At 63.6% G+C, this 40831-nt stretch carries 34 protein-coding genes (1 of these 34 cut by a window edge); 15 read left to right on the forward strand and 19 right to left on the reverse strand.

The window, feature by feature from the left end:
* A protein-coding gene (locus DL237_RS14235; RefSeq protein WP_119399741.1) for a xanthine dehydrogenase family protein molybdopterin-binding subunit crosses the window boundary here: on the forward strand, positions 1 to 222 show its end. It extends 2034 nt beyond the left edge of the window; 222 of the gene's 2256 nt are visible here — the last part of the coding sequence; the start codon falls outside the window, past its left edge; its stop codon occupies positions 220 to 222.
* A 158-nt stretch (positions 223 to 380) separates the two neighbouring features.
* Here the strand turns inward: DL237_RS14235 and DL237_RS14240 are convergent, their stop codons facing one another.
* The 7 genes from DL237_RS14240 to DL237_RS14270 all read right to left on the reverse strand — a co-directional run bounded on the left by DL237_RS14240 (position 381) and on the right by DL237_RS14270 (position 5932).
* A complete protein-coding gene (locus DL237_RS14240; RefSeq protein WP_119399742.1) occupies positions 381 to 782 on the reverse strand; it encodes a (R)-mandelonitrile lyase in 402 nt (133 codons plus the stop codon).
* Between the two features lie 541 nt (positions 783 to 1323).
* Positions 1324 to 2097, reverse strand: coding sequence for an ABC transporter ATP-binding protein (locus tag DL237_RS14245; protein ID WP_119399743.1), 774 nt, complete (start codon positions 2095 to 2097; stop codon positions 1324 to 1326).
* Positions 2094 to 2903, reverse strand: a complete 810-nt coding sequence (rutD, locus tag DL237_RS14250; RefSeq protein ID WP_119399744.1) for a pyrimidine utilization protein D — start codon at positions 2901 to 2903, stop codon at positions 2094 to 2096. The genes DL237_RS14245 and rutD overlap by 4 nt, the downstream gene beginning before the upstream one ends.
* A gap of 89 nt (positions 2904 to 2992) precedes the next feature.
* Positions 2993 to 3820, reverse strand: coding sequence for an ABC transporter permease (locus DL237_RS14255; RefSeq protein WP_233545007.1), 828 nt, complete (start codon positions 3818 to 3820; stop codon positions 2993 to 2995).
* On the reverse strand, positions 3817 to 4209 hold the full coding sequence (gene rutC, locus DL237_RS14260) for a pyrimidine utilization protein C (RefSeq protein ID WP_119399745.1): 393 nt from the start codon (positions 4207 to 4209) through the stop codon (positions 3817 to 3819). The genes DL237_RS14255 and rutC overlap by 4 nt, the downstream gene beginning before the upstream one ends.
* On the reverse strand, positions 4206 to 4922 hold the full coding sequence (locus DL237_RS14265; RefSeq protein ID WP_321186086.1) for an isochorismatase family protein: 717 nt from the start codon (positions 4920 to 4922) through the stop codon (positions 4206 to 4208). Before DL237_RS14265 ends, rutC begins: the two co-directional genes overlap by 4 nt.
* A 2-nt stretch (positions 4923 to 4924) precedes the next feature.
* On the reverse strand, positions 4925 to 5932 hold the full coding sequence (locus DL237_RS14270; RefSeq protein WP_119399746.1) for an ABC transporter substrate-binding protein: 1008 nt from the start codon (positions 5930 to 5932) through the stop codon (positions 4925 to 4927).
* 135 nt (positions 5933 to 6067) lie between these two features.
* On the opposite strand from DL237_RS14270, the gene DL237_RS14275 reads away from it, so the two are divergent.
* Positions 6068 to 7000, forward strand: a complete 933-nt coding sequence (locus DL237_RS14275; RefSeq protein ID WP_119399747.1) for a LysR family transcriptional regulator — start codon at positions 6068 to 6070, stop codon at positions 6998 to 7000.
* Positions 7001 to 7090: 90 nt separating this feature from the next.
* Here DL237_RS14275 and DL237_RS14280 read toward each other — a convergent pair whose 3' ends face one another.
* The 8 genes from DL237_RS14280 to DL237_RS14315 all read right to left on the reverse strand — a co-directional run bounded on the left by DL237_RS14280 (position 7091) and on the right by DL237_RS14315 (position 18914).
* Positions 7091 to 8581, reverse strand: coding sequence for a sensor domain-containing diguanylate cyclase (locus tag DL237_RS14280; protein ID WP_119399748.1), 1491 nt, complete (start codon positions 8579 to 8581; stop codon positions 7091 to 7093).
* Between the two features lie 334 nt (positions 8582 to 8915).
* Positions 8916 to 9992: a hypothetical protein gene (locus DL237_RS14285; protein ID WP_147405355.1), complete on the reverse strand. Its 1077-nt coding sequence runs from the start codon at positions 9990 to 9992 to the stop codon at positions 8916 to 8918.
* A 106-nt stretch (positions 9993 to 10098) separates the two neighbouring features.
* Positions 10099 to 11031, reverse strand: a complete 933-nt coding sequence (locus DL237_RS14290) for a viral aspartic protease (protein WP_119399750.1) — start codon at positions 11029 to 11031, stop codon at positions 10099 to 10101.
* A 31-nt stretch (positions 11032 to 11062) separates the two neighbouring features.
* On the reverse strand, positions 11063 to 12526 hold the full coding sequence (locus DL237_RS14295; protein WP_147405356.1) for a hypothetical protein: 1464 nt from the start codon (positions 12524 to 12526) through the stop codon (positions 11063 to 11065).
* Between the two features lie 2 nt (positions 12527 to 12528).
* Positions 12529 to 13647, reverse strand: a complete 1119-nt coding sequence (locus DL237_RS14300; protein ID WP_233545008.1) for a glycosyl hydrolase family 8 — start codon at positions 13645 to 13647, stop codon at positions 12529 to 12531.
* Positions 13644 to 15860 (reverse strand): cellulose biosynthesis cyclic di-GMP-binding regulatory protein BcsB, encoded by a 2217-nt coding sequence (locus tag DL237_RS14305; protein ID WP_119399752.1) that lies wholly within the window; start codon positions 15858 to 15860, stop codon positions 13644 to 13646. The genes DL237_RS14300 and DL237_RS14305 overlap by 4 nt, the downstream gene beginning before the upstream one ends.
* Entirely contained in the window at positions 15857 to 18199 is a 2343-nt protein-coding gene (bcsA, locus tag DL237_RS14310) for a UDP-forming cellulose synthase catalytic subunit (protein WP_119399753.1), read from the reverse strand. Before bcsA ends, DL237_RS14305 begins: the two co-directional genes overlap by 4 nt.
* A 34-nt stretch (positions 18200 to 18233) precedes the next feature.
* Positions 18234 to 18914 carry a hypothetical protein gene (locus tag DL237_RS14315; RefSeq protein WP_147405357.1) on the reverse strand — a complete coding sequence of 227 codons (681 nt, stop codon included), beginning with the start codon at positions 18912 to 18914 and terminating at the stop codon, positions 18234 to 18236.
* Between the two features lie 1204 nt (positions 18915 to 20118).
* On the opposite strand from DL237_RS14315, the gene DL237_RS14320 reads away from it, so the two are divergent.
* From DL237_RS14320 to DL237_RS14335, 4 genes are all read left to right on the forward strand, one after another.
* On the forward strand, positions 20119 to 23121 hold the full coding sequence (locus DL237_RS14320; protein ID WP_158585650.1) for an EAL domain-containing protein: 3003 nt from the start codon (positions 20119 to 20121) through the stop codon (positions 23119 to 23121).
* A gap of 225 nt (positions 23122 to 23346) precedes the next feature.
* Positions 23347 to 24429, forward strand: coding sequence for a diguanylate cyclase (locus DL237_RS14325; protein ID WP_158585651.1), 1083 nt, complete (start codon positions 23347 to 23349; stop codon positions 24427 to 24429).
* Positions 24430 to 24779: 350 nt separating this feature from the next.
* Complete coding sequence (locus tag DL237_RS14330) at positions 24780 to 25928, forward strand: GGDEF domain-containing protein (protein ID WP_119399757.1); 1149 nt, start codon at positions 24780 to 24782, stop codon at positions 25926 to 25928.
* Positions 25929 to 26228: 300 nt separating this feature from the next.
* Complete coding sequence (locus tag DL237_RS14335; protein ID WP_119399758.1) at positions 26229 to 28661, forward strand: membrane-bound PQQ-dependent dehydrogenase, glucose/quinate/shikimate family; 2433 nt, start codon at positions 26229 to 26231, stop codon at positions 28659 to 28661.
* Positions 28662 to 28739: 78 nt separating this feature from the next.
* Here the strand turns inward: DL237_RS14335 and DL237_RS14340 are convergent, their stop codons facing one another.
* The 4 genes from DL237_RS14340 to DL237_RS20495 all read right to left on the reverse strand — a co-directional run bounded on the left by DL237_RS14340 (position 28740) and on the right by DL237_RS20495 (position 31895).
* Positions 28740 to 29486, reverse strand: coding sequence for an ABC transporter ATP-binding protein (locus DL237_RS14340; RefSeq protein ID WP_119399759.1), 747 nt, complete (start codon positions 29484 to 29486; stop codon positions 28740 to 28742).
* Complete coding sequence (locus DL237_RS14345) at positions 29483 to 30508, reverse strand: ABC transporter substrate-binding protein (protein ID WP_119399760.1); 1026 nt, start codon at positions 30506 to 30508, stop codon at positions 29483 to 29485. The genes DL237_RS14340 and DL237_RS14345 overlap by 4 nt, the downstream gene beginning before the upstream one ends.
* Before the next feature lie 24 nt (positions 30509 to 30532).
* Entirely contained in the window at positions 30533 to 31396 is an 864-nt protein-coding gene (locus DL237_RS14350; protein ID WP_158585652.1) for an ABC transporter permease, read from the reverse strand.
* A 280-nt stretch (positions 31397 to 31676) separates the two neighbouring features.
* On the reverse strand, positions 31677 to 31895 hold the full coding sequence (locus DL237_RS20495; RefSeq protein WP_147405359.1) for a hypothetical protein: 219 nt from the start codon (positions 31893 to 31895) through the stop codon (positions 31677 to 31679).
* Positions 31896 to 32540: 645 nt separating this feature from the next.
* Here DL237_RS20495 and DL237_RS14355 point away from each other — a divergent pair.
* The 9 genes from DL237_RS14355 to DL237_RS14395 all read left to right on the forward strand — a co-directional run bounded on the left by DL237_RS14355 (position 32541) and on the right by DL237_RS14395 (position 40550).
* The gene (locus DL237_RS14355; protein WP_199672098.1) at positions 32541 to 33422 is read left to right on the forward strand and encodes a helix-turn-helix domain-containing protein; all 882 of its coding nucleotides are present in this window, start codon (positions 32541 to 32543) and stop codon (positions 33420 to 33422) included.
* A 151-nt stretch (positions 33423 to 33573) separates the two neighbouring features.
* Positions 33574 to 34581, forward strand: coding sequence for a TRAP transporter substrate-binding protein (locus tag DL237_RS14360; protein ID WP_119399762.1), 1008 nt, complete (start codon positions 33574 to 33576; stop codon positions 34579 to 34581).
* A gap of 82 nt (positions 34582 to 34663) precedes the next feature.
* The gene (locus tag DL237_RS14365; RefSeq protein ID WP_119399763.1) at positions 34664 to 35161 is read left to right on the forward strand and encodes a TRAP transporter small permease; all 498 of its coding nucleotides are present in this window, start codon (positions 34664 to 34666) and stop codon (positions 35159 to 35161) included.
* Positions 35158 to 36441: a TRAP transporter large permease gene (locus tag DL237_RS14370; protein WP_119399764.1), complete on the forward strand. Its 1284-nt coding sequence runs from the start codon at positions 35158 to 35160 to the stop codon at positions 36439 to 36441. The genes DL237_RS14365 and DL237_RS14370 overlap by 4 nt, the downstream gene beginning before the upstream one ends.
* 14 nt (positions 36442 to 36455) lie before the next feature.
* On the forward strand, positions 36456 to 37301 hold the full coding sequence (locus tag DL237_RS14375; RefSeq protein WP_119399765.1) for a dihydroorotate dehydrogenase electron transfer subunit: 846 nt from the start codon (positions 36456 to 36458) through the stop codon (positions 37299 to 37301).
* Positions 37301 to 38245 carry a dihydroorotate dehydrogenase gene (locus tag DL237_RS14380; protein ID WP_119399766.1) on the forward strand — a complete coding sequence of 315 codons (945 nt, stop codon included), beginning with the start codon at positions 37301 to 37303 and terminating at the stop codon, positions 38243 to 38245. Before DL237_RS14375 ends, DL237_RS14380 begins: the two co-directional genes overlap by 1 nt.
* Positions 38242 to 39507, forward strand: a complete 1266-nt coding sequence (locus DL237_RS14385; RefSeq protein WP_119399767.1) for a Zn-dependent hydrolase — start codon at positions 38242 to 38244, stop codon at positions 39505 to 39507. Before DL237_RS14380 ends, DL237_RS14385 begins: the two co-directional genes overlap by 4 nt.
* Complete coding sequence (locus DL237_RS14390; RefSeq protein WP_233545009.1) at positions 39504 to 40214, forward strand: orotate phosphoribosyltransferase; 711 nt, start codon at positions 39504 to 39506, stop codon at positions 40212 to 40214. The genes DL237_RS14385 and DL237_RS14390 overlap by 4 nt, the downstream gene beginning before the upstream one ends.
* Positions 40215 to 40229: 15 nt before the next feature.
* Positions 40230 to 40550 carry a hypothetical protein gene (locus DL237_RS14395; RefSeq protein WP_119399768.1) on the forward strand — a complete coding sequence of 107 codons (321 nt, stop codon included), beginning with the start codon at positions 40230 to 40232 and terminating at the stop codon, positions 40548 to 40550.
* Positions 40551 to 40831: the final 281 nt, after the last annotated feature.

A 40831-nucleotide genomic window follows, 5' to 3' on the forward strand; every position in this document is an offset into this window, starting at 1 on the left:
GGCGACCTGGCCGGATACCACGTGCCGGTCAACGCCGATGCCCCGATGGTCGAGGCACTGATGATCCACGAAGACGACGCATTCGTGAACCCGCTGGGGGTGAAGGGTGTCGGGGAACTGGGCATCACAGGCACCGTCGGCGCCATCGCGAATGCCGTCTGGCATGCCACCGGAGTGCGCCCCAGATCGTTCCCGATCCACATGGAAACATTGATCGGCTAACGCCGGGACCAGCACCCTGAACACTGAAACAGCCGCCCCCCGGGCGGCTGTTTTTTGGGCCGCTTTCTGCCGGGGACGTACCGACAGATGGCCCGGCCGCGTGCCCGTAAGACGTTAAGGCAAAGCTTTAACTAAGACACGCAAGCCTCTGAAAAATATCACTTGAAACCAAGGTAGTCGGTATCCGAAACCGGCTCAGCCCAGTCGACGCGGCTGCCATCCTGCTCCTCTGCGATGGCAAGGTGGCTCATCGCGCAGGTGTCGCTGGCGCCGTGCCAATGACGTTCACCGGGGGCGAACCAGACGATGTCGCCGGGACGGATTTCCTCGACCTCGCCGCCGTCGCGCTGCGCCCAGCCGAGACCCGACAGCACGAAGAGGGTCTGCCCCAGCGGATGCGTGTGCCAGTTCGTGCGCGCACCCGGTTCGAACGTCACCGTCAGGCCGCTGACCCGCGCGGGCGCGGTGCCGCTGAAGGGCGCGTCCATGCGGACGGTGCCCGTGAAATAATCGCTGGGCGCGGTCTTGGAGGGCTGGGAGCCGCTGCGTGTGATCTCCATGATCTTGTCCTTTCCTGGTACCGCAAGAGGCGGCGTTCACGTCCCGGATCATAGGGCATCGGGGCGCAGATACGAGGGGGCTTTCGCCGCCGAACCGGCCAGATCGGCACGTCGGTGCCTGCGTCGGTATTTGGGCGGTATCCGGGCGGTGCGACAGCGCCCGGGCGCAGTAGCGGCCCTGCGCAATGGGCCAGATCGGCACGTCGGTGCCTACGTCGGTATTTGGGCGGTATCCGGGCGGTGCGGATGCGGTGTGGGTCGTGCGGAGGGGGATGTTCGCTTGAGCGCCCCGCGCCGGGAACCGGGTCGGGCCTGACCGGCGCGGACAGGTTCGAGTGCGCGCGCGGGGAGGCAGGGAGAGGTCGGGCGCAGCGGGTGACGCCACCTGCACGCCCGGCATCAGGTTATGGGGTTGAGATCATCGGAGTGAGGCCATGGGATTGGGACCTTTAGAGTTGGACCGTGGGAGTTGGATCGCGGGATTTAGCCCCCCCCGTTTCTGTCCCCGGTTCAGCTCCTCCTCCCCCTTTCGGGCCTCTTTTCAGGCCGCGCCCACGACGGGCAATTGCAGGTCCTGCCAGATGCTGACGAAGTAGTCGTTGTAACGCTGATCCGAACGCAGGGCGACGGGATCGCGGGCATCGCGCGGGATCTGGATATCCATGGTGCGGATCACGGTCGAGGGGCGGTTCGACAGGACCAGGATGCGGTCGGCCATGGTGATCGCCTCGCCTATGTCATGGGTGATCAGGATCGCGCTCTTGCGCCGCTCGGAGATGATGCGGGCGACGTCCTGTTGCAGCAGGGTGCGCGTCTGGAAATCGAGCGCCGAGAAGGGTTCGTCCAGCAGCACGACCGCCGGGTCGAAGGCGAGCGTGCGCATGATCGCGACGCGCTGGCGCATCCCGCCCGACAGTGTGCCGGGGCGGGCATCCTCGAACCCCTTCAGGCCGTAGGCCTCGATCAGGTCGCGGGCGATGGCACGGGCCTTGTCACGGGCCATGCCACGGACCTCGAGCCCGAGGATCACGTTGTCGATGACCGAGCGCCAGGGCAGCAGCAGGTCCTTTTGCAGCATGTAGCCGACATCCTGCCCGGCGCGATCCGAGGCGATGGTGATGCCGCCCCGGCTGGGGGCCAGCAGGCCGGTGATGATGTTGAACAGCGTGGTCTTGCCACAGCCCGAGGGGCCGACGAGGGCGAGGATCTCGCCCTCGCGCAGATCGAAGCTGACGTTGCCGATGGCCTCGACCGGGCCGGAGGCGGATTCGAAGGTCATGCCGATGCCGGCGGCGGAAAGGATGGGCGTGTTCATGCGACGACGTCTCCTGTCAGGTCATGGTAGAATTCGCGCAACAGGTCGTGAAAGACCTCTGGCACCGCCTGGGTAAAGGCGTGCCCCCCCCATTCGGTCAGCGCGAGGCGGGCGTCGGGCAGACGCCGCGCCAGGGTTTTCGACATGTGCCAGGGCACCAGCATGTCATCGCGCGAGGCGACGCAGAGGGTGCGCACGGCCATCGTGGCCAGGGCGCTGCCGGGGTCATAGGCGGTGAAGGCATCAATGCGCGCCAGCAGGTCGGTGTCGGAGGGCATGGTGGTCAGCGCCGCGTCGGCGTGGGCCTCCATCTCGGCGGCATGGCGCGAGATCCAGGTCGCGGGATAGAGGAAAAGCGGCTGCGCGCGCAGATAGGCGGCGCGGCCCGAGGCGCGCAGGATTTCGCGGCGGATGGCGAAGCAGCGGTCGATATGGGCATCCGGGCCGACCCAGCCGTTGACGATGACCAGGCTGCGCAGGCGGCCGGGGTCCTGCAGGCCGGCCTGCAGGCCGATGGTGCCGCCGATGGCGTGACCGACGACATGGGCGCGGTCCGCGCCTGCCGCATCGAGCACGGCAAGCAGGTCAGAGGCCATTTCCGCGACGCTGCGCGGGCCGACATCGCGGCTGCTGCGCCCTGCCCCCGCGTGGTCGTAGGTGATGACGCGGTAGCGCTGCGACAGCGCGTCGAGCTGGGGTTGCCAGAACCCGCCCGAGCCACCGAGGCCGCTGGACAGGATCAGCGGTTCGCCGCGCCCGTAGGTGTCGTAATGGAGCGATACGGCCCCGTTCTGTGCGATTGGCATAAGTGGTGCCGTCCTTGTTGGGGTCGTCAGTCTTGCGGGCGTTTGCCGTGCGGGGCGGGTGCCGTGCGGGGCGGGTGCCGTGCGGGGTGTCAGGCGCGGATCAGGCGGCGTTCGCACCAGTCGATCGCGCCATACATCAGCAGGGCGACGACCATCAGCGCGGCAATGCCGACCCAGACCGCATCGAGGTCATAGAGCGTGCCCGCGTAGGCGATCATGTAGCCAAGCCCCTGGTTCGAGGCGATGTATTCCCCGACGACCGCGCCGATCAGGGCAAAGCCGACGTTGAGGCGAAAGGCCGAGACGATCCAGGGCATGGCACCGGGCACGATCACCGTGCGCCACGTGCGCAGCCGCGACGCCCCGAGCGAGCGCATCAGCTTGACCAGGTCGCTGTCGACCTCTCGGGCGCCCTGCTGGGCCGCGATCAGGGCGACGATGAAGGTGATCAGGGCCGCCAGCGCGACCTTGGAGCCGAGGCCGATGCCGAACCAGATGATGATCAGCGGCCCGAGGGCGATCTTTGGCAGCCCGTTCAGCGCGATCATGTAGGGCCGCAGGATGGCCGAGCCGGTGGGCGTCAGCCAGAGCGCGAGGCCGATCACGCTGCCCGATATGGTGCCGATGAGGAAGCCGCTGACCGCCTCGAACGCGGTCAGGCCCATGTCGCGGAACAGCGTGCCGGAGCGCATCATCTCCCACCCCGTGACGAAGATGCCGATGGGCTTGCCATAGAGGTAGGCCTCGATCCAGCCGAGCGAGATGGCGATCTGCCAGAGGCCGAGGATGGCGACCAGCAGGATGACCTGGCCCGCCAGGATCATGCGCGGCGGTGGCAGGCGGACCTCCCAACGCTTGGCGGGCGCGGCGGGCGCGCGCGCGGGCGCGTCCCTTTCTGTCGTCGCCACGTGGGTCATTGCGCGGGCCGCAGGTGCGCGATGGAGGCGATCTCGATCAGGGCCTCGGGTTTGACGAGGCCGACCTGCACGCAGTAGCGGGCCGGTTTGGCGTTCGGGAAGTAGGAGGCATAGACCTCGTTGATGGCCTTGTAATCGGCCCAGTCCTTGAGGAAGACGTGGTTGAAGACGATGTCGTCCATGCTGGCGCCAGCGGCGGCCAGGATGCCCTTGATCGTGTCGAGCACGTGGCGGGTTTGCGCGGCGGCGTCGCGGGGAAACACCACGTCGTTGTTTTCGTCGAACGCCAGGATCCCGGCGGTATAGACGGCGTTGTCGGCGCTCATCGCCGGGGAAAACGGGCCGAGGGGGGCCGGGGTGCCGGCGGGCAGGATGACGCGGTCGTTCATGGGGCGGTTCCTTGTGCGGGGGTGGCGAGGTGGCTGGTGAAAGCGGCGGTGTCGGAGACCCAGCCGAAGAAGGTTTCGGTGTTGTAGACGGCGGCATCATGCAGGGCGCGCGGCCCGGCCTGATGGCAGGCGTCCTCAAGCAGCACGGCGAAGAATTCCAGGTGGAAGCCATCGCGCAGGGTGCTTTCGACGCAGACGTTGGTGGCGACGCCGCAAAGCACGATATGGGTGATGCCGCGCGCCCGCAGGATCGAGTTGAGGGCTGTGTTGTGAAAACCTGAGTAGCGGACCTTGGGCACGACGATGTCGCTGTCCTGCGGGGTCAGGTCGTCGACCAGCGCGTAATCCCAGCCGCCCTTGGCCAGCAGCTTGCCCGCCAGCTCGGGGCGTTTGCGCATCAGTTTCAGGGCGTTGGACTTGGTCCAGTTGGGCGAGCCGGGGCCGCCGGCCTCTTTCAGGGCGGGATCCCAGCCATTTTGCAGGAAGATCACCGGCATGCCTGCGGCGCGGGCGGCGCGCGCGGCCTCGCCCACCCGCGCGATCACGTCGCGGGTGCCGGAGATGTCGAAGCCCGCGAGGTCGAGGTAGCCCTCGGGCGAGGCATAGGCGTTCTGCATGTCGACGATGATCAGCGCGGATCTTGCCGGATCCAGCGGGATCGCCTCGGGGCGGGCGGGCAGCATTTCGCTGCCCGTTGAGGTGTCTGCCACCATGATCAGGCGCCGAACTGTTCAGCCGCGCGCGTGGCGAAGCTGTTGTCGACCATCTTGGCGTAGGGCATCGGATCCTTGATCGCGCCGCCGCCGTTTTCCAGCTTCATGGCGTTTTCCCACTCGGCTTCGGAAATCGTCGGGGCGGTCGGAAAGGCGGTGGAGGAGCCGAAGAAGTTTTCCGACGCGGCGGTGATCACCTCCTGCGAGACCTGGGGAAAGTATTTCGGCCCGAGATCGGTGAACACCGAATGATCGGCGTGCATCGCGGTCATGCCTTCGGCCAGCGCATCGCAGAAAGCCTGCACGGTTTCGGGTGCCTCCTCGATCACCTTGCCGGTGGTCATGGCGGTGGTGAAGGCGAGCGGGCCGATCATGTCGGCGAAGGACAGAACAGGCTCAAGCCCGAATTCGGAGGCCCCGACGGAAATGTCCCATTCAAACGCGGTCGCCACATCGGCGCGGCCATCGCGCACGGCGGTGGCCTGCGCGCCAGAGGGCAGTTCGAGGAAGGTGACGTTGCCCTCTTCTGCCGAGAAACCGCCGACTTCGTTGATCAGGTAGGTCGGCACCTGGATGGTCGAGGAGGGGAATTTCAGCGTCGCGATCGTCTTGCCGCGCAGGTCATCCACCGTCTTGATGCCGCTGCCGGGTTTGGCCATGGCCCACATCGACACGCCGCCGACGATCTTGGCGATGTTCCTGACGTCGCCGCCTTCGCGCACCGCATTGACCGACATGCCCGGGCTGGTCACGCCGAACTGGCTGCGCCCCGAGAGCAGGAGCGGCACCGGCAGGGCGATGCCGCCAGCGGTCGATACCTCGGCGTCGAGCCCGTGCTTCGCGAACAGGCCAAGGTTGTCGGCCACGTAGAGCGGGGCATACATCGCAAGGCGAAGCGCGTCGGAAATCAGCACCTTGGTGCCGGCGGCATAGGCCGGTGCGGCAAGGCCCGAGGCGGAGAGTGCTGCCCCGGCGGAAGCGGTCTGGAGGAATTGGCGTCTGTTGAACATCTCGTATCATCCCGTGTTGGCTTCGACGTCTCGACCCTGGGCAGGAGGAGCGGCGCAGGTGGCGTCGATGGGGACAGGTTACGAAAATCGGGACAGATATTGTCAATTACGGATAATCCGATAAATATATCACCCATGACGATAGAAAACGTGGAATTGCGCCATTTACGGGTATTTGCAGCGGTTGCGCGCACCCAGAACTTCAGCCATGCGGCCCGCGCCTGCGGATTGTCGCAATCGTCGGTCAGCACAATCATTCAGCAGTTGGAAGCCTCTCTGGGCGTTCAGCTGATCGACCGCACAACCAGAAAGGTGGTGCTGAGCCAGATCGGAGAAGATTTCCTGCCGGGCGTGAAGCGGATTCTGGACGATGTGGACCGCCAGTTGCAGGGGCTGGAGGACCTGCGCAATTTCCAGAGCGGACAGGTGCATCTGGCCTGTGTTCCGTCCGTCGCGATGCGGCTGCTTCCGCGCGTGATCGACCGGTTCCGGCAGGAGTTTCCGCGCATCAGCGTCAAGCTGTCGGAGGTGCCGCGCGGCACGACCATGGCGATGGTGAGGAATGGCGAGGCCGATTTCGCCATCGCGAACGAGCCGGGCGATGCGTCGGACGTCGAGAGCACGCGCCTGATGGAGGACGTGTTCGCGCTGGTGATGCGGCGCGATCATCCGCTGGCAACGCGGGCCGAGGTGACATGGGCGCAGGCGCAGGCGGCGGGTCTGGTGATGATGGGCGCGCAGACCGGTATCCGGCTGGAGATCCGCCACGGGTTGCCGGAGGGCACGCCGGACGTGACGGCGCTGTACGAAGCCGAGCACCCGGTCAGCCTGCTGGCGATGGTGGAGCGGGGCCTGGGCGTGGCCCCCCTGCCCAGCCTGGCCTGGCCACCGCCGGAAAACCGGATGCTGACGATCCGGCCGCTGACGCGCCCGCGCGTGACGCGGACGCTGCACCTGATCCAGCGGGCCGGGCGGTCGCTGTCGCCCGGGGCCTGGCATTTCCGGCGCACGATCATCACCGAAGCGACGCGCGAGGCGATTGAGCTGGAAGAATTGCCGCGCGCGTGATGGCGCGCAGCACCCCTGCCCGGCTGGCGCCCCCTTTTGCGGCGGGGATGCCTGCGGGACCAGTGGTGGCCGCCGCCAGGGCGAGCGGCCTCAGCCGTTTTCGGGGCCGGTGGCCGTGGCGGCGTCCAGGCGGCGGTTGCGTTCCTTGCCGGCGTAGAAGACGCGCTTTGTCTCGTACATCTTCATGTCGGCGCGCTGTACCAGCGTTTCCATCGGTTCCTCGTCCAGGCGGGTGGCCCAGCCGATCGAGGAGGACAGTTCCTGTTCCGAATAGAAGCGGTTGTTCAGCGTGATCAGCTTTTCGATGCTTTCCACCAGTGCGCGCGCGTCCTCCTCCTTGGCGTTCGGCATCAGGATCGCAAACTCGTCCCCGCCGATGCGCGCCGCCTTGCCGCTGCCTGCGGTGGCTTCCTTGAGCACCTCGCCCGCGCGGCGCAACAGCTGGTCGCCCGCGTCGTGGCCGCGCTTGTCGTTGGCCTCCTTGAGGCCGTTGAGGTCGAGGACGATGACCGAGGTGGGATAGACCCGAAGCCGTTCGATCCGGTGCAGTTCATCGGCAAAGAACGACCGGTTGTGCAGGCCGGTCAGAACATCGTGCTTGCCGAGGTATTCCAGGTAAGCCTCGGCCTTTTTGCGCGCCGAGATATCGGTAAGCGCGACAAGCACGCGCGACCAGTCGTCTTCGTACCCCGGCAGCACCGAGAACTGCATGATCAGGTGGCGTTCGGTGCCATCCAGCGCGTAATTCACAACTTCGCGGGAATGGAAGGTATTGCCGTTGAACAGGTCGATCAGCTGTTCGCGAAAGTGGTATTCCATGCCGTCGCGAAACACGGAGGACAGATTGGACAGCAGGTGCTGCTTGTCGCGGGCCTTGAACAGGGACAGCGTGGCGTTGTTGACGTCGAGCACGCGGATTGCGGACATGCACTGGAGGACGAATTCGGAATGCACGTCGATGAAGGTGCGCAGGTCGCTGATGCCGCGCATCCGCATGTCTTCAAGCTTTTCCCGGATGCGGCTGAAATCCTCGACCCAGAGCGAGACAGGCGAATTTTCGAACACGCCTTCGGCATAGGCGCGGCTGGTCTCGGCGGCGCGGCGGGCGTCTTCGCGGGCCGTCACGTCCTCAAGCGTGAGGAGGACCTGCGCAAGGTCGTCTTCGTGACCCGGCAATACCACCGCGTTGAGCTGGATATCGAGGCGTCGGCCCGAAAGCGTGTAGTTGATGGCAGAGCTGCAGAACTTGGACTTGCCGCTCCAGAGTTCGGCCAGTTCGAGGACGTGACTGTCGAGCATGTCGTCGCGAAACACCTGGTCGAGGTTGGCAATCAGGTGCGCCTCGCTCTCGGCCTCGAACATCTCGACCGTGCGGGCATTGACGCGCAGCACCCGGATGCTGTGTGCACAGGCGGCCACGCGCGCAGGGTCCGCGCGCAGGAACGTCTCGATGTCGGTCACGCCCTCCGCGCGCCATTTGCGAAAAATCTCCGCAACGCCGCTGAAATCTTCGAGCCACAGGGACATCGGGGCCAGTTCGAAGGTGGCAGACAAATCAAACCTGTCAGGACTGTTGTTCATCACTAAAGCCTTGGATCAATCGCAACCGCGCCCACAGATCGCCGCAGGTCGTGGAACAGTGTCATTTCCGACGTAACATAGTCGACATAAACTATCCTGTTCAGGTTAGGCAACTTGCAGTTTCCTGCATACCCCGTGGCCGGTCCGGCGCCGTCAGCGGGGCTTTTTCGTGCAGCCGCGCCTGCCTGCGCGCCACCAGCGCACGATCTTTGCATCCGGCCCGGATCAGCGGCCCGGCCAGACGCGAAGATGCCCGCGGGGGCGAATGACGGTGTCGCGCCTTGCCTTGTCATCCCTTCCCCTGCTGTCCTGGCCCCGGGCATGGTCATTGCCCTCAGCGAAGCTTGGTCGAGATATTGAACTGTATCGCGTGCTGGTCGAAGAAATCGACCGAGGATTTCACCTGCGATACACCGACCGAAAGCACCAGGTTGTCCTTGATCTGGTACAGCGCCGTGACGCCGAGGCCTTGGTCCTGACGGCGTTCGCCAAAGAAGGTCGAGCGGGCGGATTGCGATGCCTGTAGCCCGAGGCCGACCACATGGCCCGCCGCCAGCCAGCGCACCTCGGCCCGCAGGGCCAGGTCGGTGCCGGTGGCGCCGTAGATCAGCGGTTCGGCCAGATCCAGCGACAGGCGGGTCGCGACGCGGCCGCCGACGCTGTCGAGGCTGATCGTGGCATGGGTCTGGTCAAGATCGCCATAGGTCGAATGACCCAGGGCAAAGCCGACCTCATGCCGGTTGCGCCCGACTTCGAACAGGTGGCTGAAGGCAAGCTCGACATCGTCCTGTGCCTGATCGGCCAGGTCGCGGCGCACCTCGATGTGGCTGTAGCACAGATCGAGGAAATTCCAGTTGACGAGCTGATTGCGGGCGCAGAGCGAAATCTGCCCGACGGTGCGGGTCAGGTCGGGTTCGGGGGCGTAGAGGACGCCGAGTTCGGCGCGGGCCTCAAGATAATGCCCCTGCGCCCAGCCGAGGCGCACGCGCCCGTCGTAGGACAGCCCGAAGGCCGCACCGCCACGCGCCACGAGGTCTTCGCGCAGGCGAAAGACGTAGCCCTGGATGACCAGCTGATCGTTTTCCGAACCGCCGTTCATGTTGGGCACGTAGGCCAGCGCGGGATAAACGCCCTGTTCTGCTTCGAGCAGGGTAAATCCCGCCCCTTCCATGTAGTAGCCCTGCGCGGCCAGCAGCGCCTTGAGATCGCGGGCGGTGCCGATCGCCCCTTCGCCGCGCGCCAGCCCACGGGCCAGCGCATAGGTGCGCAGACGTTCGGAAACGACAAGCTGAGCCGTGTCGCGGAGGCGTTCGGAGGAGGATGCGGTGACGGTTTCGGCTTCGGTTCCGGTCGCGCTTGCCGTGGATTGCGGCGTGGCGGGGACCTGGGGCCCGGAAACGTTTGAAGACACGTTTGAAGGCACGCCCTGGGCGCAGGCACCGGCGGGGGCAAGGGTCGCGCCCCCCACCCCGGCCGCCACGATCAAAGCGAGGGCCCTGAACGCCGGTCGCAGGCTGTTATTTTTCGCCATAGTGCAGTTGGGTGCCCCAGAACAGCCCCTCGGCCGTCATGCGGTCGCCCGATACGGAAAACACACCGGAGGTCGCCATGTTTTCGTCGAGGCGCGCGACGCTGTCTTCGTCGCCGCTGAGGTTGCCGCGCAGGGTGCCGGACGACACGATGCTGACAGACTGGTCGTCGAGATCGCGGGTCGACAGCGTGACGGCACCGCCAAACGCGCCGGTGACAACGTTCAGCGGGATATTGTCGACGACCATGGTGGTTTCGATCTGCGAACCGCCAGCGGGGTTGTTGGCCGTGCGCAGGTCGATCAGCACCGACTGGGTGTCAAAGTCGACGACCATGTTTTCCAGCGTGCCGGTGCCGCGTTGCAGTGCCCCGCCATCGACCGAGGCGTAGACCTCGGCCTGACCACGGAAGTAATACTTGCCCGAGGCGATCAGGTTGCCCTTTCGGTCGACGTTGTCGAAGGGGGCCTGGTCGGCGGTGACGCGCAGCACGCGGACAATCTCTTCGCCGCCTTCGGTGCTCTTGACCTCTGCGATCACCTCAAGCTGCATGTTGTCGAAATAGCGCGCTTCGGTCAGGGCGATGAGGTTCTTGTAGCCTGCGGGATTGGCGGGATCGGGGTCTTCGAACTGGGCGATGGTGCTGGCATCCGCCGCGCCATAGCTGTCGATGCGCGCGCGGCTATAGCCGTTGTGATTGGTCACGTAGCCTTGGATCCCCGCGGTTTCGATCGGCGTGCCGACCAGCGGAACCTTTTCCGCACCGCCGCCCATGCAGGCCGACAGCAGGGTCAGACAGGCGAGGCTGCCCCCTGCCCTGGCCATCCCGAGGCGCCGCCGCGCCCGGCCCCGAAGGGCGGACCCTGCGGGCGTGCCGGGTTGGTGGGCGGAGGCGTGATGCGGAACAATATCGCAGGTCATGTGATGGATAACCTTGGTAAGTTTCTTGAGATCAGTAGGTCGCGGAAATCGCCGTGCGGGTTTCATCCGTGGCAAGCTGGTTGTGGAGCTGTTCAAAGATGGCGCGGGCCTTGGTCGCGTCGCCCCGGTTCAGGTAGGCATAGCCCCGGATGATCGCGAGGTCGCGCGGCAAGGTGCCGTCGATCGCTTCGAGCGCGTTGAAATAGTTGATCGTCGCGGTGAAATCCTTGTTCGCATAGGCGCGCACGCCACGCTGGTTCAGGATGGTGCCTTCGACTTCGCGGCGCTGGTCCAGCGTCAGGTCGGTGTTGGCGGCGATACGCGACGCCTCTTCGGTCATGTTGCGTTTCAGCAGGGCCAGGGTGATGCCAAAGCGCGCATCACGCGTGACACTGGCACCAAGCCCGCCATTCGCGGCCATGGAGAAATAGGCCAGTGCTTCGAGCGGGCGTTCGAGGTTGTAGACGCACCAGGCGCGTTCATAGGCGATGTCGAGCGAGCGCGGGTGGCTGGACTGTGCCGCGCATTCGCGGAAATTGCCGGCGCGGGCTGCGGCAGCGGTGCGCGACAGGCGGCCATCCCCGCTGCGTGGCAGGCTGGTGGGGTTGCGCGACGAGGAGGCACGGGCGGTGCTGCGCGGCGCGGGTGCCGGGGCGGCGGCCTGTGGTGCGGCAGTGGCGCGCGGCGCAGGCGCCGTCGTGGTGGCTGTCGTGCGGGGGGTCCTTGTGGTCGTGGTGGTCGTGGCGGCGGGTTCATCGTCTTCGCGCACCACGCCGCGCCCGGCCATCAGCCGATTGCCAAGCGCATCGAAGGTGGCGCTTTGCGTCACGAAACGGGATTTGGCAGCGTCGACCAGGCTTTCGAGCTGGTCATTGGTGGTGACCGCTTCGGATTTTTCGATGGTGGCGACCAGATCGGGGATTTCGTTGCAGGTGTTGACGATCTGGCGATAGGCGACATAGGCGCCCGCCTTGTTGCCCGTACCGGCCTGAAGGCTGGCCAGGTTCCAGGTGTTGTTGATCCGGTCGCAGCGCAGCAGTGACGGCGTTGCCGTCACGGTCTGGATCGCGGTGTTGACGTCGCGCGAGGCGACCGCGCGGTCAAAGGCGGCCTGCGCCTCGGCCAGCTCCATCTGTTCGCTGAGATCGGAAGGCACGACCCACGAGGGATAGCGTGCCTGGGCCTGTTCCATGATGCGGCGGGCCCCGGCGACATCGCCGCGCGACAGGCGGTTGTACATGTCGGCGATTTCGGTGGTCGGCCCGGTCTTGAGCAGCGCGGTCAGATCCTCGGGCGGGGTCCAGCCGGGATATTCGGCTTGCAGGCGGCGGATCTCGGCGTCGCGCGCGGTTGTTTCGTTCTGCTCGATATAGAACCGAAGGGCGCGCAGATCCTCGGTCGAGGGGGCATCCTGCGCCAGTGCGGGGACCGACACGGACAGCCCGCTGGCCAGCAGGCCGGCAAACAGGGCAAGGCGAAGGGGGGTACGGTACATCATCATATCGGCTCGCAGGTGGAAGCGGTCTGGATTTGTGAGATCAGGGTCATCAAATGCAGCGTCGCCGGATAATAGGGTTGATCGACGGTCTGAAAGAACGGAATGGGCGCGCCGAACTGCGTCGTGACAGAGCAATTGACGTAGGCCGCAATGGCACCATAGCCGACATGGCGGCTGGTTTCGATGACATTGCCGGACAGGCGGTCGAACACTGTCACATATTCGCCCTGCCCCAGGCGGCCCGAATTCGCGGCGCGCTGATACGCCAGCGCCTGCGACGTCACCGCAACCTGGTTGGCGTTGCCCGACCAGATCATGAACAATGCGACGCGCAAGGCATCATAGCCATTGCGCGCGGACATGCCCTCGACCGTGGAGAGGCCATCCGGGCCGACGCGGATCCAGTCGGGAACAAGGCCACCGCCCGCCAGCTGGGCCAGCAGGGTTTCCCCATCCGACGCGCAGGTGGCCAGATCGCCCTGCCCGGTGACCTGGGCCACGGCGCGCAGCGCGCGGGGCATGTAGTACGACGGGTTGATGATCACGCCATCCCCCCGGTCGAACCCCTGCGCCGCCGGGGTGAACAGCAGGCGGCCCGATCCATCGGGCGCCTCGATCACGCATTTCGCCACCAGGTCACGGGCCATTGCACTGGCCCGTTCCAGCAATTGCGGCATCGCATCGCGCTGACCGCGTATCACCAGCCCCCAGGCATAGAACAGGTCGCCGTCACTCGCGTTGTTCTTGTCGGGGACGCGGTTCACCGAATCCGGCAGCCAGCGCCACGCCAGCAAGGCGTCGGACCGCACGGCAAGGTTCGCCTCGGTCCAGCGGTAGATGCTGTCGAAGGCGGAATTGTCGCCCAGAAGAGCCGCCAGAAGCAATCCGTAGCCCTGGCTTTCGGAATGGCTCGCGCCCTGCTGGAGCGCGTCGACGACGCGCCCGTCCTCCGCAAGGAAGGCGGCCTTCCACGCCGCCCACGGGGCCGCCAGCGGGCCGTTCGGTTCGCTGAGTTCGCCGCCGAAATACTGTGCCTTGGCCTGCGATCCCAGCAACCCAGGGGCGAATACGCCGCCTGCGGCACTTACCATCGAGTAGAGCATGGTTCTACGCTTCATCGCTTGCGCCTTCCTCTTGTGGTCACAACAAATGCCAGGGCCAGACAAACGGAAATAATCGTCAATCCGAACAGGACGAGTACAAAGTAAAGTGGTGACCACGAAGCATAGTTCCCTGCTACCTCGCGAAAGTTCTTTAAAGTTAACGGCTCTTTAAGCCCAGGTGGACTGCTGGAATCATGCCAGCTTTCCCACTGGTCATCGTTGGTGAGAAGCGCGAAACGCCCCGATGGTCCATTCGGATCAAGGCGCGCCTGCGCAAGTTTGGCTGCAATTTCAGCCGGGTCGGTTTCAGGCCGCACAATCAGCCAGAGCGAGAGCGGATCATCCGCCTGCGGGATCGTGACCACGGCCTTGCCGTTGCGGTCCGACAGCCAATCTCTGAGGTCACCGTCGCCCGGCGAGGCGAGGTCGCGCACGTTGCGCCCGACGGCCGCGAGGATGTCGGAAAACGCCGGCATCACCCATGTCCGTGTCGAGGGATCTTCGATCGGTTGCGTCATCGGCGCCGGACGCCGATTGAGGAACACCGCCTCAAGCTCTCTCCGGCTCAGGTTCAGACCGCCGAGGCTGATCTGGTCCAGGCTGTCGGATTCGATCACGTTCAGGCTGGCGCCGTCCTGTTGCGTATGACCTTCGAGGGTGCGCATCGCCGTCTTCAGCGCCATTTCGATATCGCTCTCTCCTTCTTCGGAGCCGGAGCGATAGAAGATCTGGTCGGGGGTGATCCCGGCAAGGGTGTCCGACACGTTGACGAACGCCATTTTCGGAACCTCGGGCACCAGCAAGGTCGAGGTCGCGTCGATCGTCATCAGCGGGCTGTCGAAGGCCGGGCACGGAAGATCGGGCGGATCGCCCGGCACCAGCGACACGAAGGTCAGCTGGTTGACGCCGGGGTGCAGTAGACGCGCCGGAAAGCCGATGTCGAGCAAGGGAATCGTACTGCCCCCGCCCTGATCGAGCGGCAGCAGGCGCACGGTCGTGCCGTTGATCTTGACCAGCATCAGCGCGTTCTCGGGCAGCCCGTCGGCAAAGCTGTAGAGCAGCTTGAGCATGGCGTTCTGTGACGACAGCACCAGCCAGTCGCCCGGCAGGCGGAAGTTGGCGTTCTGTTCGGAATAGCGGTTATAAGCCGAGACATCGCTGAACTTGAGGTCTTCGAGGCTGGTCCGCTGGCCGGGCACAAGGATGCCGACGTCGGGCACCGGGGGCGGCGCGGGCAGCAGCATATCGAGGTTCGGCAGCTTGTTGTCGGCGGTCAGCGACATCACCAGGACCTGCGCGCCATCGGCCCCCTGCCGGATTTCGGCAAAGTCGCGGTTGTCGGGCAGGATGGTGATGCGGGCCACCGGCGGAATGATGCTGGGGCTGGCATAGATGCCCTGTGGGCGCAGCATGACCGGCGCGCCGTTGCGCAGCCCGGCCAGGCGTTCGGTGAGCGCCGGCATGATCGCCGTCAGCGTCTCGTCGTCGGCGCGCACCGGGATGACATTCTGCGACACGAGCTGGGCCAGGAGCGCCGACATGAAACCGTCGGTGTCGCCGGCAAGGTCCTTGCTCTCGTACTCCACGCCGCTGGCGCCGAGATCGAGTTCGGTCCAGATTTCGAACGTCGCCTCGGGACCGCAGAAGATCCGGTGCGATTCCTGCACAACGACGTTGATTTCATTGCGCCCGGGCACCAGCATTTCGGCCGGCAGTTCGATATCTTCGAAGCCGGAAAACGCGGTCGGCTGTATCGGATCCAGCGTCTTGCCGTTGACCGAGATCAGAATTTGCGACCGCGCGGGCAGCACGTTGATGCTGATGCGGTAGGACAGCTTGAACGATTTCACAGGTGCCAGCGCGGGCAGGTCGACGAACAGCGAGGCGACCGCCCGTTCGCCGGTCAGGCGCACCACGCGGTCGTGGCCGGTCGCGGTCATACCCGCCATGCGCAGCGGCAGCAGAACCTTGTTCGATGTCACCGCCTGGGGTTTGCCGTCGTCGCCACCCCGATCGTATTCGGGGATCGAGAACGTGCCCTCATCCCCGCCTTCGGGCGACGCGTCTTCGGTCTGGAACATCCTGAGCACGGGCGCCAGATCGATGGTCGGAACGTCGCCGTCCTGTTGTTGCTGCGCCTGGGCCGTGGAAGAGAGCGCCGCCCCCGAGAGCAGGCAGGCCAGGCAGATCGAGCGGAATGCCGTCGTACGTTTGAACGCCTGTGTCATGCGGCACCACCGATACTTGTGTCGCGCACCGGGTCGGGCGGAGGCGCATCGACCGGGTCTTCGAGGTTGACACCGAAGGCCAGAAGGTGCGCCGATTTCTTGTCGGTGGGCGCGGCGTTCTGGGCCGCCGCGAGACGGGCAGGTTCTTTTGCCAGGTCGGACATGAGCGCCGGGAAACCGCGCACGAAGAGCATGAGCGCATAGCCGAAGCCCGCCAACATGCCCTTGCCACCCTCGGTCGAGCCCCGGATGCGGCGCCAGTTTTCGCTGTCGCCAAAGATCAGGTAGGCAACGGTTTCCTGTACCTTGAGGTTCTGGTCGGCTTCCAGCAGCAGGCCGAGGATCTGGCCGCGGGGCGAGGATTGCACCGACCGGACCTGTGCCCGCACCTTGGTTTCCAGGTGGGGAGATTCGCTGAACTGCGGGCGGAAATAGATCTTGGTGCCCTTGAGGTGCTGCGCCGACACGGCCTTCTTGCTGGTCTCCTCGATCAGCAGACGGGCGCCACGGGTCGAGGCATCGAGGATGCGGATGGGGGCGGCAACGGCCTCTTCCCCTTCACCGACCCACATGGTGCCGGGGGCGTTCATCTCGACGCGCGGCGAGGAGCGGCGCTGTTGTTTTTCGGCGACGGCACGGTAGGACACGGATACCAGCATGAAGTTGAACACCGCCCAGCCACCGACGACGGCCAGGACGACCCGGTCACCGGGAAACATCAGCCAGCGCGCGATCAGCGCAAGGACGCCGGACAGCATGAGCAGCCAAAGTGCCGTCAGAGGCCAGTGAATCTGCGAGATGTAATCCTGTTCGAGGGTTTCATCCTTGGCGGTCACCACGAACTTGGCGGCACGCGGGCGCAACACGGTCTTGAGCACGGCACGGAACAGGTAGGGCGCCTGGGCAATTTCGTAGATTTCCGAAATCAGCGGCCAGCGATACCGCGAATAGAGCGCGTTCTGAACCAGGAAGGACACGGCCAGATAGCTGAGCATGTAGGCCATGACGTCCGGGAAGGTGGCAACGAAGATCTCGATCCCGAAGAACAGGTAGACCAGCGGCACGACGAGGTAGGTCAGCCGGATGAGCGGAAACAGCCAGAAGCTCATCGAATTGATGTAGCACAGGCGCTGTGGCAGGCGCAGACCCTTGCGGAACAACGGGTTCTTGAGCAGCAGCATCTGCATCATGCCAGTGGCCCAGCGGCCCCGCTGCTGGATGAAGGACGCGAAGGTTTCCGGCTGAAGCCCGGCGATCATGGCACGGTTCAGGTACAGGCTTTTCCAGCCGCGCGAGTGGATTTCCAGCGCGGTTTCGGCATCTTCGGTGATGGTTTCACCGGCAAAGCCGCCAACGCTGTCCAGCGCGGTACGCCGCAGCAGGGCCGCCGAGCCGCAGAAGAACGCCCCACCCCACCGGTCCAGGCCACGGTGGATCTGGGAATAGAACATCTCGTTCTCGGGGGGGCATTCGCGCGACAGGCCAAGGTTCCGCTGAATCGGATCCTGGTTGATGAAGAAGTGCGGCGTCTGCACGAGGAACAGTTTGGGGTCGTCCACGAAATAGCCGACGGTGCGCGCCAGGAAATCGCGCGAGGGGACGTGGTCGGCGTCGAACACCACCACGATATCGCCGGTCAGGTCCTCAAGCGCGGCACTCATGTTGCCGGCCTTGGCATTTTCGTTGCGCGCCCGGGTCGAATACTTGACCCCGAGTTGACGGCAGAGACGTTGCAGATCGGCGCGGCGTTTCCGCGATGCCGCTGCCAGTTCGGGGTCGGAGGATTCACAACGCTGGTCGGTGCCGCCGTCGTCGCACAGGACAACGGTGCGCTTTTCGACCGGGTAGATCATGTTCTTGGCCGCCGCCAAGGTGATGCTGAGCATCTCGATCGGTTCGTTGTAGGACGGGATCAGGATGTCGACGGTGGGCAGGTCTTCGGGCGGAACCTGCGGCGGAAAACGCCGCTGCGTCGGGTCCGCGGAAATGAACGCGTTCAGCATGAAGACAAGGATCGAATAGGTTTCGACCATGAACAGCAAGACCGCGATGATGAACGACAACGAGATCGCCGCGTCGGGCAATGTTTCGAGCAGGCGCCACAGCCAGTACCGCATCACCAGCACGGTCGACACCGCCAGCAGCAGAAAGCGCGGCACCATGTAGCGCGAAAACGGTTTGAGCAGCGCCACGAGGATGACCGCGATGATGCCGAGGAAGGCCTGCCCACTGGTCGATGTCGGGACACTGACGAGCACGGCGATCGGGATCATCATCAGACACCACAACACCATCAGCGGTGTGTTGCGGGTCTTTCCAAAAAGGAAGTTACCTTTCATCGCGCTCTCACTGTCTGCGGACTCATCAACTGCGTCACTGTCTTGGGGCCGCCAGGGGCGACAGCATCCGATTGCCACCCTGACGTTCGGCGGGCGTCGTGATGACGCCAAAGCCGATCTGACCGTCACGGATGGGCGACAGCGCCTCTTCAACCGTGCCGTACACGCAATTGCGCATCAGGACTTCCATGTTGCTGGCCCGGCCAGGCAGGACACGCGCACCACCGGACAGGCGGCGAAATGCCAGAACGCAGATGGTCTGCGTGCCGGTGCGGTATTCCTTCCAGAAATACGGCCCCAGCTGATCCTGTCCGTTCTGCAGGTTCTGGTTGCTGACCGAGGTGAAGGGCGAGGGAACCTCGCCGAAATCCTTGACCAGGTTTTCCAGTTGGAAGCGGCCCGTGCCGAAACCGTTTGCACCCTTGGTGCGCAGCCACATGAAGTTGTCGCCTTCAAGCGTGGTATCGTTGCGCAGGCCGATCAGCTGTTCTTCTTCCTGCCCAAGCTTGCGATTGATCATGATCATCGCGTTGCCCGGGGCCACCCACATCTTGTCGAGGCGCCCAATGGTATACTGGACCGTGGATTGCAGGGCATCCATCGTCACCATTCGCAGGGATGGCGAAGTGGTGCAGGCCGCAACAGCCAGGGCGCAGGCCAGAACCAGGCGCCGGGACACAGAACGAACGCGAATCGAGGAGAGTGCAGGAGTCATATGAAAGCCTTTTGAACCCACGACATGTTAACCAACCAGGCCAGACAGGTAGCCAATCTTAATGTTAACCTACTGGAAAGAGTCTTGAAATTCGGGGGGTTCAGAGGCCATCGAAAACCGGGCACCGTTGCGCAAATACCGCGTGGGATGCCTGGGGTTTACGGCTCGGATCGGCCCCAAGGGGCCGAATAATGCGTGCAAGATCATCGTGTTCCCTATCTCATACCGCCCTTGGACGTATAATTTACGCCGCAGGCGCTCCTCCACCTGACCCGAAAAAGGCCAAGGCAGGAGTCGTCAAAATTTTTTCAGTCTTAGTCTACCCTATGCACCCTGAGCTGCCGTTGGCCGACATGCCCGGATACTTTTTGTTAGGTATAAATGAATAGAAAATTTCAGATATTGGAAGCCCTGAATTCAAAAACATTAAAAAACCTTCGACGATGTGCAGATTCGCTACAGTTCCGTTAGGTCACTTTTTCACGCCTGTCGCCCGCCCACCCCGAGCCGCAAGTCGTGGGCAGAACGGCGCGGTCCGACGGCAGGTCACGGCCAGCCAGGATCGAGCCCCGCGCGAGGCGGAATGATCGCGGCCCTGCCCGCCAGACATCGACGGAGAACAACCTATACGAGAACAATCTCGGCGAGAATCGACGCTGAAGTCTCCGCAACCTCCGGCACCGAAAAATTGCGGGACGGTATTCAAAGCAGTTTGGAAAAGCCCTCTGGTCTGCATGCGTCAGGATAGGCGGCAAACGCTACCGCAACCTTTGCGCGCAATGAGTGCGCCAAGAGGTGCCTGGACGGTGAACATGCCCACCGCCACGTGTTCGAAACAGGCGTTTTGAAAGGCATTTGCTGACAACAGCATCTGCACAAATGTTTCAGAGGAGAAAACTTTCCCCCCAACCCTTGCATCGCGGGTAAAACATGGGTTTACCTCGACCAAGGTGCCGGGAAGACCGCGAATTATCGCCGCGTTTTCCAGAATATTTCAATTGGGTAAACGATACACTTGTTTTGAAACATGGTAGGTTACCAGTCGCCAGAACAATCAATAGTGTAGGGTCCGACGCACTGACATGCGGTATTGGCGCATGTTGCCGAGGGCAAGCCACCCTGCGTTCCATCGAAAGCCGCGATCGTGCAGAAAGCCGTGCCTGAAAACATGATAATGGCGCGAGAAAGCCTTCTTGGGCGGCTCATGCGACTCGCCCTTAGCGCGACCAGCGACAGCATGGATCGGTCTGCGGGATCCGCCCTGAGGCTGCTGTGCGATTTCTATGATGCCGAGGGTGCCGTGCTGTATGATTGCACCGCCGACGGCGGGCTGAGCCGCGCGCATGAATGGCTGGCGCAGGATCGTGCACCCGCCGATGGCTATCCCAAACGCATCGACGCTGCCGAAGCGTCTGAGGTGATCGCGGCCATTTCCGACGGTCGGAGCCAGCGGATTTTGACCCGATCATCAACCGAATCGGCCCGCGCGCCGGGTGCCGAAACCACGTTGGTGGTGCCGATTCTGGGCAAGGACAGCCTTTCAGGTGTGCTGAACATCGTCGCGCCGCGACGCGATCTGACCCCGGAAGAGGACGAGCCGGGGCTGCTGGCCATCGCGTCGGACCTGTTGCTGACGATGACGCAGCAATCCATGCCGCGTGCGCCCGCCCCCGGCAACGGCGACACAGATGTGCCGGATGAAATCCGCAATGCCGCGCTGTGGGCCATGCCCGACCTGATCTTTGAGCTGGACAGCGAGGGGCGCTTCTGCCGGATCATTTCGCCGGACACCCCGAAGGGACAGGATGCGCCCGCGAACACCATCGGGGTGATGCCGGAGGATGTGCTGCCGGCCGACGTGGCGCGGGACCTGCGCGGATACATGAAGGACATCGACGCCCACGACCGCGTGCAGGGCCGCATCCAGCGCGTGTCGGGACGCAAGAAAAACCTGTGGTACGAAGTTTCGGGGACGCATTGTGCCCCCCGCCACCGCGGCGAGGCCCTGGGATATCTGCTGGTCATGCGCGACATCACGGCGCGGATCGAGGGCGAGGCCGAGCTGAAGCGGCTGGGGCGGATTGTCGAGCTGATCACCAACCTCGTGATCATCGTCGACACCGGCGGCAGTGTGGTGTGGACCAACGAAGCCTTTGAGCGCCACACCGGGCACGACATCGACAGCATTCGCGGCCACGATTTCGGCCAGCTGGTGACCGGCCCGGACTCCGACGCGGCAATCAGTACCAGGCTGAGCGAGGCGATGAGCGACGCACGCGGATGCGAGGGTGAAGACGTCAATTACGCCAGGGACGGCACCCCCTATTGGGTGACGTTCAACATGCAGCCGCTGAACGATTCCCGCGGAAAGCTGTCGGGGTTCGTCTATGTCGAGACCGTCATCACGCGTCAGCGCAAGCTGGAGATCGCCCTGCGCAAGGAGCGTGACTTTCTGTCGACCCTGACCGAGACCAGCGTGTCCGCGATCATCGTTTGCAACGCGCAAGGCAAGTGCATCTTTGCCAACAGCGAAGCCAAGCACATGCTGGCGACCTTTCCCCCGGAGGCACGCGACGATGTCGCGGCCTGGCCCCTGCAACAGGTCTATCCCGACCCTGTCCTGGGCGCGGTCCTGCCGTTTTCGCGGGTCGCCCGCAGCACACAAGCGGTCCGCAACCTGACCTATTCCATGCGGGTGCCCGGCAGGCCGCGCCGGATCTATTCTGTGAATGCCGCGCCGCTGGATTCTGCCAGCCGGTATTCCGACGCGACGGCCACCGACGCGCGCGACGGCGAGCCGGGTGACCCCAGGGCGCAGGTCGTGGTCACGTTGACGGACGTCACGGCGCAGTTCGAGGCCGACGAGGCCAAGAGGCAGACCGCCGCAAAGGTCTTGCATGACGCCAACCACGACCTGCTGACCGATCTGCCGAACCGGCGCAATTTCAATACCAAGCTGGCGCGCGCGCTGGCCTCCACGTCGGTCGATGTTGGCGACATTCACGTGCTGGTCATCGACATGGACAACTTCAAGCGTATCCGCACCGTGCTGGGCCAATCGGTGGGCGATGCGATGATCCGCCTGATCGCCGATCGCATCCACGATGCCCTGGGCGGCAGCGACCGTCTGGCGCGGACCGACAGTGATTGTTTCGTGGCCTTCGTCATCTCAGAAGATCCACGGCGCGCGGCGGAGCTGGCGACGCGGATCTGCCAGGCCATTTCAGAGCCATGCGACCTGCAGCAGATGACGGTATATGCCACCGCAAGTATCGGTATCAGCCGGATGAAGGAGCGCGCCGTCTCGGCCGAGGTGCTGGTCCGCCAGGCGGAGCTGGCCATCGAGACGGCCAAGGCCGCAGGTGGCAACCGATACGCGCATTATTCGCCGGGCATGGAAATCCGCATCTCGCGCAGCAGCGAGATCGTTCAGGCGTTGCGTCTGGCGCTGCGCAAGGATCAGTTCGAACTGGCCTTTCAGCCGAAATTCTCGCTCGAGGACGGCTATCGCCTTGTCGGGGCCGAAGCCCTGCTGCGCCTGCATTCGTCGCGGTTGGGCTGGGTCGGGCCGGACGAATTCATTCTGGTCGCGGAAACGGCGGGCATGATCTCGGAGATCGACTTTCATGTCATGGCGCTGTTTGCGCGCCAGATGGGCGACTGGCGGCGGCGCGGGCACCGGTTTCCCGCCAGCCTGAACCTGTCACCGCGCAGTTTCGAGAACCCCACGCTGGCGCAGCGGTTTTTGCAGATGCTGGCCGAAGAAGGTGTGGCGCCCGGCGATGTGACCGTCGAGATCACCGAAACGTCGCTGGTGTCCACCTCGGGCAACGCCTTGGCCAATATCGACGATTTTCGGCGCGGTGGCATCCACATCTCGGTCGACGACTTTGGCACGGGCTATTCATCGCTGAGCTATCTTCAGCGCCTGATTGCCACCGAGGTCAAGATCGACAAGAGCTTTATCCAGCCGCTGACCGGCCCCGTCCCCACCCCAGAAACCGAAGTTCTGCTGCGCGCGATCCTGACGCTGGCGCAGTCCTTCGGGCTGAAGACCGTGGCGGAAGGTGTCGAGACATTGGACCAGATGCAATGGTTGAAAAAAGCCGGATGCGCGATGATCCAGGGATACCTGGGCGGGCGGGCCGTGCCGCCGGAGGTGTTCGAACAGACCCACCTTGTACGTGGTGCGATGCTGCTGCCCTGAAGGCTTGGCGCCTCTGCCGGTGTTTTTTCCGCCGGGTCGCGGGGCCGAAAGGCGCGGGTGACATTGGCATCGCCATCCCGACATGGCATGAACGGGCCAAGACGTCGTTCACCGTCGGGCGCCATGCGTTACGCTTGTCGCCGGTCGATTTACGTAGAATATTCGCGGCAGAGTAAGCGGCATCAACCCCGAACGGAGTGCCGCGTTTCCCGGAGGAGAGGTGCCATGCAAAGCGCACTGCTGGTCGTTCAGGGCCTTGGACTTATGGCGCTGCTGACGATCGCATTCAGTGTCGTGCACGGGCAGAGCTGGCCGCGCGGTTTGCGCCATGCGGTTCTGGGGCTGTGTTTCGGGCTGGGCGCGATCCTGTCGATGATGCAGCCGATTCCCGTTGCACCGGGCATGCTGGTGGATACGCGGAACCTGTTCATCGGATTCGCCGGCGCCTTTATCGGGCCTGTCGGGGCCATCGTGGCGCTGGCGGCGGCGGCCATTGCGCGGATCACCATTGGTGGGGCGGGCCTGGGCCTGGGCCTGATTTCGATGACCACGGTGGCCTGTGTCGGGACGCTGTGGGGGCTGCGCCGGCTGCGCCCGCCGATCATGACACTGATGCACTGCGTGCTGATGGGGGTCAGTTTCTCGATCACGCTGGTGATCGGGCTGATCGCGCTGCGGGGCGAGGCATTGCAGAACTTCCTGCCGATCATCCCCTTTATCCTGATGTTCAACGTGGGCGGATCGGTCGTTTTCGGGATGCTGTTCGAACGGGAGCGGCGCAGCGCGCGTCGGGAACGGCAGTTGCAGAATGACGCCCAGCTGGATCCGCTGACGGCCGCCTACAATCGTCGCGGGCTGGACCGTCTGTATTCCGATGTCATGTACATGAATGAAAACTTCGGGCGCGGTCTGTTGCTGATCGATCTGGATCATTTCAAGAAGATCAACGACACCTGCGGCCATGCCTTTGGCGACGAGGTGCTGCGCGCCTCGACAAAGGCGATCCAGTCGTCGGTGCGGGGGGGCGACGTCGTCGCGCGGATCGGTGGCGAGGAATTCGTGGTGCTGCTGCCCGACGTGACGCAAGAAAACGCCCGCCGCATCGGCGAGCGCATCCGCAGCGCCATCCGCAAGGCTGCAGGGGTTGACGGTGTGACGATCACGGCCAGCGTCGGGGCGTCCTACTGGCAACATGGCGGCAGGTCCTTGGATGCCGCGCTGAAGGCGGCAGATGGCTCGATGTACGAGGCGAAACGCCAGGGACGGGATCGCATGGTGTTCCCCGAAAGCGATCTGCACCCGCGATGAGCGGTGACGCCTGGCCGGTCCCTGCCCGCGTGTCCGCATGTTTCGGGCACGGGCTGAGCACGTCCTGGGCAAGGGCTGGGCATTGCGCAAGCGTTTCCAGCGGCCCGGCCCTGTTGCGGCTTTTCATTCCTGTGCGGTCTGGTCAGTGTTGATCTGAGCGGTGCCGCGATGCGGCGCGGATCTTTGCCCGTCCTATGGCAATCCTTCGCCGGTCGTTCACCGATCGAAATCGCGCGCAATGCGGTCGGGCGGTGCCATTCGAACCCGTCCGAATGGCCCATCCGCCCGACGTATCACGGCAGTTTGTTGCAGAGTTTTTTCGTTTTTAGCCAGTGCAAGAGTAGTCGCCCATGCCCCTAGACATCACGTCCGATCGCCAATTGGCCCGCCGTCTGACATTCGGTTACACTGCGGGGTTGTTCATCATCGCCCTGCTGTCGATTTCCGTGCATTTCCTGCTGGATTCCGTCATCGCGCAGCAACGCGACTTTGGCACGGTGGTCAATGTCGCCGGACGCCAGCGGATGCTGAGCCAGCGCGTGGCCCTGTTGGCCGGGGCACAGCAGATTGCCGGGTCAGGGGACAAGGCCGCGCTGGAAAGCGCCATCGACCTGATGGAGCGGTCCCAGGATGCCCTGCTGCGAGGCGGCGACATGAACATCAATCACACGCTGTCCGACCGGGCGCGCGCCTATTACCTCGACGGTCCCGAAGCGCTGGACCCGCAGGTCCGCCGATACATCGCCGCCGCACGCACGCTGCTGGCCGCAGACACCAACGCAGACGACGCATCGGCGGCCCGCGACCTCATCCAGCGCACGGCCCGCGCGGAGCTGCTGAGCGCGCTGGATGGCGCCGTGACAATTTTCGAGCAGGAGGCCAACGCCCGTGTCGAGGGACTGCGCAACGCCCAGCGCACCGTTCTGCTGATCCTGCTGTTCGCCGTCGTGCTGGAGGCGCTGTTCATTTTTCGCCCGATGGTGCGGCTGGTCAGCAGGTACACGAGGAACCTGTACGAAATGGCGACGCGGGACGGTCTGACGGGTCTGTCGAACCGTCGCCATTTCATGGAAAACGCGGATCGGCAGTTCAAGATCGCGAAGCGCGACGAAGCGCCCCTGGCGGCAATGATTCTGGACCTGGATCATTTCAAGCAGATCAACGACGTGCACGGCCACCACGCCGGGGATGACATCCTGAGGTTCTTTTCACGGCAGGTCCGGGTTGTCCTGCGCAGCGGTGATATATGCGGACGTACCGGCGGAGAAGAATTTGCCGTCGTCGTCCCGAATGTCACGGATACCATGGCCCAGGACATCGCAGAACGGATCTGCGCCGTCACCGCATCGGCCGAGGTCGAAGGCCAGCCCCCCGTCACCGTCAGCATCGGCGTCGCCATGTTGGACGAGATGGACCGTAGCCTGGAAGATTTGCTGCGCCGGGCCGATGCCGCCCTCTATCGGGCCAAGCAAGCCGGGCGCAATCGCGCCGCCGTCTAAGCCTGGCATGGCCCGCACGCCCTGCCCAGCCTGGCGGCTCAAGCTGCGTTTGTCCGGCGAGATGCGCGCGGGGTGCGATGGAGTGCACGGCTTCACCAGCGTTACGGATGCGGCGCCGGATAACCGGACGGGGCGCGGAGCCATACGCGCAACGCATATCCGGCATGAATGCCCCGTGGCTTACTGTCATGTTCCGACCGGCAGGCGTATAGCCGAATATAAGGGGCATATTACAGCTTTTCCTTGAAAAACTGTCGCCTAGCAGCCCCCTTTAGTTGAAAACACATGGAGTACCCCGGAATGTTAGCACAGCTTGGCGGACTTATTTCCGCACTGCTGGGGGCCGCAATCCTCTATTATGGTGGGCAGCTTGCCCTGGCCGGAGGAAGCCTCTTTTACGTCATCATGGCAGTGGGCCTGCTGATCGCCGGCCTGCAATTGATGCGCCGGCGTCAGAACGGTCTGTGGATCTATGCCCTGACCCTTGTCCTGTCGTTCATCTGGACCCTTTACGAAGTCGGCTTCGACAAATGGCAGTGGATCCCGAGGGGGGCGCTGATCGTCTTTCTTGGCCTGCTCCTGTGTCTGCCGCCGGTCGTCAAGAGCCTGCGCGATCTGCCTGCCCGCACCTGGAAACCCGCCGCCACCAGCGGCCCGTTCGTGCTGCGCGCCGTTGTTGCGGTGATCGTGGTGCTGGGCGTCGTGTCGTGGTTCATCGACCCCATCGTCAAGGACGGAACGCTGGTCGCTGCCGGTGACGCGGCGGACACCGAGGTTGACCCGAGTGGCGTGCCCTACCCGGCCGACGACTGGGTCGCCTATGGCGGCACCAACCTGGGTCAGCGCTATTCGGCGCTGAAGGACATCAACACCGACAACGTGTCGGGGCTGAAGGTCGCGTGGGAACACCACACCGGCGACCTGCGTGTCGCGGATGAGGATTCCGGCGAATACACCTTCGAGGCGACACCGATCAAGGTGAACGACCTGCTGTATTTCTGCACGCCGCACAACATCATCCAGGCGTTGAACCCGGAAACCGGTGAAATGGTCTGGTCGTTCAACCCGAACATGGAACGCGACCCGCAGTACCAGCACCAGACCTGCCGCGGCGTATCCTACAGCGACAGTTCCGCCTATGCCGCGCCTGCCGACACCGATCCGGCCAAGGCACAAGCCATTGCGGATGCCGTGGCCGAATGCCCGCGTCGCATCGTCGCCTCGTCGGTTGATGCACGTCTGTATACGGTCAATGCCGATACCGGCGAACTTTGCACCAGCTTTGGCGACAACGGCTATGTCGACCTGAAGGCGCAGATGCCCAACCTTGAGCGCGCCACATATCAGCAAACCTCGGCCCCGCTGGTGACGCAGGATCTGATCATCCTGGGCAGCGCGATCGCGGACAACTACTATGAGAACAACCCCTCGGGTGTGATCCGTGCCTATGACGTGCGCACCGGCGAAGTTGTCTGGAAATTCGACGCCAAGAAACCGGACGAGACCGACCCGCTGCAACCCGGAGAGCTGTACGAGCCGAACTCGGCCGTGGCCTGGACGCAACTGTCGGCCGATGAAGGCCTGGGCATGGTCTACGTGCCCTTCGGCAACGCCTCGCCCGACCAGGTCGGCATCAGCCGCACCCCTATCGAGGAGGAAATGGTCGACTCGCTTGCCGCGCTGGACATCAAGACCGGCCGGATGATCTGGCACTTCCAGACCACCAAGCACGATCTGTGGGATCGCGATATCCCGTCGCAGCCGGTCCTGCTGAGCCTGCCCAAGGGCGGCGAAGACGTGCCAGCGATCCTGATTCCGACCAAGATCGGCAACGTCTGGGTTTTGGACCGCCGCACTGGCGACCCGATCCTGCCCGTGACCGAGATGAAGGTTTCGACCGACACCGATATTCCGGGCGAGGACCTGTCCCCCGTGCAACCGATGTCGTCGTTAACCTTTACCCCGGCGCCGCTGACCGAAGCCGACATGTGGGGCGCAACACCGTTCGACCAGATCCAGTGCCGCCTGGATTATCGTTCGATCCGCTATGACGGCAACCCGTTCACCCCGCCGACCTTGGATGGGTCTCTGGTCTGGCCGGGCAACATCGGTGTGTTCAACTGGGGATCCGTCGCGGTTGATCCGGTCAATCACTGGATGATCGCGACGCCGCAATATCTTGGCTACCGTTACCAGCTGTTCCCCCGTCCCGAAGGCGAATATGACAAGCGCATGTTTTCCAAGGGCGGCGTGTCGGGTGAATCCAAGCCGGGCAACGAAAACCTTGGCGGGCCCTACGCCGTGTCGATCAAGCACCTGCGTTCGGGCCTGCAGGCCCCCTGTAACGCCCCGCCATGGGGTGTGCGAGTGGGTGTCGACCTGACCGATGGCAGCACCGCATGGAAGTATCGCAACGGCACTGTCGCAGGTCAGAAGTTCGCGGGCATCAAGTTTCCGCTTCCGCTGGAAATGGGGATGCTGGCACATGGTGGCCAATTGACGACCGCCGGCGGCCTGGCCTTCAGCGGCGCAGCCCTGGATGACACGATCCGCGGCTATGACATGACGTCGGGCGCGGTCCTGTGGAAACACCATCTGCCAGCCGGCGGACAGGCGACGCCGATGACCTACCGTGACAAGAACGGCAAGCAATACATCGTCATTGCTGCCGGTGGGCACGGATCGCTTGGCACGACGCCGGGTGACTCGGTCATCGCCTATGCGCTCGACTAACCTCGGGCCGGATGTGTGAAATGAGAAACGGCGCGCAAAGTTCTGCGCGCCGTTTTCGTTTGCAACAAGGTCGTCCTGTCAGGGTGCGGCGGCGCGGTGCAAAGCCTCGGAAATAGTGGCAAGGGTCGGGTAGAACGCGGCATCCTTGCGTCGCGCGCTGCCCTGGCTCGGCAGCTCAGGCAAAAATTCCTGCCAGATCCGCCCCGGCTGCGCCTGCATCAGCAGGATGCGGTCCCCGAGGATCAGTGCCTCGTCAACGGAGTGGGTCACGGCAATCAGCGCGCTGCCCTCTTCGCTGGCTTGGGCGAGGACAACATCCTGCATCTGTTCCCGCGCCAGCGGATCGAGGTTTGCGAAGGGTTCGTCCAGCAGCAGCAAGGGCGCCTGCATCGCCAGTGCCCTGGCCAGGGCCAACCTTTGCCGCTGACCGCCCGAGAGGTCATCGGGCCAGTCACCAGCCCGTTCCGCGATGCCCATGCGCGCTAGCAGCGCCGCGACGCGGGCCGCGCGGGCCGACCGTGGCAGATGCGCCAGAACGATCGAAATATTCTCTTCCACCCGCCGCCAGGGCAGCAGGCGCGGTGACTGGAAGATCACCGCGCTGTTCGTGCCGGGGGCGGGGTTTGCGCCTAGCAGCGTGATCTGCCCCGTCTGCACGGGGATGAGCCCCGCAATCAGGCGCAGCAGCGTGGTCTTGCCACAGCCCGATGGGCCGAGGATCGCAACACGCTCGCCTCGGTTCAGCGCAAAGGAGACGTCCTGCAACGCCGGGCGCGCGTCAAAGCCATGACCCAGGCCGGAAACAGAGAGCAGAATATCGTTCAACGGCTGACCTTGTCACCCAGCTGGGAGGTGCCGATTTTCGCCAGAACGGCATCCATCGGTGCGAAGTCTGCCCAATCCTCGATCTCGACCCGGAATGGCGTGTCCTCTCCGTTCTCGCGTTTGTAGGTGTGTTGCGTGCTGCGCGCTGAATACAACAGTTCGTCGAACTGGAACCCGCCATTCACCGTCCAGCTTTCCTTGTAGGTCTGCGCCAGGGTTTGCAGAGTTTCGCGTGACACGTCGGGACGGGCCGCTGCCATGTCGTCGACCCATTTTTCAGGATGCGCGGCGTAGTCGCGTGCGGCCACTGTCAGTGCCTCCAGCACCTTTTTCACATCGTCGCCGCGTGTTTCAAGCGTTTCGCGATTTACCACGTCGACCTTGCTGACCAGGGGTACCTGCTTGAAAAAGCCCGCGACATCCACAAGCAACGTGAAGCGGTCATGATCCGGCATCGCCAGAAAGCTGCCGATCGACATGGTCGTCGCGTCGATGCGCCCTGCCATCAGCGCCTGCGCCCGCGTCGATGGGCCGCCCAGCGGCACCAGCTTGAGCGTGTCGACATTGACCCCGAGGTTTTCAAGCACCCGGCTGGACAGGTCGTGATCCAGGCTGCGCAAACGGCCGATGCCGTAGACCGCGCCGGGCAGGTCGGCAAGCGTCAGATCCTTGCGACCCGCGATGACAAAGGGAATTGCCTTGTCGGTGGAATGGACGGCGATCACGTCTTCGACCCCTTCGCGATGCAGCGAAATGACACTGTCGAGAGATATGTTCGCCATGTCGCCCTGCCCGGCCCGCAGCGCCGCAACCGCCATCGGTGTCTGGGCCGCCGGGACCAGCGTGACCTGCACACCGGCCCGATCGAAATACCCCTCTCTGGCACTGAGGTAGAGCAGCGAGTTCGGCACCAGAGGGGTTTCGGTGCTGGTCACGATAATGCGAAACGGGTCGGCCTGCCCGGCCGTTGCAAGTACGGCAAGGCCAAGGCCAAGGGACAGTTTCCTGAGGAGAGAGAGCATGGAATTCCTTTTGAGGTGAAGCGGCTAATACGTCAGCCGTTGTCTGTGCGCGGGTGGGATGAGGCGACGCTCGGCCCAAGTCAGAAAGCCTGTCGTCAGGGCCCCGATCGCGGAATAGGTCAGGACCACGGCAAAATAGCTGTCCATCCGGTAACTGTTGCCGAAGCCCTGCAATAGCGCCCCGAGGCCGGTCATCGCCGTATAAAGGTCCGCGATGGCGGATGCGACCAAGCCGGCCATTGCCGCCAGCCGCAGCCCCGCCATGACCGAAGGCAGCGCCGAGGGCGCATAGACATGCCGCAACCGCGCGCCGCGCGTCAGCGCGTAGGCGCGGGCCATTTCCAGCAAGTCTGGATCTGTTGCCTGAACACCGGCCTGCGTATTGATTGTGACCGGCATCACGGCGGCCAGGAACACGATCAGAACCTTTGCCTGGCAATCAAGACCCACGAGCAGGATGATCAACGGGATCAGCGCCACCACCGGGGTCGCCGCCAGCCCGTGCAGGTAAGGCGCGCTGGTGCGGCCCAGGGTGCGAAACCGGCCCAGCAGATACCCAAGGGGGATTCCGACCAACGCAGCAAGGCCCAACCCGCCGAAGTAGACCGACACCGTGGACCAGATCGCCAGCGGGAAATCCTGTCTGTCATCCATCAGCAGCAGGAAAAAAGCGCGGATCGTCAGGTATGGGCCGGCGACAAAACCAGCCGGTGCAAGCCCGGCCAGCGCGGACCAGCCCCACAGCAGCGCCGGCAGCAAGGCAAGACGCAGCCAGATGTAGGCCGGGATGCGCGCGATCCAGTCGAGGTCGGCGGCGGCCCGGCGTATTTCCCCCCTCGCCCTGGCAAGCCAGCCGGGGCGGCGCGATTTCTGGATCTTGCGTGTCATGCTGCGTATATGTCCGCGACGGTGGCACGACAGGGGTGCCATCAAATGCTGTGCCAGCGCTTAGCAGCAATGAAAATCAGGGAAAAGCCCCAGACCCGCGAATGTGATCACAACCGGGTGCGCGGGGCGATACCCACCGTAGTTTCCGGGGCGCGCCGGCGCCTCGGGATGCCGAGGATCACGTGACCAGGCGCCGAGGCCTGCGGCAAGACCGGGCATTGTCAGAGTGATGGGCGCCAGCCTGCGATCTGTCGACGGTGCCATTTGTCGCGCGATGCGCTCATGAGAGTGAACTTGCCCCTCCCGCGCGGATCGTTGCCATGGTCGGCAGGCGCGACGAGGCGTTCCGGCGTGGGGATCGATCAACAGGGAGGAGCCGCCGCCCCGGCCCGAGCTTGAAAACCTGCACCAAATCCAGATCGCTCTTGGGCACGACGCGCAGGCTTGAGAAAATGCCGGTCATCACCGAAGAGTGCGTGACGACGGCGATGTCGATCACGCCATATTCGACCAGCGTGTCGGCACGATGGCGCGGGTGGCCGCCACTTGCAGTTGGATATGACCCAGGCTGAGACTGGCTTTTCAGCGCGACTTGCTGTTGCAGAGAATTCCGGCTGTCGGGCGGGGAGACGGCAATGGTCTTGCCCTGACACGGCAACGTCGAATGCCATCAGATCCCCCGCATCCCAGCAGTCACCGGAAAGCGAAGGTTGTCGCGCCCCGACTTCGCCCGCAACGGCCCCGCATCCTGAAAGACCAATCCGACAGGCAGAGACATGTTGATGGCAGCAAGCCAGGTTGATCCGCCCAAGACGTCGTGCACGGCGGTAAACAGGCAATATTCTCACTTATTAGACAATGCGCTAATGTATGTAGAGAATCCTGCAAAAACTGCACATTTTTTCCGCGATCCGTCGACGCGCCCGAAAATCCCCGACGCGCAAAATCGCCAATTCCCTCTTTAAATAAATCAGAATCAGCACGTAGCGCCTTGTTTTCTGGATATCTCTGGATTGCGGTTGTTGCTGACGCGTGATTGGATCAATCCTGAGACGAGGCGAATTTGCCGCAAAACGCACAACCGGGCGCAGCACGAAAGATCCGGATGCCTCGCCCGGCGGGGTGACAGCAGAAAGAGGTTGCGGTGACGCAAGACAGCAAGGTGAATTTTGTCGAGGTCGGCGCGCGGCTGAGGGCACACCGATTGGGGCGCTCGATCTCTCCCGAAGATCTGGCGAAGCGGCTCAGCATCTCGCGTGCAGCGCTTTATCGTGCAGAAAAGGGCGAGATCGCCAAGATCGAGATGCTGACCGCCATCGCCGAGGAACTGCACGTCTCCCTGCCGACATTGCTGGGGGTGGGGATCGAATACGTCTCGAATGCGATCAGCTTTTTCGAACGCATGCGCCAGCTGGAAGAGGACAGCGAACAGATTATCGGCCTCTTCAGCCCGATTTCCTACCTCGTCACAACCGGGCAATACGACATCGTCCTGGCAGATGTCCTGCGAGAGTCGACGGGCGACGCCCCGTCTGCCGACATTGATATGGTCCTGTCGATACTGGCCAAACGCAAAGCCCGCTTTGCGCAACGCCGTCCTCTCCTCGCCTCGATCATCTCGGATTCCGATCTGGAGAAGTTCCTGCGTGATGGTTTGGAGGGGCGCATGGACCTGGACGAAGACACCAGATCACAGCGTCGCCGATTGGCCCTGGCAGAAGTCCGGCATATCGTGTCGATGCTGCGCGCGCCCGACATCGGCATCCAGATCGGTGTTGCACGCGAACCGATTCCATCCACCTCGTTTCAGATCATCCGCAAGGGCGCGACCTCGACCCTGACGATCAGCCCGTTCAGGCTGGGCCATAACCCGAACATCCGCGTCGGGGTCGGCCTGATCACCGCCGCCCCCGAGGCACTGGAGCTGCACGAAGAGATCGCGCAACGTCTTTGGGCGACCTCGCTCAAGGATATGGAAGCGGCCGAGCACGTCGAATCACTGATTGCCCGGCACGGTATTGTCTGACATCACTTGCGCACAAATAATCATCGCAGCGGCCCGCGCGGAAAAGCAATTTCGGCAAAAGTCTCATTTTTGAGATTATTCCATTGACCCCACGGCCGAGGCAGGAAACCTTACTCCCATCACATCAAAAAAGTGACTCAGGGAGCATTTCATGAAATCCAACTTCATCCTCGCAGCTTTGACCGCCATGGGCCTAGGTGCAGCGGCACCTGCGATGGCAGCAGAATACGTCGCCAAGATCGGACACCTGGAAAGCACGCAGCAAAGCCGCCACGTCTTTCTGGAAAAGGTCGGTGACCTGGTTGCCGAACGCACGGGTGGCGAAGTCACCTTCCAGATTTTCCCGCAAGGCCAGCTGGGCGACCAGCGCCAGATGAACGAAGGTGTACAGCTTGGCACGCTTGAGGCGACCGTCGCACCTGCGGCTTTCCTCGGCGGTTTCAATCCGATGGTTTCGATCCTCGACATTCCCTACCTGATCCCCGAAGACGCGGATGCCGCCGCAGAACTGCGCGATGGCCCCTTCGGCCAGGCGTTGCTCGACAGCTTTTCCGACAAGGGCATGATCGCGATCGACCTCTGGCCCAACGGCAAGAAGCAGTTCACCTCGAACGATCCGATCGACACTCTGGCCGATTTCAAGGGTCAGAAGTTCCGCGTCATGGACAGCTCGATCCTGATCGAACAGTTCAATGCCCTCGGCGCCTCGGCCATCGCCCTGCCCTTTGGTGAGCTCTACACCTCGTTGCAGACCGGCGTTGTCGATGGCGAGGAAAACCCGCTCGACACCATCAAGGCGATGAAATTCTACGAAGTTCAGAAGAACCTTGTCGTGTCGGACCACGGCGCGATGGAAGACGTGATCCTGTTCAACCCGACATTCTGGAACAGCCTGCCGGAAAAGGATCAGACAATCATCAAGGATGCCTTTGCAGAAGTCATCCCCGAGCTGACAGCCCACAAGGCCGCAGCCGTCGAGGCCGCGCTGGAAACCATCAAGGAGTCCGGCACCAACGTGCGGGTCGCGGATGAGGCAGAGCGTGCCGAACTGCGTGACGTGATGTTCGGCCCGGCCTCGGACGCCTACGTCAAGAAAACCGGCGATGCCGGCCAGGCCCTGCTGGACACCTACCAGCAAGCCTACGACGCGCTGAAGTAAACGACGATTGGGCCTGCCCCCCGGCGGGCGGGCCCTGCCCCGGCTGACACCGGGCGACGAAACCCGTGAAGGATTCCACCCGATGAAAGCCCTCCACCTGTTGCGGACGATCGAGCGTTGCGTGCTTGTCGCTCTCTTCCTGACCATGGTGCTGCTCTATTGCGGCTCGGTCCTGACGCGCGAAATCGGCGGCACGTTTGCCAGCCAGTTCGCCTGGATCGAAGAAGCCGTTCGGCTGATGAACCTGTTCCTCGTCTTCCTGGCCCTTGGTCTGGCGCTGGAACGCGGCAAACATGTCGGGATCACCAATTTCCGGGACCGCCTGCCACCCCGCCTGATGCGGCTGGTGTGCGCCCTGATCGATATCGTGGGGGTGTGCTTCAGCCTCTACCTGGCCTGGCTCGCGGTCGAACTGGTTCAATTCGTTCTGAAAAGCGGGCAGCGTTCGCCCACCCTCGATGTGCCGATGGGCCTGATCTACCTCGCGCCCGTCATCGGCTTTGTCCTGCTGGCGCTGCGCTATGGCCTGAGCCTTTTTGGCGTCTTTGACCGATTTGTCACCCCGGAGGCCGCAGAATGATCGTTGCGCTTATCGTCCTGCTCGCGGTTGTGCTGCTGGCCACGGGGTTTGAGATGCTGTTGGTGTTGGGCCTGCCGGCCCTGGCCTACAAACAGGCGTTCTGGGCACAGCTGCCCGATGCCGCCGTGGTGCAAAAAATCGTCGGCGGCATCGACCATACGACGCTGCTGGCCATTCCCTTCTTTATCTTTGCCGCCAACCTGATGGGGTCCGGCCAGATCGCCCGCCAGCTGGTCGGCGTGATCAAGGCGTTGCTGGGTCACACCCGTGGTGGCATGGGTCACGTCGTGGTCGGTGGCAGCATGGCCTTCGGATCAGTCTCAGGGTCTGCGCCTGCGACCGTCGCCGCCCTGGGCCGCATGGTCTATCCCGAGATGCGCGCCGCAGGCTATTCCGAGAGGTTCAGCCTGGGCCTGCTGGTCGCCTCTGCCGAGACCGCACTGCTGATCCCGCCCTCGATCACGCTGATCGTCTATGGCTGGATCACCGGCACGTCGATTTCCAAGCTGTTTGCGGGCGGCCTTGCCGTCGGTATCGTGTTGGCCATCGCGTTTTCGATCTTCGTCCATTTCCAGGCCCGCCGCGACGGGGTGGTGCCCAGCCCCCGCATGGGTTGGGCCGCCCGCCTGCGCGCGATGTGGGAGGCGAAATGGGCCCTCGGGATGCCCGTCATCATCCTTGGCGGCATCTATTCCGGCGTCATCACCCCGACCGAGGCCGCCGCTGTCAGCGTGCTTTACGCGATCATCGTCGAAATGGTGGTGTTTCGCAGCCTCAGCTGGTCCGGCCTGTTTCGCATCACCGAGGACAGCGCGATCAACACCGCAATCATCTTCGTACTGCTGGCAATGGGCGGGCTGATCTCGTTCTTCGTCACGCTGGCGCAGGTGCCCAACGAGATCATCAGCCTGCTGGGACACCTCGACGCCGGGCGCATCACCTTTCTGATCGTCGTGAACATCTGCTTCTTCATCGCAGGCATGTTCGTCGATCCGAACTCGACCCTCCTGGTGCTGGTGCCGCCGCTCTACCCTGTCGCGCTCAGCTTTGGCATTGATCCTGTGCACTTTGGCATGATCGTCACGCTGAACGTCTGCCTGGGGATGATCACGCCTCCCTTCGGCCTCGACATCTTTGTCGCCTCCTCGACGCTGGGCAAGCCTGTCGCCGCGATCATCCGAGGCGTGTGGCCCTTTGTGCTGCTGAACCTGATCGTGCTGCTGCTGATCACCTACATTCCCCAGATTTCACTTTTCGTGCCTCGGCTGATCTTCGGCTGAGAAAGGCTTCTTCCATGACTGTGCATCCAACCGTCCTGTCCGTCCCGGCGCCGCCGGGTGTCATACCCCGTTGCGCCGAGGCACGGACCCGCGTCGTTTCAAATACGCCCGTCAACGGCGAATATCGCCTGTTGACCCTCGACGCCCCGGCCGAGGTTCTGGCCTGTCATCCCGGCCAGTTCTTTCAGTTGCTGTGCCCGGAACCCGACGGCGAACACCCCTTTCTGCGACGCCCGATGAGCATCTACGGCTATGATGCCGACGCAGGACAGTTGCAGTTTCTCTATAAGGTCACGGGTGCTGGCACGCGCGGTCTCGCGACGCTGAAGCCCGACGACGGACTGAATGTGCTGGGCCCGCTTGGTCAGGGCTTTACCATGCCCGAAAACCGCCAGAATCTGCTTTTGCTGGCGCGTGGCGTCGGCTTGGCCACGCTGGCTCCGCTGGCGCGGATGGCGCAGCGGAAGGGGCGTAGCCTGACCGCGATCTGTTCGGCCCGCCGACCAGAGCTGGCGATGTCGGTCGACCTGTTTCGCAGCTATGGCGCCGAGGTGATCGTCGTGCATGACGCGGACGAAAGCGCCACGCCCGAAGCCCTGCGCATCCTGATCGAGGCACAGATTGCAAAGCGTCGCATCGATGCCTTCTATACGTGCGGATCGGCGCGGCTTCTCCGCCTTCTGCAGGATATCGGTGCCCGACATGGCATCCCCGGCGAAGTGGCGATGGAACAGCAGATGGCCTGCGGCATCGGCATGTGCCAGGCCTGCGTGCGCAGTTTCCACGATGGCGATCAGGTCGTGCACCGCCGTGTCTGCCGCGAAGGCCCTGTGTTCCCGATTTCGGAGGCGATTGCGTGATGAAAGATATCCCCCATCCCCCGGTATGCGACATGGGCGTCCAGATTGGCGGCCTGCGTCTGGCGAACCCGATCATGCCCGCCTCGGGGACGTTCTCCGAAGATCTGTCGGACGTCTTCGACCTTGATATCCTTGGCGCGCATGTCTTGAAAACCATCATGCGGGATGCGCGCGCGGGCAATCCGACCCCGAGGGTCTGCGACCTTCAGGGCGGCATGTTGAATGCCATCGGGATCCCGTCAAAGGGCATCGATGATTTCCGCGACCGGATGCTGCCTTATTGGGCCGGCTACAAGGCCCCCCTGATCGTGTCGATTTCGGCCCATACCGTGGATGAATTCGCGCAGCTTTGCCGAGAGGTTACCCTGCCGGGTGTGGCCGCGATCGAAGCCAATATCTCCTGCCCGAACATCGAGGCCGATGGGCGCGCCTTTGCGATGCGCCCCGACACCACCGAGCAGGTTGTACAGCGCCTGCGGGCCGAGACGGACCTGCCTCTCTGGGCCAAGCTGACACCGAATACCGGAGAGCCGGTCGACGTCGCGCTTGCGGCCGAAGCGGCGGGTGCCGATGCACTGGTGGTGGCGAATACCGCGCTTGGAATGTCGATCGACGTGACGACCCGCCAGCCGCGTCTGGGCAATATCATGGGCGGGATCTCGGGGCCCGCGATAAAGCCGATTGCCTTGCGCATGACCTATCAGATTGCCCGTGCCTGCCGGATCCCCGTCATCGGCTGCGGCGGTATCGCGACGCGCGACGACGCGCTTGAATTCATGATCGCAGGGGCCCGCGCGGTACAGGTCGGCACCGCAACGTTCCAATCCCCCACTGTCATGGCACGCCTTGTTGCCGAGCTGTCCGAGTGGGCCAGTGCAGAGGGGCTGACCTCGATCGAGGAGATCATCGGGTCCGTCGGCACGCCCCGGGGGGACATGTCATGAAGGATCTGGATACGGATACCCTGGGCGGGCTGGCGCAACAGATTTTCGACGGGGTTCGCGCCCTGTCCAGGGACACGGCAGGCGTCAGCCGCCCGGCCTTTTCATCGGTCGAAACCGAAACGCTTGCCTGGTTGGCCGATTTCGCCCGCCAGAATGGCCTTCACGTCACCGAGGACGCGGGCCGGAACCTGCTGTTCAGCCTGCCTCAGGATGCAAATGCAACGCGATGGACCCTGATCGGCAGCCATGTCGATTCGGTGCCGATGGGGGGCAACTACGACGGCCTGGCCGGCGTCGCCGCAGGTCTGATCGTATTGATCCGTGCTGCCCGATCGGGGCGCCGATTTCGCAAACCTGTCAAGTGCATCGCCATGCGTGGGGAAGAAAGCGCCTGGTTCGGGGCGTGCTATCTGGGGTCCAAGATGTTGACGGGGCAGTTGCCAGCCGACGAACTGGCCGCAACGCACAAGGGCGATGACCGTCCGCTCTCGGCACACCTGCAAGACCTCGGCATCGACACCGCGCCGCTTGCCGCGCATCTGCCGATCTGCGACCTGTCGCGGATCGACGAATACCTTGAGTTGCATATCGAGCAAGGCCCCCTCCTGGTCGAACGTGATATTCCTGCCGCTGTCGTTTCCGGCATCCGCGGCAATTTCCGCCATCGCAAGATCCGATGTATCGGTCAGGCCGGGCACTCAGGTGCCGTACCACGCGCTTACCGGCATGATCCGGTATTGGCCTTTGCGGAACTTATGCACCGCCTTGATTCCACCTGGAGCCACCTGCAACAGACTGGAGATGACCTGGTTCTGACCTCGGGCATCGTCGGCACGGACCCTGCCAGTCATGCGATTGCCCGCATCCCGGACGAGCTGATGTTCTCGCTCGATATCCGGTCCCAGGATGCGGAGGTGCTGAACCAGATGCGACGCTATCTGCGTGCGCAGATGGACGACATTTCCCGCAGCCGGGGCGTGCGCTTCGACACCGGGTCCGAGGTTGCCGTGGCCCCTGCCCTGATGGATGCCACGATCATCGCAGGACTTCAGGACGCCATGCAGCAGGCGACTGGTGACACGTTCACCATGGCGTCCGGTGGCGGCCATGACGCTGCCATCTTTGCCCAGGCGGGCATTCCCGCCGGCATGGTCTTCGTGAGGAACCGAAATGGCAGCCATAACCCCGACGAAGCGATGGAAATCGACGATTTTCTGGTAGGCACCGCCGTCTTATCGACCTATCTGGAGGAGGCACCATGAAAGCCCCCCTCACCATGCCCCTGACCGCTGACACCCGCGCCGACTATGCACGCCGGACTGCACTGGCGCTGTTGGACATCGGTGCGGTTGAACTGGCCACGGCACGACCGTTCATCCTGTCGTCCGGCGTGGCCAGTCCAGTCTACATAAACGTCCGCAAGGTCATCTCGTATCCGGCGATCCGCGACATGCTGATGGGGTTTGCCACCGATATCATCGATCAGGACATCGGGCGCGACGGAGTCGATGCCATTGCCGGCGCAGAAACCGCCGGAATCCCATTTGCCGCGTGGATCGCGACGCTGACGGGCCTGCCCATGCAATACGTCCGAAAGCGGGCGCAGGGTTTTGGCCCCGGCGCGCATATCGAAGGCGTCTCCTACCCCGGCCAGCGGGTGCTGCTGGTCGAGGATCTGACAACCGATGGCGCCTCCAAGATCCGCTTTTGCGAGGCACTGCGACAGGCCGGGACCGAGGTGCGCGATGTGCTGATGCTGTTTCAGTATGATATCTTTGCGCAGACCCGCAGCGCGCTGAGTGACCACGGATTGCGGCTCCACGCGCTGGCGAATTGGGGGGATATTCTTTCAGCTGCAAAGGATACCAGCCATTTTTCCCACACCGACCTGGACCGGATCGAAAGCTTTCTGAATGCGCCGCTCGACTGGTCCGCGGCTAACGGCGGTTCGCGCCGCCTCATTTTCTGATTGAAGGATATCCCCATGTTCACGTTCATCCTTGAAACCCTGAAAGACCAGGGTCGCGGCATTCACGCCTATCGCTCCGCCGCCAAGAGCCTGTTCGAAAAGGCCGCCGAAAGCCCGGATAACGCCGCCGCCTTTTATATTCTCGCCACCAGCGCGGACACATTTGTCGACCGTCATGAACGGATGCCGATGTCCGCACATGAGCTGGAGCAGACCTTCGATGCCTTCCAGGCAGATATCATGGCCCTGCAATCAGCGCACGACAGCGACGATGCACAGGCCATCCTCGCAACGCTCAACCGCATTGCAAACGCGCGGGCCGTGGCCGACGTCTGAGTGATCGACCTTCCATGCGGCGCCCCGGCCCCGCATGCAAAGACCGCCACCGAACTGTCGCCTTCCCTGCATGTTCCGCGCCATCTGATGGCCCTGGACCCGGGATTTGAAGTTGCTCCGCTGCCGCACTTCGAATGCGCGTCATGGGTCTTTTTCAGATGACGCGAGGGCATGTGGATCGGCTTGAAAAGGGCTATGATTTTGGGTTGCGCCTGATTGTATTGGGGGTTAGATCGGGGCTCCACTGCTTAGTGGTTTTGTCGCGGGGTGGAGCAGCCCGG

The sequence above is a fragment of the Pseudooceanicola sediminis genome (genome assembly GCF_003575965.1).
Taxonomy (GTDB): Bacteria; Pseudomonadota; Alphaproteobacteria; order Rhodobacterales; family Rhodobacteraceae; genus Pseudooceanicola; species Pseudooceanicola sediminis.

Coding starts and splice junctions, on each gene's coding strand:
- DL237_RS14270 (WP_119399746.1), bottom strand. CDS start 5,932: ATGTTCAACAGACGCCAATTCCTCCAGACCGCTTCCGCCGGGGCAGCA.
- rutD (WP_119399744.1), bottom strand. CDS start 2,903: ATGCCAATCGCACAGAACGGGGCCGTATCGCTCCATTACGACACCTAC.
- DL237_RS14385 (WP_119399767.1), top strand. CDS start 38,242: ATGAAGGATCTGGATACGGATACCCTGGGCGGGCTGGCGCAACAGATT.
- DL237_RS14350 (WP_158585652.1), bottom strand. CDS start 31,396: ATGACACGCAAGATCCAGAAATCGCGCCGCCCCGGCTGGCTTGCCAGG.
- DL237_RS14330 (WP_119399757.1), top strand. CDS start 24,780: ATGCCCCTAGACATCACGTCCGATCGCCAATTGGCCCGCCGTCTGACA.
- DL237_RS14300 (WP_233545008.1), bottom strand. CDS start 13,647: ATGAAGCGTAGAACCATGCTCTACTCGATGGTAAGTGCCGCAGGCGGC.
- DL237_RS14325 (WP_158585651.1), top strand. CDS start 23,347: ATGCAAAGCGCACTGCTGGTCGTTCAGGGCCTTGGACTTATGGCGCTG.
- DL237_RS14265 (WP_321186086.1), bottom strand. CDS start 4,922: ATGGTGGCAGACACCTCAACGGGCAGCGAAATGCTGCCCGCCCGCCCC.
- rutC (WP_119399745.1), bottom strand. CDS start 4,209: ATGAACGACCGCGTCATCCTGCCCGCCGGCACCCCGGCCCCCCTCGGC.
- DL237_RS14395 (WP_119399768.1), top strand. CDS start 40,230: ATGTTCACGTTCATCCTTGAAACCCTGAAAGACCAGGGTCGCGGCATT.
- DL237_RS14375 (WP_119399765.1), top strand. CDS start 36,456: ATGACTGTGCATCCAACCGTCCTGTCCGTCCCGGCGCCGCCGGGTGTC.
- DL237_RS14345 (WP_119399760.1), bottom strand. CDS start 30,508: ATGCTCTCTCTCCTCAGGAAACTGTCCCTTGGCCTTGGCCTTGCCGTA.
- DL237_RS14315 (WP_147405357.1), bottom strand. CDS start 18,914: ATGACTCCTGCACTCTCCTCGATTCGCGTTCGTTCTGTGTCCCGGCGC.
- DL237_RS14280 (WP_119399748.1), bottom strand. CDS start 8,581: ATGAACAACAGTCCTGACAGGTTTGATTTGTCTGCCACCTTCGAACTG.
- DL237_RS14365 (WP_119399763.1), top strand. CDS start 34,664: ATGAAAGCCCTCCACCTGTTGCGGACGATCGAGCGTTGCGTGCTTGTC.
- DL237_RS14320 (WP_158585650.1), top strand. CDS start 20,119: ATGCGACTCGCCCTTAGCGCGACCAGCGACAGCATGGATCGGTCTGCG.
- DL237_RS14275 (WP_119399747.1), top strand. CDS start 6,068: ATGACGATAGAAAACGTGGAATTGCGCCATTTACGGGTATTTGCAGCG.
- DL237_RS14290 (WP_119399750.1), bottom strand. CDS start 11,031: ATGACCTGCGATATTGTTCCGCATCACGCCTCCGCCCACCAACCCGGC.
- DL237_RS14360 (WP_119399762.1), top strand. CDS start 33,574: ATGAAATCCAACTTCATCCTCGCAGCTTTGACCGCCATGGGCCTAGGT.
- DL237_RS14380 (WP_119399766.1), top strand. CDS start 37,301: ATGAAAGATATCCCCCATCCCCCGGTATGCGACATGGGCGTCCAGATT.
- DL237_RS14255 (WP_233545007.1), bottom strand. CDS start 3,820: ATGACCCACGTGGCGACGACAGAAAGGGACGCGCCCGCGCGCGCGCCC.
- bcsA (WP_119399753.1), bottom strand. CDS start 18,199: ATGAAAGGTAACTTCCTTTTTGGAAAGACCCGCAACACACCGCTGATG.
- DL237_RS14305 (WP_119399752.1), bottom strand. CDS start 15,860: ATGACACAGGCGTTCAAACGTACGACGGCATTCCGCTCGATCTGCCTG.
- DL237_RS14240 (WP_119399742.1), bottom strand. CDS start 782: ATGGAGATCACACGCAGCGGCTCCCAGCCCTCCAAGACCGCGCCCAGC.
- DL237_RS14245 (WP_119399743.1), bottom strand. CDS start 2,097: ATGAACACGCCCATCCTTTCCGCCGCCGGCATCGGCATGACCTTCGAA.
- DL237_RS14370 (WP_119399764.1), top strand. CDS start 35,158: ATGATCGTTGCGCTTATCGTCCTGCTCGCGGTTGTGCTGCTGGCCACG.
- DL237_RS14390 (WP_233545009.1), top strand. CDS start 39,504: ATGAAAGCCCCCCTCACCATGCCCCTGACCGCTGACACCCGCGCCGAC.
- DL237_RS14295 (WP_147405356.1), bottom strand. CDS start 12,526: ATGTACCGTACCCCCCTTCGCCTTGCCCTGTTTGCCGGCCTGCTGGCC.
- DL237_RS14335 (WP_119399758.1), top strand. CDS start 26,229: ATGTTAGCACAGCTTGGCGGACTTATTTCCGCACTGCTGGGGGCCGCA.